The 56,439-nt window shown below is 66.3% G+C and carries 56 protein-coding genes, 2 tRNA genes and 3 pseudogenes; 38 read left to right on the top strand and 23 right to left on the bottom strand.

Annotated features, from left to right (window positions below):
• Positions 1-91: 91 nt before the first annotated feature.
• Both OIE13_RS29700 and OIE13_RS29705 read right to left on the bottom strand, forming a co-directional pair.
• Positions 92-715, bottom strand: a complete 624-nt coding sequence (locus OIE13_RS29700; protein WP_326646388.1) for a DUF6461 domain-containing protein — start codon at positions 713-715, stop codon at positions 92-94.
• Between the two features lie 42 nt (positions 716-757).
• Positions 758-910: pseudogene (locus OIE13_RS29705) on the bottom strand (IS5/IS1182 family transposase); the annotation flags it as partial.
• On the opposite strand from OIE13_RS29705, the pseudogene OIE13_RS29710 reads away from it, so the two are divergent.
• Positions 910-1,400, top strand: a pseudogene (locus tag OIE13_RS29710) (IS5 family transposase); the annotation flags it as partial. The pseudogenes OIE13_RS29705 and OIE13_RS29710 overlap by 1 nt on opposite strands.
• A gap of 442 nt (positions 1,401-1,842) precedes the next feature.
• On the opposite strand, the gene OIE13_RS29715 reads toward OIE13_RS29710, so the two are convergent.
• Positions 1,843-1,915, bottom strand: a tRNA-Arg gene (locus OIE13_RS29715).
• Positions 1,916-2,067: 152 nt separating this feature from the next.
• Entirely contained in the window at positions 2,068-2,631 is a 564-nt protein-coding gene (locus OIE13_RS29720) for a hypothetical protein (RefSeq protein ID WP_326646387.1), read from the bottom strand.
• A gap of 131 nt (positions 2,632-2,762) precedes the next feature.
• Here OIE13_RS29720 and OIE13_RS29725 point away from each other — a divergent pair, with 131 nt between their 5' ends.
• Both OIE13_RS29725 and OIE13_RS29730 read left to right on the top strand, forming a co-directional pair.
• Positions 2,763-3,971, top strand: a complete 1,209-nt coding sequence (locus tag OIE13_RS29725) for a sensor histidine kinase (protein ID WP_326829013.1) — start codon at positions 2,763-2,765, stop codon at positions 3,969-3,971.
• Between the two features lie 123 nt (positions 3,972-4,094).
• A complete protein-coding gene (locus OIE13_RS29730) occupies positions 4,095-4,730 on the top strand; it encodes a response regulator transcription factor (protein WP_326646385.1) in 636 nt (211 codons plus the stop codon).
• 137 nt (positions 4,731-4,867) lie between these two features.
• Here the strand turns inward: OIE13_RS29730 and OIE13_RS29735 are convergent, their stop codons facing one another.
• Entirely contained in the window at positions 4,868-5,332 is a 465-nt protein-coding gene (locus OIE13_RS29735) for a MaoC family dehydratase (RefSeq protein WP_326829014.1), read from the bottom strand.
• Between the two features lie 135 nt (positions 5,333-5,467).
• On the opposite strand from OIE13_RS29735, the gene OIE13_RS29740 reads away from it, so the two are divergent.
• Positions 5,468-6,676: an esterase-like activity of phytase family protein gene (locus OIE13_RS29740; protein WP_326646383.1), complete on the top strand. Its 1,209-nt coding sequence runs from the start codon at positions 5,468-5,470 to the stop codon at positions 6,674-6,676.
• 341 nt (positions 6,677-7,017) lie between these two features.
• A complete protein-coding gene (locus OIE13_RS29745) occupies positions 7,018-7,455 on the top strand; it encodes a hypothetical protein (protein WP_326829015.1) in 438 nt (145 codons plus the stop codon).
• Positions 7,456-8,990: 1,535 nt separating this feature from the next.
• On the opposite strand, the gene OIE13_RS29750 is transcribed toward OIE13_RS29745, so the two are convergent.
• Complete coding sequence (locus OIE13_RS29750; RefSeq protein ID WP_326828440.1) at positions 8,991-10,712, bottom strand: IS1634 family transposase; 1,722 nt, start codon at positions 10,710-10,712, stop codon at positions 8,991-8,993.
• Positions 10,713-11,485: 773 nt separating this feature from the next.
• Here OIE13_RS29750 and OIE13_RS29755 point away from each other — a divergent pair.
• Entirely contained in the window at positions 11,486-12,124 is a 639-nt protein-coding gene (locus OIE13_RS29755; protein ID WP_326829016.1) for an FMN-binding negative transcriptional regulator, read from the top strand.
• A gap of 256 nt (positions 12,125-12,380) precedes the next feature.
• The gene (locus tag OIE13_RS29760) at positions 12,381-12,791 is read left to right on the top strand and encodes a hypothetical protein (protein WP_326829017.1); all 411 of its coding nucleotides are present in this window, start codon (positions 12,381-12,383) and stop codon (positions 12,789-12,791) included.
• Positions 12,792-13,126: 335 nt separating this feature from the next.
• On the opposite strand, the gene OIE13_RS29765 is transcribed toward OIE13_RS29760, so the two are convergent.
• On the bottom strand, positions 13,127-13,723 hold the full coding sequence (locus OIE13_RS29765; RefSeq protein WP_326830322.1) for a shikimate kinase: 597 nt from the start codon (positions 13,721-13,723) through the stop codon (positions 13,127-13,129).
• 103 nt (positions 13,724-13,826) lie between these two features.
• Between OIE13_RS29765 and OIE13_RS29770 the strand changes: the two genes are divergently transcribed.
• From OIE13_RS29770 to OIE13_RS29790, 5 genes are all read left to right on the top strand, one after another.
• Positions 13,827-15,548 carry an IS1634 family transposase gene (locus OIE13_RS29770; protein WP_326828440.1) on the top strand — a complete coding sequence of 574 codons (1,722 nt, stop codon included), beginning with the start codon at positions 13,827-13,829 and terminating at the stop codon, positions 15,546-15,548.
• 515 nt (positions 15,549-16,063) lie between these two features.
• Complete coding sequence (locus tag OIE13_RS29775; protein WP_326829018.1) at positions 16,064-16,903, top strand: helix-turn-helix domain-containing protein; 840 nt, start codon at positions 16,064-16,066, stop codon at positions 16,901-16,903.
• 96 nt (positions 16,904-16,999) lie between these two features.
• Positions 17,000-17,407: an ATP-binding protein gene (locus OIE13_RS29780; RefSeq protein ID WP_326829019.1), complete on the top strand. Its 408-nt coding sequence runs from the start codon at positions 17,000-17,002 to the stop codon at positions 17,405-17,407.
• 412 nt (positions 17,408-17,819) lie between these two features.
• Entirely contained in the window at positions 17,820-18,662 is an 843-nt protein-coding gene (locus tag OIE13_RS29785; protein ID WP_326829020.1) for a sigma factor-like helix-turn-helix DNA-binding protein, read from the top strand.
• Position 18,663: 1 nt separating this feature from the next.
• The gene (locus OIE13_RS29790; protein ID WP_326829021.1) at positions 18,664-19,485 is read left to right on the top strand and encodes an integrase; all 822 of its coding nucleotides are present in this window, start codon (positions 18,664-18,666) and stop codon (positions 19,483-19,485) included.
• A 40-nt stretch (positions 19,486-19,525) separates the two neighbouring features.
• Here the strand turns inward: OIE13_RS29790 and OIE13_RS29795 are convergent, their stop codons facing one another.
• Positions 19,526-20,101, bottom strand: a complete 576-nt coding sequence (locus OIE13_RS29795) for a hypothetical protein (RefSeq protein ID WP_326829022.1) — start codon at positions 20,099-20,101, stop codon at positions 19,526-19,528.
• 324 nt (positions 20,102-20,425) lie between these two features.
• Here OIE13_RS29795 and OIE13_RS29800 point away from each other — a divergent pair, with 324 nt between their 5' ends.
• From OIE13_RS29800 to OIE13_RS29830, 7 genes are all read left to right on the top strand, one after another.
• Positions 20,426-20,851, top strand: coding sequence for a plasmid replication, integration and excision activator (locus OIE13_RS29800; protein ID WP_326829023.1), 426 nt, complete (start codon positions 20,426-20,428; stop codon positions 20,849-20,851).
• The gene (locus tag OIE13_RS29805; protein ID WP_326829024.1) at positions 20,848-21,174 is read left to right on the top strand and encodes a hypothetical protein; all 327 of its coding nucleotides are present in this window, start codon (positions 20,848-20,850) and stop codon (positions 21,172-21,174) included. The genes OIE13_RS29800 and OIE13_RS29805 overlap by 4 nt, the downstream gene beginning before the upstream one ends.
• 81 nt (positions 21,175-21,255) lie before the next feature.
• Positions 21,256-22,704 (top strand): FtsK/SpoIIIE domain-containing protein, encoded by a 1,449-nt coding sequence (locus tag OIE13_RS29810; RefSeq protein WP_326829025.1) that lies wholly within the window; start codon positions 21,256-21,258, stop codon positions 22,702-22,704.
• Positions 22,704-22,898: a hypothetical protein gene (locus OIE13_RS29815; protein WP_326829026.1), complete on the top strand. Its 195-nt coding sequence runs from the start codon at positions 22,704-22,706 to the stop codon at positions 22,896-22,898. Before OIE13_RS29810 ends, OIE13_RS29815 begins: the two co-directional genes overlap by 1 nt.
• The gene (locus OIE13_RS29820; protein WP_326829027.1) at positions 22,895-24,601 is read left to right on the top strand and encodes a replication initiator; all 1,707 of its coding nucleotides are present in this window, start codon (positions 22,895-22,897) and stop codon (positions 24,599-24,601) included. The genes OIE13_RS29815 and OIE13_RS29820 overlap by 4 nt, the downstream gene beginning before the upstream one ends.
• Before the next feature lies 1 nt (position 24,602).
• Positions 24,603-24,803: a helix-turn-helix domain-containing protein gene (locus OIE13_RS29825; protein ID WP_326829028.1), complete on the top strand. Its 201-nt coding sequence runs from the start codon at positions 24,603-24,605 to the stop codon at positions 24,801-24,803.
• Positions 24,803-26,149, top strand: a complete 1,347-nt coding sequence (locus OIE13_RS29830) for a tyrosine-type recombinase/integrase (protein ID WP_326829029.1) — start codon at positions 24,803-24,805, stop codon at positions 26,147-26,149. Before OIE13_RS29825 ends, OIE13_RS29830 begins: the two co-directional genes overlap by 1 nt.
• Positions 26,150-26,237: 88 nt before the next feature.
• On the opposite strand, the gene OIE13_RS29835 is transcribed toward OIE13_RS29830, so the two are convergent.
• A tRNA-Ser gene (locus OIE13_RS29835) sits at positions 26,238-26,327 on the bottom strand.
• A 270-nt stretch (positions 26,328-26,597) separates the two neighbouring features.
• Positions 26,598-27,161, bottom strand: a complete 564-nt coding sequence (locus tag OIE13_RS29840) for a YceI family protein (RefSeq protein ID WP_326646367.1) — start codon at positions 27,159-27,161, stop codon at positions 26,598-26,600.
• Between the two features lie 102 nt (positions 27,162-27,263).
• Here OIE13_RS29840 and OIE13_RS29845 point away from each other — a divergent pair, with 102 nt between their 5' ends.
• Together OIE13_RS29845 and OIE13_RS29850 are read left to right on the top strand one after the other, a co-directional pair.
• A complete protein-coding gene (locus tag OIE13_RS29845; protein ID WP_326646366.1) occupies positions 27,264-27,755 on the top strand; it encodes a MarR family winged helix-turn-helix transcriptional regulator in 492 nt (163 codons plus the stop codon).
• Between the two features lie 159 nt (positions 27,756-27,914).
• Positions 27,915-28,091 (top strand): hypothetical protein, encoded by a 177-nt coding sequence (locus OIE13_RS29850; protein ID WP_326829030.1) that lies wholly within the window; start codon positions 27,915-27,917, stop codon positions 28,089-28,091.
• Positions 28,092-28,122: 31 nt separating this feature from the next.
• On the opposite strand, the gene OIE13_RS29855 is transcribed toward OIE13_RS29850, so the two are convergent.
• On the bottom strand, positions 28,123-28,719 hold the full coding sequence (locus OIE13_RS29855) for a SigE family RNA polymerase sigma factor (RefSeq protein WP_326646365.1): 597 nt from the start codon (positions 28,717-28,719) through the stop codon (positions 28,123-28,125).
• A 215-nt stretch (positions 28,720-28,934) separates the two neighbouring features.
• Between OIE13_RS29855 and OIE13_RS29860 the strand changes: the two genes are divergently transcribed.
• Both OIE13_RS29860 and OIE13_RS29865 read left to right on the top strand, forming a co-directional pair.
• Positions 28,935-29,885: a hypothetical protein gene (locus tag OIE13_RS29860; protein WP_326646364.1), complete on the top strand. Its 951-nt coding sequence runs from the start codon at positions 28,935-28,937 to the stop codon at positions 29,883-29,885.
• A 5-nt stretch (positions 29,886-29,890) separates the two neighbouring features.
• Positions 29,891-30,730 carry a MauE/DoxX family redox-associated membrane protein gene (locus OIE13_RS29865; RefSeq protein WP_326646363.1) on the top strand — a complete coding sequence of 280 codons (840 nt, stop codon included), beginning with the start codon at positions 29,891-29,893 and terminating at the stop codon, positions 30,728-30,730.
• Positions 30,731-30,984: 254 nt separating this feature from the next.
• On the opposite strand, the gene OIE13_RS29870 is transcribed toward OIE13_RS29865, so the two are convergent.
• Together OIE13_RS29870 and rplK are read right to left on the bottom strand one after the other, a co-directional pair.
• Positions 30,985-32,157 (bottom strand): AAA family ATPase, encoded by a 1,173-nt coding sequence (locus tag OIE13_RS29870; protein ID WP_442811698.1) that lies wholly within the window; start codon positions 32,155-32,157, stop codon positions 30,985-30,987.
• 452 nt (positions 32,158-32,609) lie between these two features.
• Positions 32,610-33,035, bottom strand: coding sequence for a 50S ribosomal protein L11 (gene rplK, locus OIE13_RS29875; protein ID WP_326646361.1), 426 nt, complete (start codon positions 33,033-33,035; stop codon positions 32,610-32,612).
• 53 nt (positions 33,036-33,088) lie between these two features.
• On the opposite strand from rplK, the gene OIE13_RS29880 reads away from it, so the two are divergent.
• The 3 genes from OIE13_RS29880 (at position 33,089) to OIE13_RS29890 (ending at position 36,546) form a co-directional block, all read left to right on the top strand.
• A complete protein-coding gene (locus OIE13_RS29880; RefSeq protein ID WP_326646360.1) occupies positions 33,089-33,991 on the top strand; it encodes a MerR family transcriptional regulator in 903 nt (300 codons plus the stop codon).
• A gap of 57 nt (positions 33,992-34,048) precedes the next feature.
• Positions 34,049-34,846 carry a M15 family metallopeptidase gene (locus tag OIE13_RS29885; RefSeq protein ID WP_326646359.1) on the top strand — a complete coding sequence of 266 codons (798 nt, stop codon included), beginning with the start codon at positions 34,049-34,051 and terminating at the stop codon, positions 34,844-34,846.
• Between the two features lie 683 nt (positions 34,847-35,529).
• Positions 35,530-36,546, top strand: a complete 1,017-nt coding sequence (locus OIE13_RS29890; protein WP_326646358.1) for a TerC/Alx family metal homeostasis membrane protein — start codon at positions 35,530-35,532, stop codon at positions 36,544-36,546.
• A 143-nt stretch (positions 36,547-36,689) separates the two neighbouring features.
• Here OIE13_RS29890 and OIE13_RS29895 read toward each other — a convergent pair whose 3' ends face one another.
• The gene (locus tag OIE13_RS29895; protein ID WP_326646357.1) at positions 36,690-37,787 is read right to left on the bottom strand and encodes a DUF4328 domain-containing protein; all 1,098 of its coding nucleotides are present in this window, start codon (positions 37,785-37,787) and stop codon (positions 36,690-36,692) included.
• 345 nt (positions 37,788-38,132) lie between these two features.
• On the opposite strand from OIE13_RS29895, the gene OIE13_RS29900 reads away from it, so the two are divergent.
• From OIE13_RS29900 to OIE13_RS29910, 3 genes are all read left to right on the top strand, one after another.
• The gene (locus OIE13_RS29900; protein WP_326829031.1) at positions 38,133-38,996 is read left to right on the top strand and encodes an NUDIX hydrolase; all 864 of its coding nucleotides are present in this window, start codon (positions 38,133-38,135) and stop codon (positions 38,994-38,996) included.
• 43 nt (positions 38,997-39,039) lie between these two features.
• Complete coding sequence (locus OIE13_RS29905) at positions 39,040-40,071, top strand: permease (RefSeq protein WP_326646355.1); 1,032 nt, start codon at positions 39,040-39,042, stop codon at positions 40,069-40,071.
• A 71-nt stretch (positions 40,072-40,142) separates the two neighbouring features.
• On the top strand, positions 40,143-40,874 hold the full coding sequence (locus OIE13_RS29910; protein WP_326829032.1) for a TIGR03943 family putative permease subunit: 732 nt from the start codon (positions 40,143-40,145) through the stop codon (positions 40,872-40,874).
• A gap of 28 nt (positions 40,875-40,902) precedes the next feature.
• Here the strand turns inward: OIE13_RS29910 and OIE13_RS29915 are convergent, their stop codons facing one another.
• Positions 40,903-41,712 carry a PrsW family glutamic-type intramembrane protease gene (locus OIE13_RS29915; RefSeq protein WP_326646353.1) on the bottom strand — a complete coding sequence of 270 codons (810 nt, stop codon included), beginning with the start codon at positions 41,710-41,712 and terminating at the stop codon, positions 40,903-40,905.
• Positions 41,713-41,764: 52 nt separating this feature from the next.
• Positions 41,765-42,046, bottom strand: a complete 282-nt coding sequence (locus OIE13_RS29920; protein ID WP_326646352.1) for a cadmium resistance transporter — start codon at positions 42,044-42,046, stop codon at positions 41,765-41,767.
• Between the two features lie 111 nt (positions 42,047-42,157).
• Between OIE13_RS29920 and OIE13_RS29925 the strand changes: the two genes are divergently transcribed.
• The 5 genes from OIE13_RS29925 to OIE13_RS29945 all read left to right on the top strand — a co-directional run bounded on the left by OIE13_RS29925 (position 42,158) and on the right by OIE13_RS29945 (position 45,516).
• On the top strand, positions 42,158-42,883 hold the full coding sequence (locus tag OIE13_RS29925) for a hypothetical protein (protein ID WP_326829033.1): 726 nt from the start codon (positions 42,158-42,160) through the stop codon (positions 42,881-42,883).
• Positions 42,884-43,028: 145 nt separating this feature from the next.
• Entirely contained in the window at positions 43,029-43,550 is a 522-nt protein-coding gene (locus tag OIE13_RS29930; RefSeq protein ID WP_326646350.1) for a hypothetical protein, read from the top strand.
• Between the two features lie 3 nt (positions 43,551-43,553).
• Positions 43,554-43,940 carry a hypothetical protein gene (locus OIE13_RS29935; RefSeq protein ID WP_326646349.1) on the top strand — a complete coding sequence of 129 codons (387 nt, stop codon included), beginning with the start codon at positions 43,554-43,556 and terminating at the stop codon, positions 43,938-43,940.
• 122 nt (positions 43,941-44,062) lie between these two features.
• Entirely contained in the window at positions 44,063-44,299 is a 237-nt protein-coding gene (locus OIE13_RS29940; RefSeq protein WP_326646348.1) for a hypothetical protein, read from the top strand.
• 668 nt (positions 44,300-44,967) lie between these two features.
• Complete coding sequence (locus tag OIE13_RS29945) at positions 44,968-45,516, top strand: hypothetical protein (RefSeq protein WP_326829034.1); 549 nt, start codon at positions 44,968-44,970, stop codon at positions 45,514-45,516.
• A 184-nt stretch (positions 45,517-45,700) separates the two neighbouring features.
• Here OIE13_RS29945 and OIE13_RS29950 read toward each other — a convergent pair whose 3' ends face one another.
• A complete protein-coding gene (locus OIE13_RS29950) occupies positions 45,701-46,387 on the bottom strand; it encodes a hypothetical protein (RefSeq protein WP_326646346.1) in 687 nt (228 codons plus the stop codon).
• 441 nt (positions 46,388-46,828) lie between these two features.
• A complete protein-coding gene (locus tag OIE13_RS29955) occupies positions 46,829-47,401 on the bottom strand; it encodes a flavoprotein (protein WP_326829035.1) in 573 nt (190 codons plus the stop codon).
• A 15-nt stretch (positions 47,402-47,416) separates the two neighbouring features.
• Between OIE13_RS29955 and OIE13_RS29960 the strand changes: the two genes are divergently transcribed.
• Positions 47,417-47,755, top strand: a complete 339-nt coding sequence (locus OIE13_RS29960) for a hypothetical protein (RefSeq protein WP_326646344.1) — start codon at positions 47,417-47,419, stop codon at positions 47,753-47,755.
• A gap of 169 nt (positions 47,756-47,924) precedes the next feature.
• Entirely contained in the window at positions 47,925-48,344 is a 420-nt protein-coding gene (locus OIE13_RS29965) for a protein-tyrosine phosphatase family protein (protein WP_326646941.1), read from the top strand.
• Positions 48,345-48,665: 321 nt separating this feature from the next.
• Here OIE13_RS29965 and OIE13_RS29970 read toward each other — a convergent pair whose 3' ends face one another.
• The 3 genes from OIE13_RS29970 to OIE13_RS29980 all read right to left on the bottom strand — a co-directional run bounded on the left by OIE13_RS29970 (position 48,666) and on the right by OIE13_RS29980 (position 51,969).
• On the bottom strand, positions 48,666-50,306 hold the full coding sequence (locus OIE13_RS29970) for a serine/threonine-protein kinase (protein ID WP_326646343.1): 1,641 nt from the start codon (positions 50,304-50,306) through the stop codon (positions 48,666-48,668).
• Between the two features lie 11 nt (positions 50,307-50,317).
• On the bottom strand, positions 50,318-50,701 hold the full coding sequence (locus tag OIE13_RS29975) for a creatininase family protein (RefSeq protein ID WP_326646342.1): 384 nt from the start codon (positions 50,699-50,701) through the stop codon (positions 50,318-50,320).
• 149 nt (positions 50,702-50,850) lie between these two features.
• A complete protein-coding gene (locus tag OIE13_RS29980; RefSeq protein WP_326829037.1) occupies positions 50,851-51,969 on the bottom strand; it encodes a DUF5685 family protein in 1,119 nt (372 codons plus the stop codon).
• A gap of 240 nt (positions 51,970-52,209) precedes the next feature.
• Here OIE13_RS29980 and OIE13_RS29985 point away from each other — a divergent pair, with 240 nt between their 5' ends.
• Both OIE13_RS29985 and cutA read left to right on the top strand, forming a co-directional pair.
• Positions 52,210-53,322: a hypothetical protein gene (locus OIE13_RS29985; protein ID WP_326646340.1), complete on the top strand. Its 1,113-nt coding sequence runs from the start codon at positions 52,210-52,212 to the stop codon at positions 53,320-53,322.
• 293 nt (positions 53,323-53,615) lie between these two features.
• Positions 53,616-53,960, top strand: coding sequence for a divalent-cation tolerance protein CutA (gene cutA, locus OIE13_RS29990; protein ID WP_326646339.1), 345 nt, complete (start codon positions 53,616-53,618; stop codon positions 53,958-53,960).
• On the opposite strand, the gene OIE13_RS29995 is transcribed toward cutA, so the two are convergent.
• Positions 53,926-54,921: an XRE family transcriptional regulator gene (locus OIE13_RS29995; RefSeq protein WP_326647137.1), complete on the bottom strand. Its 996-nt coding sequence runs from the start codon at positions 54,919-54,921 to the stop codon at positions 53,926-53,928. The genes cutA and OIE13_RS29995 overlap by 35 nt on opposite strands.
• 252 nt (positions 54,922-55,173) lie before the next feature.
• Positions 55,174-55,419: pseudogene (locus OIE13_RS30000) on the bottom strand (helix-turn-helix domain-containing protein); the annotation flags it as partial.
• Between the last annotated feature and the right edge of the window lie 1,020 nt (positions 55,420-56,439).

The raw sequence follows: 56,439 nt of genomic DNA on the forward strand, positions 1-56,439 counted from the left end.
CACCGCGGAGAACGGTGCTCCCGTGGAGCCTGCAGCGGAGCGATCCACCGTCCGCGGCCAACCCGCGGGGGCCATGGACGGTGGGTTCTGCTCACCTCGATCCGGGAACGCCTCCGCACAGGTAGGTGGACTCCTCCAGCAACTGCGGCGTCATCGTGATCCCGGTGAGGCGCTCGGCCAAGAGGAACGCCGGCCCTTCGTGGGGGTCGGCGATCGGGTAGACAGGGGAGTCGATCCGCTCCAGGATCTCTGCGAGTTCGTCCGGCATCTCCTCCGAGTAGCTTTCATGGTGCCTGAACATGAACTGGATCTTCCCGTCTTCGATCCAGTGGGAATAGCCTTCCTGGTACGCGAACTCGAACCGGATCTTTCCGTCGTCGATCCAGTAGAAGTAGTCCATGCCGTCGACGTCGAGGTAGAAGTGGGAGACGAGACGGGTGCCCGCCGACAGCGGCATAATGATCTCTTCGGTGACGCCAAGCCCGCCGTAGGCCTCGACGAGGAGTACCCAGTCTCCAACGGCGACGGCACCGAAGGTTTGCCGCCGGATCAGCTCATCAAGCGTCACGCGAGAGCAGTCTTCAACCCGGACGCCGAGCCGGGTCATCAGTTCCTCAGGCGTCAGGCCGCGGACGTAGGTGAAGCAGTAGGTATCGGCCAGCTCGGGGAAGCGCTCGCGGGAGAACCAGGAGTAGTCGTCAGGGGTCGCGATCATCCCGTCATGCTCGCAGCACCCACCGACACAATAAGAGCCATTTCATCCTGAGTAGCGGCCTTCTTCCACGAGCTGTAGCACAAGGATCGCCTGCACGAGCGCGGTCGCTCGATGCGGGCAACAGCGCAGCCCGGTCAGCACTTTGCAGCCCTTCAAGGTCGCGCCGGCACGCTCACCGATGGCCCGGATACGAGCTGTGGGCGCGGATCGAGCCGTTGTTGCCGAGGGGGGAGCGCCGCTACCGGCATCCCGGGCGTAAGCGGCTCGATGACCGCAAGGCCTTGTGCGGGATCTTGTTCGTGCTCTACACCGCGATCCCGTGGGAGTTCCTGCCCCAGGAGCTGGGCTTCGGCTCGGGGATGACCTGCTGGCGCCGGTTGCGTGACTGGCAGCAGGCCGGGGCCTGGGATCGGCTGCATCAGCTGCTGCTGGCCGAGCTGCACACCGGCGAGCAACTGGACTGGTCCAAGGCGGTGATCGACAGCTCCCACGTGCGGGCGCTCAAGGGCGGCCCAAAACCGGTCCGAGCCCGGTCGACCGCGCCAAAACGGGCTCGAAACACCACGTGATCACCGATGGCAACGGCATCCCGCTGGCCGTGAGCCTGACCGGCGGCAACCGTAACGACGTGCTGCAACTGATGCCGCTGCTCGAGGCGATCCCCCCGGTGCGCGGCAAAGTGGGCACCGGCCCCGGCGGTCGGGGCTTTCACGGCGTACAGGGGCACGTGCTGGCCACCAGCACTATTCAACGAGTGTGGGACAGGGCTCGCCGGGACGCGCTGAGCAAGGAGGAATACGCCTCACCGCTGGCCAAGCGGCCCTATGACCTTCGGCACGCCTGCCTGTCCACCTGGTTGAACGCGGGGGTCTCACCAAAGCAGGTGGCCGAGTGGGCAGGCAACAGCGTGGAGGTCCTGCACCGCACCTACGAGAAGTGCCTCGTAGGGCACGACGAGATCGCCATGCGCCGGATCAGTGACGTTCTGCGCCCCGGAGCACGGGAACCCATTGGGAAAGATCAGCCGGAGACAACCGCCGACAGCCGGACACGGCCAGACACCCGCACCTGATCCAGAACACGAAAAAGCCCAGGTCATCGCGGTGATGACCTGGGCTTTCGCACTGTGCGGCCGGAGGTACTCGAAACCCCAACCTTCTGATCCGTAGTCAGATGCTCTATCCATTGAGCTACGGCCGCTCGCTGCGTAAGCAAGCATAGCGGGTTTTGCGGGGTGCCTCGAACCGGTTAGCCGATCCGTTCGTGATCAAGGGCGACACGAGCCGGGGCCGAGCGGCGTGGCGGGCCTCACGTCATAAGGTCAGGCGGACCGGATGATCTTCAAGTTGAGGTCAGCCGCTGGAGTTGCCCGCGACACCGTTTCTGGCGACCTTCTCCGGGAAGAGCGTGTAGCTCACCGGCCAGAGCACGGCGATCAGCGGAACCTTGAGCGCGCCGGTCATGAAGGCGTTCAGCGCCACCGTCCGCGACGGGTCGTCGACGATGAGGATCAGGCCGAACAGCAGGGCGCAGGCGATGCCGTACGCGAGGACGATCCGGAGCCAGATCCCCCATTCGTACCGGGCCCTGGCCACGCCGCCGGACGGGGGCTTCCAGGGTTCCGGGCCGCCCGCGAAACGGTGGGCGAACCTCGCGTCGGCCCAGGTGATCGTACGGTGGCCGAAGACGATCGAATAGGCGAGGTAGGCGGCGGCCAGCCCGTGGCGCCAGTCCGCCTGGGCGCCGCCGCGCATGTCGATGACGGAGGCGATGAGGAGGACCACGTCGAGCAGCGGGACCGCCAGCAGCAGCGCCGTGCTGAGCCGACGCATGCCCCACAGGTAACGTGAGACGAGCCCCAGTCCCAGCAGGATCCAGAACCCGATCTCGCATCCGATGATGACCGCCAGAACCATGGATTCATCGTCCCAACCCGGTTGGTCTGGGACATCGTCGGAGCTGATGAACCGGTGTACATCCTTTTATGTACCGGCGATCCTCCCGACGCCGCTCCTGCGGACCGTACCGGAATGGTGGGATGAGAGGCATGAGACGAGACGCGCTGGTGGCCGTGGCGTGTTTCGTCGTCGGTCTCCTGCTGCTCGCCGCGAACGCCTACCAGCACCGATGGGCCGCCGCCCCGCTGTTCGTCGGGCCGCTGGCGATCTCATGCGTGGGGGTCCTGGTACGGCGGAGCAGGCCGCTGCTCTCGCTCGGGCTGGGGGTGGTGGCCCTTCTCGGCGACTTCGCCATGGGCCCATCGCTGGGCACGGTCCTGATCGTCACGGACAACCTCTACGCTGGGGTCAGATACGGCCCTCGCGCGCTGGGCAGGTGGATGCTCGGCATCACCTCGGTGGGCGCCGTCGTCATGGGCGTGATCGGCGGGGCCCTCTTCAGGCACTGGTCGGCCGCCGCCGTCTTCCTGGTCCAAGGCGGTCTGGTCGGGATGACCCCCGTCTTCACCGCGATGATCGTAAGACAGCTGGAGGACCAGGCGACGTCCGAGCGAGCGCGGGCCGAACAGGTGGCGCGGCTGGCGGAGCTGGACCGGGCGGCCGCGGTGCAGGCCGAACGGGCCCGGATGGCACGGGAGCTGCACGACATGATCGCGAACCACTTCAGCGCGATCGCCATCCAGTCCACCGCCGTCCTCTCCCGCCGGGACCTGGACGCGCAGACCGTACGGAAGGTGCTGGAGTCGATCAGGGAGAACAGCGTCGAGGGCATGGGCGAGATGCGTGCCATGATCGGGCTGCTCCGGCAGGACGGCGAGGAGCCGGAGGCGACCCGGCGCCGGGTGGCCGAGGCGGAGGAGCTGGCCGAGCGGGCCCGGGAGGCGGGGCTTGACGTGCGGATGCGAGTGGACGGCGATGTCAGGGAGCTGCCCGCCTCGGTCGACCTGGCCGGTTACCGGATCGTCCAGGAGTCGCTGACCAACGCGCTCAGGCACGGCGGCAAGGCCGCCGACGTGGTGATCGGCTACCTGCCGGGGCTGGTCACGCTGACCGTGGACAACCCGGTGGGCGGTGCGAGGCTGGGACCTCCCGGCGCGGGTGCGAGGCTGGGACCTCCCGGCGCGGGTGCGAGGCTGGGACCTCCCGGCGCGGGTGCGAGGCTGGGACCTCCCGGCGCGGGTGCGGGGATCATCGGCATGCGGGAGCGTACGAACCTTGTCGGCGGTGTCTTCGAGGCCGGGCCGCATAATGACGACTGGCGCGTCCGCGCCGAGCTGCCCACCCGGGAGGTCGTGTGAGACTCCTCGTCGGCGGACCGTACGACGACGGCCGGCGTGTCCGTGCCGAGCCGCTCACCCCGGAGCACACGTGACCATCCGAGTCGTCGACGGCCGCACCACACCACCCACCCTGGAGAGCACGTGACCATCCGAGTCCTCGTCGCCGACGATCACGCGGCGGTCCGCACCGGGATCGTCCTCATCCTCGACGGTCACGACGACATCGAAGTCGTCGGCCAGGCCGCCAACGGCGAGCAGGCCGTCTCGATGGCCTCCGAGCTTCGTCCGGACGTGGTGCTGATGGACATCCGGATGCCGAAGCTCGACGGGATCTCCGCGACGCGCGCGCTGAGCGGGATCGCCGACGTGCTGATCCTGACCACCTTCGACATCGACGAGTACGTCTTCGGGGCGCTGCGGGCCGGAGCCGCCGGGTTCCTGTTGAAGAACACCGACGCCGACGCCCTGGTGGACGCGATACGGGTGGTGGCCAGGGGCGATGGGCTCATCGCGCCCTCGGTCACCCGGCGGTTGATCTCGGCCTTCGGCGCGTCGGTCCCCGAGCGCAGGCCGTACGAGGTCGGCGGCCTCACCCCACGCGAGCGCGAGGTGCTGGCCTGCATCGGCCGGGGCCTGTCGAACACGGAGATCTCCGCGGAGCTGGACATGGCGGAGGCGACGACGAAGACCCACGTCAGCCGGCTGCTGAACAAGCTGGGTCTCCGCAGTCGCGTCCAGGCCGCGATCCTGGCTCAGGAGCTCTCCAGGGAGAGGTGACGCGCGTAAGTGCGGATCGGATGCCCTCCGCGGGAGAGGCGACCGCGCGGGTCAGGGGCTCTCCCGCGGAGAGGTGACCACACTGATCAAGGGCTTTCCGGCGGAGCGGCTTCGGGAACGGAGACGGGACGTCCGGGTCAGGAACTCTCCGCCGGAACGTACAGGGAGAGGGTCTCCGCGACGCAGGCGGGCTTGGGCCTGCCCTCGACCTCCACGGTCAGTCGCATGTTCGACAGGTAGCCCGAGGGGATGCCCTTGAGGTCGACGAGTTCGGCGCCGGCTCGGACCCGTGCGCCGACCGGGACCGGCAAGGGGAAGCGGACCTTGTTGAGCCCATAATTGATGCCCATGGCCAGGCCGTCCACCTGGAACAGCTCCACCATGAACGAGGGCAGCAGTGCCAGGCTCAGGTATCCATGGGCTATGGTGCCGCCGAACGGCCCCTGCTCCGCCCTCTCCACATCCACGTGGATCCACTGGTGGTCGCCGGTCGCGTCGGCGAACAGGTTGACCTGATCCTGGGTGATCTCGCGCCACTCGGTGTAGCCGAGATGTTCCCCAACGGCGGTCTTGAACTCGGTGATGTCGGCGAAAATCCTCATGTCTGGAACTTTATTCCGCCGAGGGTGCGGCGAGAAACTTCAAGAGTGTCAACTCGCTCAGCCAGGTCTTTGTTTTCGCGGTACGGTCCGCGACGCAACACCGGCCGTTCACGCGGGTTCCCTAGCGTGCCCACCATGAGACGACGTATGACGATCACCATCGGCGCGGCCGTACTGGCACTGGCGGTGTCCGCACCGGCGGTGGCCGACCCGGGGCAGCCCGGTTCCGACAGGGCCGGCCGCTCCGAATTCGGGCGCGCCACTCTGACCGGGTTCGCCTCCCTGCCCGCGCTGACCTTCGTACCGGGCAGCGAGCAGTCGGGGGCCCAGCTTGGCACGGCCCCGATCAACGGGGTGACCCCGCCGTTCACCGGACAGCCGGTGCAGGGCTTCAGCGGCATCGTGCGGCGGCACGACGGCACCTTCGACGTACTGTCGGACAACGGCTACGGCGGCAAGGCCAACAGCGCCGACTTCCTGCTGCGGGTGCATCGGGTGAAGCCCGACTTCAAGCGCGGCAAGGTGGCGGTGCTCGGCGGGTTCGACCTGAGCGACCCCGACGGACACGTCGGCTGGGCGCTGACCCGGGCGGACCGGAAGCTGACCGGCGCCGACTTCGACGTGGAGTCGATCGTACGGACCTCTGACGGCACCTACTGGATCGGGGACGAGTTCGGCCCGTTCCTGCTGCACTTCTCCACCACGGGCAAGTTGCTTGAGGCACCTGTCCCGCTGCCCGGCGTGAAGGCCCCGGAGAATCCGTCCCTGGGCGGCGAGCAGCCCAACCTGGGACGGAGCAAGGGCTTCGAGGGCATGGCCCGCTCGGTCGACGGCCGCACGCTGTACCCGCTACTGGAAGGCACCGTGACCGGCGACACCGCCGGGACGCTGCGGATGAACGAGTTCGACCTGCGTAAGCGGGCCTACACCGGCAAGCGCTGGACCTACCGGCTGGAGAGCCCCGACAACGCGATCGGCGACATGATCGCGGTCGACCGGCACCGGTTCCTCGTCATCGAGCGCGACAACCTTGAAGGGGACGCGGCCAAGACCAAGCGCATCTACCTGGTGGACATCCGCCACGCGGACCTGCACAAGACCCTCGTCGCCGACCTGCTAGACCTGGCCAACCCGCGCGGCCTGGGTGGGTTCGGGGAGACCTTCCGGTTCCCGTTCCAGACCATCGAGGATGTGGTGATCCTCGACGACCGGACCCTGGGCGTACTCGACGACAACAACTTCCCGTTCTCCGCCGGCCGCACCCCGGGCCGGCCCGACGACAACGAGTTCATCACCGTACATCTGTCGCGCCCGCTCCTGGCCGACCCCCGCGTCTACCGGTAACGGCCCGTGGCCCTGCCTGGTAATGCCGGTAACACCGTCATTACCAGGCAGGTCGTCTCGGTGACCGACGGTGCCTGGCCCCGCCTCGAAGCTTCCCGCCGAGGAACCGGCCTGGAATTCACGGCAACCTCGCCTCTCGTAACATACGAACAACTACGACAAAATCGTAAATAACAATAGATAAACTCCCGTCGGCCCTCACGGTGCTATTTATTTGCTCTGCCTCAACCGTTTCAATGAGCTATCTCACTGTCCGAGGGGTATCTCCTAGCTGCTGCCACTTATGAGGTAGTGAGGGATATCAGATGTTTTCGGAACCAGAAACGAGATGGGGAAATAACGTGCTTCCTCGAAAGAGCAGACGGACACCGGGGCCGATCTCCGGCAGGCGGGTGAGCGTCCTCGCCATCGCGGCAGTCTCCGGCATCCTCATGACGTCGAACCAGGCACCGGCCAACGCCGCCATCGGGCAGGCCCAGGCGCTCGGCTCGATCTCACAGCTGAATGCCGACAGCACTCTCGACGGCCGCCTCTCCCCCTACCCCAACCCCTCCCGCCGACAGTACCGCGAGGACAGGCCTTCGGACAGATGGCGGGGAAGGCCGCACCGCTACCAGGACCGTCCCTACGACCGTTACCGCGGCCACCGGGACGGTAACAACTTCAACGAGAACGCGGGACCCGGGCGGGGGCGCGAGCGCCTCACCCGCTCGGAAAGAATGATGAGAGACCTCCAGAACGACCCGTCATTCCCGGAGATCATCATCCGTGACAAGTGATCCCTGACACCTGGCCTCGACAGTGACACGCCGCCGAGCGAAATCTCTCGGATGACGGTACGGCACGACGAGCAGCAGCGGTCACCCGCGTCGGGGGCGGAAAAGAAGTGTGTGTCGTACCGGTACGCACCGGTACGACACACACTGCCGCCAAAAGCCCGACATTACCGGTGACCACGTCTCCGACCTGCGAGTACATATGTTTCCAGGCAGCGCCGACCTTCGATCACCGGCACCAGGCCACCCCACCCTGCCCTCTCCTTCCCTTGCTTATCGGACATGAAAAGAGCGCTTATAGAGCACTACGACTGAATAATTATTATAAATCTGACTAAACCATAGATGAGACGTAGGTTTTCCTGCACGGTACCGCTTATTTGCTCTTCCCGAACTATGCCTGAGCGCTATCCCCATAAGCCTCGGGTATCTCCTGTTTCGCCGTCACTTCCGTGGCTGCACGACGGATCCGGAAATTTTCGGAATTAGTAACGATATGGGGAAATAACATGCTTCCTCGTAGGAGCAAGTGGGCGCCAGCCCTCTCCGGTAAGCGTGCCGGCGCTTTGGCCGTCGCAGCGATGGCAGGCCTCCTCTCGATCTCGTCGAACCAGGTGCCGGCGAACGCCGCCGCCGACAATGCAAGCCTTCTGTTCGCGCCTTACGGCGACAATGGGGATAGCGGAGGTAGTGGGGGCAAGGCCCGCCTTCAACATTCCGTGCACAGCAGCGAGAAACCCATTCTTCGCCCGTGCCGGTCCTGCGGATGCCGCAGAGGAGGCCGTCACTGCGGATGCCCCGGCGGTCGCGGCTGGGGTCGGGACCGGGACGACGATTGCGGCCGGGGAAACGGACATGACCGTGGCATCGGGAACGGCTTCGACAGGGACCGTGACCGAGACGACGACCTAGATGACCTAGATGACGAGCGGGACGAGCCCAGAGTGATCGACCTCACCACCCCCGGGCCTTCCACCGCAACCAGTTCCACCAATGGCGCAGCCGTAAAAGCAGGGCCCGCGGGACCTCCAGGCGAAGCGGGCCCAGCCGGACCCCCCGGACCAGCAGGACCTCCCGGACCGACAGGACTTGCCGGACCCCCCGGCCCCCCCGGACCGGCAGGCCCCAGGGGGGCGACGGGCCCCGCAGGACCGGCAGGTGGGGTGACCCTGGCAGGACCAGCAGTGCCCGGACCGGCAGGACCCAGAGGCCCAGCAGGACCCCCCGGACCGGCAGGACCCAGAGGCGCGACGGGCCCCGCAGGACCGGCAGGTGGGGTGACCCTGGCGGGGCCCGCCACGCCCACCTCCAGCGGATGCGTCGACCTGACCGGCTCCATGGTCGCCCTGCAACCCGTCTGTGCCGCCACGCCTGCCGGCCTTGCCGGGTACGTCTACTCCGCCATACCTGCCGGCCTTGGCGCCTGCATTCCGCGTAATTCGGAGCGGCTAGAGCTCGAAAATGGCATCTGACCTGGGAAAACATACGGAGACACGCCGAGTGGGCGTGTCTCTAGGAGTTCGAGCACGGGTCCGAGGTCAGAAGGGGGTGGCTAGCTCGATGATCTGCTGAGGCGGGGTGATGCCGAGCTTGGCCAGCAGGTCACGTTGGACCTTGGTGGGCTCGGTGCGCTGACGGAAGCGGCCCGCGGGACCGTGGAAGGTACCGATCTGCAGACGGTTGAGGTGACGGCGGATGCCCATCCAGGTCTCACCGACGGTGTTTTCGATGATGCGGACCAGCAACAGGGCCAGCCAGCACAAGATGACGTGGGCGCGGATACGTTCCTCACGACGGTGGTAGACGGGCCGCAGATCGATGATCGACTTCATGTCACGCCAGCCGCGCTCGACCTCCAGAAGCTGCTTGTAGCCGACCGCGATGTCTTCGGCCGGCAGATGCGGGTCCGAGCAGCGCAGCAGGTACTTGCCGTCCAGGTTGGCCTCGGCGTTGATCGCGCGGGCGTTGATCCGCAGGCGTCCGCCGGGGGTGGTGCGCAGGTAACGGTTCAGCGCGGGCCTGGTGCTGATCTTCCCGCGTAGCTCGGCCCGTTTGATCGCGCTCAGCGTGTCGGAGCCGTCGATCAGCTCATGCAGTTGGGTGATGAGTTGCTCACGGACGTGGGCGTCGCGGGCGGCGGCCTCGGGGTTGTGGCAGATCACGAACCGTTCGTGTTCGCTGACCTTGACCTCTTTGATGCGCATGTTCGCGGCGATGTCGGCGTAGCGGCCCTGCCGCGACAACGCGGTGGTGATCTCAGGGGAGTCTGAGCGGAGTTTTTCGCCGATGATGTAGTGATGATCGCCTTGGCGTAGGTAGCGGCGATTGGCCGCGGAGGCGAATCCCCTGTCGGCCACCCACACAATTTTGGACAGGGTCCAGTCCCGCATGTCGTCCTTGACCTGCCGGATCAACGCTGAATCGGAGGTGTTGCCGGGCCATGACCATACCCGGACCGGGATGCCGGAGCGGGTGACGGCCATGCCGATGACGATCTGCGGCAGGTCATCGCGGGAGTCCTTGGACTTGCCGTAGGTGCGAAACCCGGTCCTGTCCTGCTCGTCGTTGAACTCGGATTCGGATTCGGCTCCGGGAAGGGGCAGGCCGCGCTCGTCACGAGCAATCGGCTCGTCGGCCTCGTCGAGTTCGAAGTAGGTGCTGGTGGTGTCGAAGAACAGCAGGTCCACCTCCAGATTGAGCAGGTTGGCGACCTGGTTGTAGACCTCGGCCTCCATTCGTTCGCGGACGTCGTGCAGCCAGTCCATGGCCCGGTAGCAGGCGTCGTCGCTGGTGGCTGCCAGGCCGTCGATGTGCACGTCGTTGCTGATCCAGTCGGCGGCGGCCAGTTTGGACGACGGCGCCAGGGCGCGGTTGGCGACCAGGGCGAACAACACCCGCTCGGCCGAGATGTCACGGGGCCGGCCGCGGCGGCCCTGCAGGAGCCGGATGAGGATCTGGTCGATGCCCAGTCGGTGCCATATCCGGTCCAGTGCGTAGGTGCCGCCGTAAGGGCGTGATTCTAGGAACGCCAGGTCCGAAGGTGTGGTGGTGGTCAGTGCTTCGGCCGGGTTCAGCAGGTTGGATAGAGACGCGACCAGCCGGGTGATCGCGGCCCGGTCGAGTCGGTCTTCCCGGCCGAAGCTGTGCAGGATTTTGGGCACGGAGCGGCCTGCGACCGGGTCCCACTCGTTGTGGGCCAGGTGCAGGTAGCGGACAGCCGTGCCGTTCTTGGTCTTCCGGCTGGTGGTCTTCACATACATCGTCTCTAGACGATACCCGCCCAAACCGGGATCTAACGGGGCAATTCACGTGGGCGTTTCTCTAGGCGATTTCGGGCTCCGACTCTAGCCTCACCCTTCTGAGCTGGAAGTTCATCCGTTCGGAGTCTCCAGTAGCCGCGAATTACGCGGAACTCAGGTGGCGGACACGTTTACTCCGCCGCACCGGTCAACCTCGCCGGATCCATCTGCACCACCGGTGCTATGAGCCTTGTCAGCTCGTACGAGGCCGTCGGGTGCGTGTAGCCCGCGGCGAAGAGGCCTGCTTCTGCGGCATTCGCAGGCCAGCGGCCGCAACCCGGCGTAGTACGGGCACGAGCTCCTGGAACCCGTGCGATGCCGGGTCGCACTGTCCCCGGGCCGGATGACAACGATTCAAGAGGAGGGTGGGCTGCCGTACCCGGTGTCACTCAGACACGGCAGCCCACTCAGCTTTAAAGATCAAAAAGGCCCTCTCCCGAAATCTGGGAGAGGGCCTCTGTACTGCGGAGGCTCGGGGATTTGAACCCCGGATGGGCGGTAAACCCAAACCGCATTAGCAGCTCTGATCTTGCCCGTCCCGATCAGTCCCACTTGGACCAACAGGGCTCGACGGTCCGCCTGGAACGAGGCTGTACGGCGCTGAATTGCAACTAGAACTGCAACTAGGCGGTGTCCATTGATGAGGGGCGAGTCTGAAGCAAACCCCGCCTGGGGGCGTCTCACGTTCTGGAATGCGATTGCGAGCGCTGTCACATAAATGTACGGTCAACTGTATGATCATTCATCCTTGGGACGCTGCGGAGGAGCGGGAGGCGCTCGCCTTCGTACGGAACAATGAGTTCGGGCATCTGATCGCCGCGGGCCGGGACCGGGACGTTCCCGTGGTGGTCCCCACTCAGTTCCTGCTCGCGGATGACCGAACCGTGCTGCTGCACCTCGCCCGCCCCAATCCCATCTGGCGGGCGATCGAGGAGAACCCCGCCGTCATGCTGTCGATTGCAGGGGGCTGGGCATACGCACCCGGCAGCTGGCGTGGCCCCGCACGCGGCGGCGACCCCGCCTACGGAATTCCGACCACGTACTACGCCGCCGTCCAACTCGTTGGGGACGCTCAGATCATCAAGGACGACGTCGGCAAAGCAGAGATCCTGCGGGCGCAGATCGGCCGGCACGAACCTGACGGAGGATTGGTGGATCCCCGCGAACACGCCCGGCACCTCCCTGGAATCCAAGGACTGCGGATCGCCATCCGGCAGGTCAGAGGAAAGTTCAAGTACGACGGGCATCTCGACGTCTCGGCCAGAAACTATCTAGCTGACCGCCTCGCTGAACGCGCCGGGCCAGGTGATGCAGCCGCTTGCATTCATCTGCGTTCCGCACGAACGGAAGCCGGTAGGGTGCCGTCGCCTTAGGAACCGGGAAACGTCGGGGCTTCCCCGGTGGGGATCTCTTCCTTATCAGGACCATCCCAGCCGTAATCAGGAGCTCGCGGCCTGCCCTCCGTCGGTGCTAGGCGTGTGTGATCGTAAGCGGTTGTGTGGCTCTGTTGCAGTACTCGTTGCAGTAGGAAACCTCTCGGGTCGGACACCCCTCGGTCTGCGAACCTTCGGTTCCGCGAGGTGTGAAATCCGAGAAGACAGTCAGTACCGTTTGCGGCAAGATCCTCGTATGGGACGTGACCTGGTAGAGCTGCATATCCGTGGCGGAGACCTCGCCTACTCCGGATCTTGGATCTATGTTTGGCTGCTCGAAGGCCACGTGATCTACGTAGGCACTACCGGCCTTCCCCCAGAAGTCAGGACCTGGCTGCATCTCCACGACCCCAATCCCGATATCGGCCGTGTGAAGGCCCGCTATCCAGGGCTCGGGGCCGACTCACTCGATGTGATCGCCTTCCGGCTACCCGATTCCATGCCGCGCTCGGAAATCAAGGCCACGGTGATCGCCCACCTCAGCGCCATAGGACTTCTCTCTGAGCACTATGTGGGCGATCCGCCGCAAAACAAGTCCATCGGGGACGAACTGTCTCCCCTGTTACTTCTGATCACTAATCGGATCGGTCAGTCTGAGGCCCGATGATCCGGGGCGCCTAATGCGCGCTGTCAGCTTGGGAAGTCTCTATCGCATCTGGTCGCTGAGCTGGGGAGACGCTGACCTGCGGGGGAGTGCTTCGACTGCCCGTGATTCCCCGTGAGTCCCCCTTGATCGCTCTCCTGACGGGCACGCAACGAGCACGCAAGGGATAAGGGAACGCTCGCGCCTTCGTCGCTCGGGTGCTCGGTGGGCCGGGGCTGAGGAACGAAGTTCCGGACCGTCGATCGCCCCCGACCCTGTACGGAGAGCAGCCATCGCCGGGCGATCGTCAGGGCGGTATCGGTGTGACAGGAGTTTGGTTCCATCCGGGTCGCTTGAGATCAGTCGCATACGGCTATGAGGCGACCGATGCTCTGCTCAGGTTCTTCTCCCTCGGTGTAAAGCACTGTCGTCGCGAGAGCATGATTTCCCGGGTCGTGCACCCACTGGTGGAGGAAGTCATGCCCGTCCCTGCTGATCCAATCGGTTCCCTTCGTGGCGAGACTGCGCTGCCGCAGAGCCTGGACAGATCGTTCGCCGTCAGGGGAAGGCAACACAAGCACCACATGGTTGACAGGGCGAAGCGCATCGCGAACATGATCGAACAGCTCAGGTTGCGTGTAATGGCTGTGGCCGGCCCCCAAGGAAACGACCATGCCCGGGTGGTCAGCGACAACGCGTTTCACGGCATGAGCACGCGCAGGTTCCCACTCTTGCTCGGCTGCGAGCCGGCCAACGGCCTGGATCCGGTCGCGCAGCTTGTCCATGGTCCATCCCACCTCGGCGTAATAGGTCTCGCCGAGTGCGTCAATGTCGACGAAGATCCTGCCTGTCGCCGCGGCCAGCCCGTCACCAGGCGTGCTCTTTCCTGCTGCGGCCGGGCCCTGAGTTCCGCGTAATTCGCGGCTACTGGAGACTCCGAACGGATGAACTTCCAGCTCAGAAGGGTGAGGCTAGAGTCGGAGCCCGAAATCGCCTAGAGAAACGCCCACGTGAATTGCCCCGTTAGATCCCGGTTTGGGCGGGTATCGTCTAGAGACGATGTATGTGAAGACCACCAGCCGGAAGACCAAGAACGGCACGGCTGTCCGCTACCTGCACCTGGCCCACAACGAGTGGGACCCGGTCGCAGGCCGCTCCGTGCCCAAAATCCTGCACAGCTTCGGCCGGGAAGACCGACTCGACCGGGCCGCGATCACCCGGCTGGTCGCGTCTCTATCCAACCTGCTGAACCCGGCCGAAGCACTGACCACCACCACACCTTCGGACCTGGCGTTCCTAGAATCACGCCCTTACGGCGGCACCTACGCACTGGACCGGATATGGCACCGACTGGGCATCGACCAGATCCTCATCCGGCTCCTGCAGGGCCGCCGCGGCCGGCCCCGTGACATCTCGGCCGAGCGGGTGTTGTTCGCCCTGGTCGCCAACCGCGCCCTGGCGCCGTCGTCCAAACTGGCCGCCGCCGACTGGATCAGCAACGACGTGCACATCGACGGCCTGGCAGCCACCAGCGACGACGCCTGCTACCGGGCCATGGACTGGCTGCACGACGTCCGCGAACGAATGGAGGCCGAGGTCTACAACCAGGTCGCCAACCTGCTCAATCTGGAGGTGGACCTGCTGTTCTTCGACACCACCAGCACCTACTTCGAACTCGACGAGGCCGACGAGCCGATTGCTCGTGACGAGCGCGGCCTGCCCCTTCCCGGAGCCGAATCCGAATCCGAGTTCAACGACGAGCAGGACAGGACCGGGTTTCGCACCTACGGCAAGTCCAAGGACTCCCGCGATGACCTGCCGCAGATCGTCATCGGCATGGCCGTCACCCGCTCCGGCATCCCGGTCCGGGTATGGTCATGGCCCGGCAACACCTCCGATTCAGCGTTGATCCGGCAGGTCAAGGACGACATGCGGGACTGGACCCTGTCCAAAATTGTGTGGGTGGCCGACAGGGGATTCGCCTCCGCGGCCAATCGCCGCTACCTACGCCAAGGCGATCATCACTACATCATCGGCGAAAAACTCCGCTCAGACTCCCCTGAGATCACCACCGCGTTGTCGCGGCAGGGCCGCTACGCCGACATCGCCGCGAACATGCGCATCAAAGAGGTCAAGGTCAGCGAACACGAACGGTTCGTGATCTGCCACAACCCCGAGGCCGCCGCCCGCGACGCCCACGTCCGTGAGCAACTCATCACCCAACTGCATGAGCTGATCGACGGCTCCGACACGCTGAGCGCGATCAAACGGGCCGAGCTACGCGGGAAGATCAGCACCAGGCCCGCGCTGAACCGTTACCTGCGCACCACCCCCGGCGGACGCCTGCGGATCAACGCCCGCGCGATCAACGCCGAGGCCAACCTGGACGGCAAGTACCTGCTGCGCTGCTCGGACCCGCATCTGCCGGCCGAAGACATCGCGGTCGGCTACAAGCAGCTTCTGGAGGTCGAGCGCGGCTGGCGTGACATGAAGTCGATCATCGATCTGCGGCCCGTCTACCACCGTCGTGAGGAACGTATCCGCGCCCACGTCATCTTGTGCTGGCTGGCCCTGTTGCTGGTCCGCATCATCGAAAACACCGTCGGTGAGACCTGGATGGGCATCCGCCGTCACCTCAACCGTCTGCAGATCGGTACCTTCCACGGTCCCGCGGGCCGCTTCCGTCAGCGCACCGAGCCCACCAAGGTCCAACGTGACCTGCTGGCCAAGCTCGGCATCACCCCGCCTCAGCAGATCATCGAGCTAGCCACCCCCTTCTGACCTCGGACCCGTGCTCGAACTCCTAGAGACACGCCCACTCGGCGTGTCTCCGTATGTTTTCCCAGGTCAGATGCCATTTTCGAGCTCTAGCCGCTCCGAATTACGCGGAATGCAGGCGGGCCAATGAGAACCATCCACGGGGCTGTATGCATTCATGCATTCTCGTCCTGCTTGGCCGTGCATACGACTGCGATTTCGACCTGAGGAACGAGGGCACCGGGACACCGATCGTTCTCTGATCGGAGATCAGGCGGATCGTGGGGGGCGGCATCTGGGCGGCGGCGCGGCCCTGGTGCGGCGAGCGATGGTTAGGTACGGCGTGCGGGCAGTGCGGTGGGCGGCCCGATTCTCGCCGCCGTTCGGGACCGGCGCCCACGCCGCACGCCCGGACGGCGGGCGGGTGGAGGGCCGTGCGGCGGCGCGCCGCGCCGCCGTCTTGATACCTATGAGAACAATTCGGCAGTGATCCGGGATGAGCGACGCTCGATGCGTGAGCGGCTGGTAGAACGCTGGGTGTGGAGGATCGACGGGATCGCCTTCGGGCGCTGGGCGAGTTGCTGCGTCGGCTACGTAAGGACGCCGGGCTGACCGGTAAAGATCTGGCGTTGCGGGCTGGAGTGGCTCAGCCGACGATCTCGCGGATCGAAACGGGGCAGCTCCTTCCGGTCCCGGAGACGGTTGATCGGCTCGTTGAAGCGCTGGACCTGGACGACGTAGGCCGCGGAGAGCTGGACGCTCTGCTCATACGGCTACGCGATGAGGTCTCCCGCCTCAAGGGTGGGCTTGCCGGCCGGGAGGCGGCCAATGCTGCCCGGCTCCGATCGGCTCAGCGGGTGGTGTCATTTCAATCGGCAATGATCCCGGCATTGCTCCAGACGGCGGAGTACGCGCGGCTCACCTTGGCCTTCGGTCGGGATGTCGACGAGGAGGATGCGGCGAAGGCTGCGGCGGTCCGGGTGGAGGCGCAAGCCGTCCTGTTCAAGTCGGGGCGTGAGTTCTCCTTCGTGCTGACGGAGGGGGCGGTTCGGACGTGGCCAGGATCGCCGGCGTTGATGCGGGCACAGCTTGATCGATTGCTTCAGGTCTCGACGCTTCCCCATGTGGGGCTTGGGATAGTGCCGTGGTCGGTGGAGGCTCCGGGGTTCCCGCTGCACGGGTTCACGATCTATGACGGGTCGGTGAGCGTGGTGGAGAGCCTGACCGGTGATCTCACGCTGAGCGAGCCAGAAGAAATCGCGACACACGGGGAGACCTTCGAGGCGTTCGCCGCGGCCGCCATGTATGGCGATGGACTGCGGGATTTTCTGGGGCGGATCGGGATGGAGTATCAGGAGTTGGCGGCTCGCCTCGAATAAGTGACGTATTTATGCGTCGAATACCTTGAGTGCCTCCTAGGTTCACTCATACGCTGGCGGAGTGGATGTATAGCCCCCTAGACATCGGAGGCCACCGTGTCGCTCCCCCGCATCTCCCGCACCTTCCTCGGCTCCCCCCGATCGATCGTTGAAGCTCGCCGCTTCGTCACCGCCATGCTGAACGGCTGGCCGGAAGCCGAAGACGCCGAACTGATCGTCAGCGAGCTGGCCACCAATGCCGTCCGGCATTCCGAGAGCGGTCGATTCGGAGGCCGGTTCACCGTGTCGATCCATGCGGAAGCCGATCGGCTCTGGCTCGGCGTCCTGGACGAAGGCGGCCCTCGCTCCCCTCGGGCCTTCCCGCCCCATACGGACGGGGAAGACGGGCGAGGGCTCATGCTGGTCACCGAACTCGCGGCGAGCTGGGGCGTGACCGGCGACGACAAGGGCCGCGTGGTGTGGGCCGTCCTGGACGTGCTTCCCCAGCCGGCGGTACGGCAATGAGCTGCCTGGCCGCTCACGTTCCGGTCCCCCAATCCGATCACGCCCGGCTTGCCTGGATGGACCCGCGACTCGGTGAACGGTGCCGAGTGATTGCCTGGACCTGCCACTGTCGCTCGGTCGTCTATGAGCTGTGCGCCTCGGGCGGTCAGGTCTTCCTTCGCCGAACCCTGCAGGGAACGCCCTGCACCGTTCAGGAAACCGGCCGGACCCGCATGGCCGAAGGTCACGAGCTGTGGGCGGCGGTGCTGACGGGTCGCGCTCGATGACCAGGGGAGTACCGAGGCGACGTTCGGCGATCCGGGCAGTGAGCCTGAAAACAGGCGAAACCCTTAAGTCCGTACTGTCGAGGGGGATAGACGGCATTTCGTCTAGGGGTCTAGACTCGGCGGAGCACCACCGAAAGGGAACCACCGTGCCACCGAGTGACCTTGAGCGGATCGCCGCCATCGACGACCCGTACCTGTTGATCCGAACCGCAACCGAACGGCTAAGCGCCGCACAACAGGAGGTCACCGAGCTGGCCCGGCTACGGCGTCGAGTGATCCAAGAACTGCACGCCCAAGGCGTCTCCTACGCGCAGATCGCCGAACAAGCCGGACTCTCACGCGGGCGCATTCACCAGATCAAGCACACCGGACCGGCCCCGGAGGGTGCGTTCCTCGGCACGGGCATGGTGACCGTGGTCACCCCCCTGCGGCTCGACCCCGAAAAGAAACGACCCGTCCTCGCCCTGGACGACATGCGCTCAGGTCAACGCCTGGAAGAACTCGCCAAGTCCTTCGGACTCGCCATCGCCTCAGACAACGTCACCATCGACGGGCAGATCAACCTCAACCGGCCCAACCTCGTGGTCGTCTGCGGCCCCCGCATGTCCGAAGCGATGCACACGGCCTACGACACCGACCCCGTCATCCGGTGGGAACGCGATGACCTCGGCTGGCTCCTGCGCGACACCCGCACCGGTGTCGCTTACCGCTCGGGCACCCAGGTCGTCCCCGAGCAACCGACAGACTCCGCATACCTCGGCCGGCTCCCCCGCCCGGACGGCAACGGCACCTTCCTGGCCATCGCCGGAATCCGCACCAACGGCTCCCTCGGCGTGGTGGACCTGCTCACCTCCGAGATCGCCACGATCTGGGGACAGGTCGGAGACCAGCGCTTCTCCACCGTGGTCAGCGTGGAATACGACCCCGACAGCGGGGAACCGACTCGAACCAAACTTGCCAGTCCGCTCTATCGACACCAGGACGACTGACATGCGGCTCACCCTCGCCACCGAACCCGCCTATCCCGACCGGCCCAACGAAGACTTCATCGGCGCCACCCCTGATGCCGTCGTTCTCCTGGACGGCGCCGGCACCCCTGCGGATCTGGAATCAGGCTGCTCCCACGGCGTCGCCTGGTACTCACACACCCTCGGCTCGACTCTCCTCGCCGGGGTGACCCAAAGCACCGACTCCTTGACCACGATCCTCGCCAGCGGCATCAAGGCCACGGCCTCGATGCATGACTTCTGCTGCGACCTCTCCCATCCCGGCTCACCCTCGGCCACCGTAATCATGCTCCGCCGTACGGCCGACACCCTGGACTGGCTCGTGCTGGCCGACTCCGTGCTCGTCCTCGACCTCCTCGCCGCCGACCCCATGGTCATCTGCGATGAGAGGGAAGCCCTGACCGGTAACCGCTACCGGGGACCGATGAACGCCGCTGCCGGGGGGAGCCCGGAACACCTCCAGGCCCTGAGCCGCTACATGGAGGCCATGCGCGCACACCGCAACGTCGACGGGGGATTCTGGGTAGCCTCGGTCGATCCCCTGGCCGCAGAACAGGCATTGACCGGAACAGTGCCGGCCGACCGGGTACGCGCCGCCGCGATCCTGAGCGACGGAGCATCCCGACTCGTCGACCGATTCGGCCTGGCCACCTGGCGACAGGCCCTTAACCTCCTCGACACCTCCGGCCCCGAAGAACTCATCACCCAGGTCCGCAAGGCCGAACACAGCGATCCGAACGGCATCCGGTGGCAACGCGGCAAGATCTACGATGACGCCACCGCTGCCCTGTGGAGGTTTCGCTAGCCCGCTTGCCAGTTGGGAGGTGAGTGACGCGATCTGACTTTCACAGATTGACGCGCAATTCCGGAGACAGGCGAGCCGCACGTCGATCCACTGAAGGCTGCATCTTCGTCAGCAGCCAGTAGATTCCTCGCAGCCGACTGCTCTGTGCCCGTTCATGGTCCAGCATCGCGAACACCGTTTCCTTGCCGCACACGTCGGCGACTTTCCGGTCGCAGGCATAGATGTATCGCCTGGTTCGCAAAATCGCGTATGCAGCCAAACAGGTCAGCAGGCAGATCTCCATCACCAACGGTGGTGAGTCCTCGACGAAGGAGAACGCCAGGCCGATGCCAACACCCACGGCCATGATCACCAAGAAGTGAAACATCGTCATCAACAACACCTTCCCGCTCGATCCCCTCCGTTCAAAGGCCGCGATGAGGAAGGCCGAGGCGGCGTGCTGGACGGCTTCTGGCAGGTCCTTGAACGCAGGGCCGATCACGATCTGACGGCCACCCGTCTGTTTGACCATGCACTCGACCCCCTGCGGGGTCTTCCCCTGAACGACACCGGGCGACTCGATACCGAACTTCTCGCTGAGCTCCACGATGTGATGGCGTATTTCGTCAATGTCCACGCACGACATCGTGGCCAGCAAAGATCTCAATGGCGTCACCGGCAGACTCGGCGGCATCGCCCCGAACGGATCGAACCCATGAGATCGACATCACACGCACGGGTGTAGTCGCCTCCTACGTGACCCACCCAATGGGCTAGCTAGGACGCCGCGAAAGCTCCGATTCGCGCCCATGGACAGGGGCTCCGTTTCGGGCGACACATCGTCCACCCCCCTAGACAGTCTGGCGATCGGCCTTTATCTTCTTCTGTAGAGCCCCCTAGACAGTCCTTCGGAGGCCAATGACCGCCACTGTCTAGTGGGGTAGACGAAAGGAAGAACACCATGGCCATCCAAGGCCCCATCCCGATCAACTTTCACCAGGTCTTCCCGCACGGCTGCTTCATCGTCGGCGAGGTCGAGCAGGTCAAGGACTTCGACGCCTCCAACAACGGACGCACCGTCTACGCCAAGGACAAGAACACCGGCGAACTCATCTGGCAGGTCGCCGTCATGGACGCCGACCCCACCGTCAAAGCCGGACAGAAGACCGTCTCGGTCAAAATCCTGTCCCCGGTTCAGCCGATCGTCCCGGCTGCACTGCCCGGCCTGCCGTTCGTACCGGTCGAGTTCGACGGCATGACCGCCACCGCCTACGTCGGCCAGAACACCGGCCGACTGGCCTGGTCCATCCGCGCAACGGCGATGCACCCTCCCCGCTCGACCGCGGTTCCGATCAAGGCCTCGAACGGTAAGGACGTGGCCGCGTGAGAGAGCACCTGCCCTACACCCGCGCCGTGGTGACCCTGGATGAGGACGGCACCCGGCTCGACACCTCCTTCCGCACTCCCTACCTATCGGTCAGCGCGCTGGGCGCCGAAGGGGAGCGGCCGTTCCTGCACCTGTCCTCACCGCAGGCACAGGTAGTCATCTCCACCACCGGCGGCGGGCCGGTCACCGAACAGGACATCACCCTCGCCCGGCAGATCGCCGACGCCGCCACGCGCTACCTGGCCGACTGCGAGCGCATCCACACCGAACAATCCACCAACCCCAACCAGGCCGGCGAGTCCGAGCAGGGCAAGGCGGCCTGACATGAAGCGGGGCCGCTGGAACTGGCATTCCGGCGGCCCCTCGGTCTCCCCAGACGCGAATCAAGAGAGGGCTCAAGCCTAATGTTCAAAAAACTGCCCGGCGACGAGGCGCGCACCCTCGTCACCACCACCCCCGACACCGCCATCGTCTTCCGCCCGGCCGTGGTTCGAACCCCGGCCATCTTCACCATCACCATCTTCTTGTGGCGGCTGCTGACCGGAATCGTCCGGCTCCTCTGGCGTCACCCGATCGCCGTGACCGTGCTCGCCATTCCCACGGTTCTCGGCGCCTTGTACGGCTGGCGCGTCGCCTTGATCACGGTCACCGTTGCCGTTTCGATCCTGGCTCCGTGGTTGTTCTTCGATCGGGCCTCGTTCAACCGCTGGATGGGCTGGCGACTGCTGGCCTGGTGGCGGCTGGTGTGGATCTACCGGCGGCACTGGCAACCGGTAATGGTCATCTCCGGACTCGGCCGGAACCTGCACGGCCGGGACTACCTGCCCCGCCTCGCCGGTGTCACCTGCACCTCGTGGGCCGACCTGGTCACGGTGAAGATGCTCACCGGCCAATCAGTCAAGGACTGGACCGACCGCATCGAGCACCTGGCCCACGGGTTCGGCGCTACCTCGTGCCGAGTGACCATCGCCCGGTCAGGCCGTCTGCTGCTGTCCTTTCCCCGGCGTGACCCGCTGGCCGTCCCCTTACCAGCGTTGCCGATTCCGGAGGTGGTCTCGGTCGGGCCGGTCGAAATCGGCAAGTGTGAGGACGGCACTCCGTGGCGGCTCAAGGTCCACGGCACCCATGTCCTGGTGGCCGGCGCCACCGGGGCGGGCAAGGGCTCGATCATCTGGTCGGTCATCCGGGGCCTGTTGCCTGCGGTGCGGGCGGGTCTGGTCCAGGTCTGGGCGCTGGATCCCAAGCGAATGGAGCTGTCCTTCGGACGCGACCTGTTCGGCGATCACTACGCCGCCAGTCCGGCGGCCTGCACCGATCTGCTGGAAGCGGCGGTGAAGATCATGCAGGAACGAGCCGATCGGTTCGCCGGAATTCAGCGCAACCACACGCCCACCCTCGACGACCCGTTCGTCCTGGTGGTGGTCGACGAGGTGGCGTTCCTGACCGCCTACCAGGCTGACAAGGGCCTCAAGCTGCGCATCTCGGCGGCCCTGGCAACGCTGACCACCCAGGGCCGTGCGGTCGGGTTCGGCGTGATGGCGGCACTCCAGGACCCGCGCAAGGAGGTCATGAACGTCCGCAATCTGTTCCCCGACAAGATCGCGCTCCGCCTCGATGAGTCCGAGCAGGTGGACATGGTCCTCGGCGACGGCGCACGGGATCGCGGGGCACTGGCCGATCACATCTCCCCGGTTCCAGCGCAGGGAGCGGGCATCGGCTACGTCCGTCTGGAGACCTCGCCCGATCCCATCCGCGCCCGTGCCGGCTACGTCTCCGATGCCGACATCCGCGCCATGGTCGCCACCTTCACCGCGGACACGCTGCCCTTGCCGCTGACGGGTGAGGGGGCCTGATGAAGATCATCATTCAGGGCACCCTCGCTGAGATCGACGCGATCCCGTTCCGCCTCCTCGGCACCCTGACCGACTCCCCGGCGCGCTTTGAGCTGGTGCTCTCCAACCTGATCAACATCCGGCTGCGCCGCGACCCCTACAGCGCCTCTTACCGGTTCACCGCCGACGTGCTGGAGCGAGAGGAGGACATGTGACCGACACCCCCACCTCCCCGCTCATCCCCGCGCCGCATGGCTCCGACCGCACCTTGCCCCGCCTCGTCCGTGACACCCTGCCCTTCGCCCTGGACGTCGCGGTGGAAGTCGCCAAGAACAACGGCGTCTGCATCCGCCCCATCGAACTGCGGCGCCTCGACACCCACACCGGCATCACCGAGTCGTTCAACATCCCCTGCGGCGCCACCCAGGAAGCCAAGTGCCCGCCATGTGCTCAGCGCAACAAGCAACTCCGCAAAGCCCAGTGCCGAGAGGGCTGGCACCTGGAGGCCGAACCGATCGCCGAACCCCACCCCTCCACCGAAGACCAGCAATGGCTGATCGAGTTCCGGGCCGACGTCCAAGCCAAGCGCGATGAGGCCGAGAGGGACGGGGAAGCCACCCTCGACTGGGACGAGGCCATCATGGGCATCGACGCAGAGATCAACGCTGCGGGGATGCGGGGCAACGTCCTGGGCGGCCGGTCGACTCCCAAGCGCTCGCGCTCGACGAGGCGGCGCCAGGATGCGCCGGACCTGCCCAAGCGGGCCAAGCAGGACACCACCCTCGGGCGGACCTTCATCGCCTCCGATGGCAAGGTCTACCGGCCGTCGCTGTTCGTCACGCTGACCCTGCCTTCCTACGGGCGCGTGCACAACGGCGTCCCGGTTAACCCGGCCAGCTATGACTACGCGGCGGCGGCTCGGGACGCGCTGCACTTCTCCAAGCTCGTCGACCGGTTCGTGCAGAACCTTCGCCGGGTGGCCGGCTACGACGTGCAGTACTTCGCCTCCGTCGAACCCCAAAAACGGCTCGCCCCACATCTACACATGGCCATCCGCGGCACCATGCCCCGCGCGGAGGTCAAGGCGATCGCCGCCGCGACCTACCACCAGGTGTGGTGGCCATCGGTCGATGAAGTCCGCTTCGACGGTGACCACCTGCCGGTCTGGAGCGAGCGGGCCGAACGCGCTGAGCCCTACCCGGACGGACAGGCCGGCGACTACCTCGACCCGGCCACCGGGGAGCTGCTGCCCACCTGGGACGAGGCACTCGACCAGCTCGACCAGGACGAGGCGGCCGAACCTCTGCACGTGGCGCGCTTCGGTGCTCAGGTCGACGTTCAGGGAGTGCTCGCCGGGTCTCCCGACGCTGACCAGTGCCTCATCTATCTGTCCAAGTACCTGACCAAGAACCTCGGCGACCCCCTCGACCCCGACGACGTCAGCAACCACGCCCGTCGCGACCACGCCATACGGATGATCGAGGCGCTGCGCTACGAACCCTGCTCACCGACGTGCGCGAACTGGCTCCGCTACGGAATCCAGCCCAAGGGCGCCAAGGCGGGCATGCTGTCGGGCCGGTGCAAGGGCAAAGCGCACAAGGCCGAACACCTCGGCTACGCGGGACGTCGCGTCCTGGTCTCACGTAAGTGGTCCAACAAGACCCTGCGCGAACACAAGCAGGACCGGCGGGCCTGGGTGCTCGACATGCTCGGCCTTCCCGACGACGCGGTGACCGACCCGCACCGTTACGTCTGGCGGCCGGTCTCCTCCAAGGATCCCAACCGCACCCCGCTGGCCAAACGGCTGCTGCGCGAGGTCGCCAACCGCCGGCGCACCCGCGCACGCCTGATCGAACTCCAAGCCAGAGCAGACGGACGACCCATCGAAGATCTTTCAGTAATCGGAGAGGCGGCCTGACATGGAACCGCTGTTCTACCGGCCCAAGGATGCCGCCGTGATGCTCGGCATGAGCCGTACTGCCGTCTTCCGACTGATCAAATCCGGCGAACTGAAGTCGATCAAAGACGAGGGATACCGGCTGGTCCCCCGGTGGGCGCTCCACGAGTTCGCCCGTGCGCTGGAGACCAAGGCGGGGCTCTCCCAGGATGAGGCGGCGTGATGGCGAAGAAGCCGGACGGCCGGTCCTCGATCTACTTCGGTAATGACGGCTACTGGCACGGCTGGGTCACTTTGGGCATTAAGCCGGACGGCTCCCTCGACCGTCGTCACCGGATGGCCACGACTGAGGCCGAAGTGACCCGCAAGGTCAGGGAACTGGAGAACAACCGGGAGTCGGGACAGGTCACCAAGCCCGGCCGTGCGCCCACTATCGCCGAGTGGATGACCGAGTATCTCGACGTGATCTGTGAGCGGCTCGTGATCTCCGGCAAGATGGCGCCGCGCACGCTGACGGACTACCGGTCCAAGACGCGTCACTGGATTATTCCGCTGCTCGGGCGGCATCGGCTCAACCGGCTCGCTCCCGAGCACCTCGACACGGCTTACACCACGATGCTGGAGAAGAACCTCTCGACCAGCACCGTGCTCAAGGTTCATCGCATCCTGTCGCGGGCGCTGACCATCGCGGTGCGCCGCAACAAGCTCACGCGGAACGTCGCGACCCTCGTCGAGGCTCCCTCGGCAGCTTCCACCGAGATCGAACCGCTGAGCCGCGAAGAGGCTCGCAACATTCTCGATGTGGCTGGCACCCGGCGGAACGGGGCGCGCTGGTCGGTCGCTCTGGCTCTCGGCATCCGCCAGGGTGAGGCGCTCGGGCTCCGCTGGCAGTACGTCGACCTGGAGACCGGAGTGATCAGGGCGTGGTTCCAGATCCAGCGCACCGAATGGCAACATGGGTGCGCCGATCCCCATAAATGCGGAGAGAAGTGGCATCGCTGGCCCTGCAAAAAGAAGTGCAGTGATCACGGGCACAACCCCGGCTGTAAGGAAGGCTGCAAAAAGCAGGGGCACACCTGCTTCAAGAGGACCTGCCTCAAGGACTGCACAAGCCATGCCGACAAGTGCCCAAAACGCACCGGCGGGGGCATCGTCTTCCGCCAGCGAAAGGGCAAGAGCAAGCTCACCCTCCAATGCCCTCCCGAGTTGCTCGCTCTCCTCAAGGCACATCGCAAGATCCAGGCTGCGGAGCGTCTCAAGGCGGGGGATCGCTGGGAGGATCACGATCTCGTGTTCGCCACCCGCCACGGCGGCCCGATCGAGCGCACCGAGGACTGGAAGGTGTGGAAAACCATCCTCAAGCAAGCCGGGGTTCGGGACGTCCGGGTGCACGACGCTCGCCACACGGCCGCGACGCTGCTCATCGAGCAGGGGGTGAATATCCGGGTCGTTCAGGAGGTCCTGGGCCACACGAGGGTGACCACGACCGAGCGTTATGCACATGTGTCCACACCGCTCATGCGCGACGCCGGCGAACGCCTGGCCTCGGCGCTCTGGGGGGAGTCCTGAACCCTCGTTGCAACTAGGACTGCAACTATGGCGCACCTAGAGATCAAAAAGGCCCTCTCCCAAGTTTCGGGAGAGGGCCTTTGACCTGCGGAGGCTCGGGGATTTGAACCCCGGATGGGCGGTAAACCCAAACCGCATTAGCAGTGCGGCGCCATAGACCTGACTAGGCGAAGCCTCCTGGTAACCGTTCGGCTCAGGACAGAGTACCGGCCATCCGGCGAGGCGGCAAAGCGGTTAGAGATCGCGTCGCGGGCAAGAGCCGGGCGAGAGTTGTCCACAGGCGGTGGATAACTCTCGCCGCCCCTGTGGACAAACTCGGGAGTCCCCAGCTGAGCCGACGGAAATCCCGTGGATTCCCATTTTGCGAGACGCTACATCTCACTGGGCGAACACATTGGGGCCCCTCGCCGCCCGAGAGGACGGGAGAGGCCCCGAGTGGTGGCGGAGATCAGGCGGCCGGGTTGGCCTCGCCCTCGATCTCGATCTTGATCTTCTTGCCGACCAGGACGCCGCCGGTCTCCAGCGCCTGGTTCCAGGTCAGGCCGAACTCCTCGCGGTCGATCTCGGTCGTGATCGAGAAGCCCCAGACGTCCTGGCCCCACGGGTTGGTGCCGGCGCCGCCGTACTCGACGGTGAGCTCGACCGGCTTGGTGACGTCGCGGATGGTGAGGTCACCGACGAGGGTGAACTCGTCACCGGAGTGGCCGACGACGCGGGTGCTGCGGAAGGTCAGCGTGGGGAACTTCTCCGCGGAGAGGAAGTCTTCGCCGCGCAGGTGGGCGTCGCGGTCCGCGGCACCGGTGGTGATGCTCTCGGTCTTGATCGAGATCTCCGCGGAGGAGTCCAGGGGGTTCTCGGCGACGTTGACGGTGCCGGAGAACTCGTTGAAGTGACCGCGGACCTTGCTCACCATCATGTGCTTGACGACGAAGCCGATCCGGGTGTGGGCGACGTCCAGAGCGAAGGTGCCGGCGGCGGGGATCTGAAGATTCTCCCAGGTCCGAGTGGTCATGCTGTGCTCCTGATGAGATGATTGCCGAGTAGATGATTGCGCCAACAGATTTCTACACGAGGAATATTCCTTCCGTCAACTACCTTCGGATAGAGTGTGAACGTGATCCCCTTTGATGACTCCCGGCTGACGGCGATGGGCCTCCTGGCAGAGGTCTACACCGGCATCTCGGCCAAGACGCATGAGTCCTTTGTGGCCGCGGGGCTCTCAGAGATCGACTTCGAGACGTTGATCAGGTTGGCGCGCTCGCCGGGACGGCGGCTGCGGATGAGCGACCTGGCGGCGCAGACGAGCCTGTCCACCAGCGGGATGACCCGGGTCGTCGACCGGCTGGAACGCGAGGGACTCGCCACGAGGCAGGCGTGCGCCACGGACAGGCGGGCCTCCTACGCGGTCATCACCGAGGCCGGCGCCGACCGGCTCAGCGGCATCCTCCCTCGGCACCTGATCGACATCGATACCTGGTTCACCGGCCTGCTCTCCCCCGAACAGCTCAGCACCTTCCTCGACGCCCTCAGAATCATTCGCGACGCCGTACGGCCGTGTGCCACCGCGGGGGCGGAGGCCGAGTCCACCCCGTCTCCCCACAGCTAGAGCCGAGGGCTTTCAACCTTCACGGATCAGGTTTCCCGAATGACGATGTCCCAGCAAAGGCTCCGGTCAACGTGCGGGGATTACCGGCCTGGGCCCGTCGGCGGATCCTGCCATGGCGAGGATCGGTCAGGTGGTGCCTCGCAAGAGCAGCGCGCCGCGGTGACCGACAACAACTCCGACGGCAACTCCGACGACAACGTGGCGAGGCGCCGCACGACCGCGACGGGCAGCAGGTCCAGCCTCCTGACCGCGACGGGCAGAAAGATCCACCTCCTGACCGCGACGGGCAGAAAGATCCACCTCCTGACCGCGACGGGCAGAAGATCCACCTCCTGACCGCGACGGGCAGAAGATCCGAGGGACAGCTCTAAGCCCGATGCTCCAACTCCCGCGGTTCGGAGAGGGTGAGGTCGCCGCGGAGCTTGGCCATCCCCCTGGAGACCGTGCTCTTGACGGTACCGACGCTGATGCCCAAGGTCTTGGCGATCTCCGACTCGGTCATGTCCTCGTAGTAGCGCAGGACGACGGCGGTCCGCATCCGGGTGGGCAGCCGGTCGAGGGCCTGCTCGACCCGCTCGGGCAGGTGGGGGCCGCCCGCGAGCACCGGTTCGGGAAGTTCCTCGGACGGATACTCCTCCAGCTTGCGCCGCCGCCACCAGGAGATGTTGATGTTGACCATCGCCCGGCGCACATAGCGGTCCAGGGCGGTGTGGTCCTGGATGCGGTCCCAGGCAAGGTAGGTCTTGACCAGTGCCACCTGCAGCAGGTCCTCGGCATCGTTCGGATTCCCGGTGAGCTGGTAGGCGGCACGCAGTAACGCCGGACCGCGAGCAACGACATACTCGCGGAACTCCTCGTCGGTCCCGCCGGCCACCGCGATCACCAGCCTGTGCTCCAGGTGCGTATGGTGGTCAGAATCGCAGCCCGAACCCATACTGCGGCTGAACCGAAATCTATGTTTCATCCCATCAACGGTAAAGATCGGCTTCGATGGGCGATAGAGCACGCAAGAGATACTAGATAGCGGTTTGTCGTTGAGTGGACACCAATGCGTTCTACCGAGGAGGGGAACTGTAGTACCTGGTTGGACACCTGCCGTGATTATTGGTGGAGCGGACAGCGGGACTCCGCGAAGCGTGTGACGCTGATGCGACACCTCGCAGAACCTGGGGAGCGACGATGCCCTATCTCAGCGCCGATCGCCGCCGCGCGCTGTCGGCGGCCGCGCTTGGCCGGGCTGTGCAGGAGCCTGGCCCCCTTCCCGTCGAAGGTGAGTCCTTCCACTCTGTCAGCGGTGCGATCCTCGACGTCAGTCCGCACCTGATCATCATCGACACCCCGGACGGCCACGAGGAGCGGCTCGTCATCGCACCCTGGGCGACCGCCTGGCGTGGCGAGGCCGTCAGCCCGGCCGATCTTCCCCTGGGCTCCAATGTGATCATCAGAGCGCTGCGGGCCGGCCGGGTCGTGGACCGGATCTGGGCGGACATCACCAGGATCACTGGTGTGATCCAGTCGATCGACTCGGAGGGCAAGGACCACTCCGTGGAGCTGTACTGCGGGCCGCACCGCGGGCGGCGCACGATCGTCATCCCCTACCGTGCCTCGGGGCGCCTGCGAGTCAGGCATCCGCAGTTCGAATCCGGCTACCTGTTCGACGCCATCGGGGTCCGCGAGGGCGGCGTGGCACAGGCTCGCCTGCCCGCGACCTCGCAGCCGCCCTACCGGTGGAAGGCCGTGCCGCCGCCTCCGCCCGGCTACAGCGGTATGCAGGCGCGGATCTCGGGCACGGCCACCTGGTCGGACACCTTCGACTGTGGAGAGCAGGGGGTGGCCTACCCCATGTTGGAGCGGTCCGATACGGCGTGCGACGACGCCGGGGTGTCCTGCACCGGGCTGCCGTACCTGTCTCTGGGGTCGATGCTCAACGTACGCAACGTGTGCGCCGGGCGGACCTCGGTCCTGCCGATCGTGGCGTGCGGCTGTCTGGCCGGCCGATTCTGCGACCGGTGCCTGGAGTGCGGCACCTCCCCGCGCGGCCGGATCCTGGAGTTGTCACCGAGTTCCTTCGTGGAGCTCGGCGGAGACCTGACCGCCGGATGCTTCAACGCCAGACTTGGAATGGGGTGACCCGGATGCTGACGACGATCGCCGCCGGACAACTGCCGGTCCTGCTCCTGTTGCTGACCGCGGGTATGGTCGCGAAGTTCTGGACCGTCGCGCGCGAGGCCGAGCCCGGCATGCTGAGCAGGCTGGGGCCTGCCATGCTGGTGCACGAGCGCTGGCGTAAGCACATGATGGTGGCCTGTGCGCTCGGCGAGCTGTTCCTGGCGTGCGGTTTGCTGGTGAGTGGCCATCCGTTCTTCCGGTGGGCGGTCGTCGCGTTCTTCGCGGTGTCCACCTATGTCCTGTGGGAGCTGCGGCGCCGGCGCCCGGACGCGGGATGCGGCTGCTTCGGCGAGGTCAGCGCGGTCCCGGTGGGACGGCGATCGCTGGGCCGCACCATGGTGCTGACGGCCATGTCCGCGGGGCTGGTCCTGACTCCGGAGATCTCCGGCTGGGAGGCGATCGTTGGCATGACGTGGACGCACGTGCCGTCCATGATCGCCGGATTGCTGGTGCTCGCCGCGCTCTCGCCGGAGATCGAGGAGGCGGTCTCCCGGCTCCGCTACCGGGCGCCCTGCGAGCAGCGCCGCTTCGACCCGGCCACCGCGCTCGGCCGACTGCGGTCGAGCACGGTCTGGCGCTCGCACGCCGACCGGCTGTCGAGCAAGGAGCCGGTCGACAGCTGGCGGGAGCTGTGCTGGCGGTTCTTCGTCTATCCGGGACACAGCCACGCGGGCGAGCCCGTCGACATGGTCTTCGCGGTCTATCTGAGCGGGCGCCATCCGGCGGTGCGGGTCGCCATGGTCGGCTCCGACGGGCGGCCGGTGGAGGCCACATCTCTTCCGGAATCTCTGCCGGTATCGGCTTGACGCTAGAGGACCCTAGATTCTTCTAGCCCTGCCCCTATGGATCTTCTGCCCACTGCGGTCAGGGGGCGCCTCGCCGCGTTGTCACCGGTCACCTCGCTTGCCAGGCGGCCACCTGGCCGATCCGGCCACGACAGGATCCGCGGGACCGCGCCCAGGGCAGCACGATTGGACTCTATATGGCTCTCTAGCTTCCCCATTAGAGAGCCATATAGAGAGCTAGGGGTCCTCTCGCATTATATCGAACAAATGTTCGCTCAGATCGGTTGGGATCGCAGGAACTTTCCGAAGTGCGGCACGGTGAACGCGATCAGCCCTCGCTCCGCGCTGTAGATCAGGCCCTTCTTGATGAGGCTGTCACGGGCCGGAGAGAGGCTCGACGGTTTACGGCCGAGCCCTTCGGCCACCTCGGCGGTGGCGACGGGCTCGTCGCCGATGGCGGCCATGGCGTGCATGTAGTCGCGCTCGGCGGGGGTGGCCCGCTCGTAGCGGCTGCCGAAGAAGCCGACCGCGAGTTCCTCCTCGGCCTCCGGCGCGGAGACCCTGATGTCGTCGGCGGTGATCGGGCTGCGCAGCGCCAGGTCCCAGGCGACCTTGCCGTACGCCTGGACGAAGTAGGGGTAGCCGTCGGCCGCCACATAGAGGGCGTCGAGGGCGTCCTGGGTGAACTCCACGCCCTCACTCTCCGCCGGGGCGATGAGCGCCAGGTCGGCCGCGTCGCGGTCGAGACGGTCGATCCTGGCATAGCGGAAGAGCCGTTCGGAGTAGCTCTTGCTGGCCGACAGCACACTGGGTAGATGCGGCAGCCCCGCGCCCACCACGATCAGCGGGCCGCCACTCTGGGAGAGCTCGTGACAGGCCGCGCAGAGCGCCGAGACGTCGGGAGCCTGCACATCCTGCATCTCGTCGATGAACAGCGCGATGCCGACGCCCAGATCGGTGGCGACCCCGGCGGCGTCGACGAACAACTCGGTGAGGTCGATCTCCAGATCCCCTGAGTCGGCGCGCCCCCGCCCGGCGGGCACGTCGATCGCGGGCGACCAGTGCGAAGTGCCCTTGGCCGCGGACGGGTCGCGCATCGCGAACGCCTTGAGCACGCCGAGGAACTCCTCGATGCGCTCGGGCGCCCGATGCCGGGGGGCCAGCTCGCGGACCGCCATGTGCAGGGCGGCGGCCACCGGACGCCGGATCGACTGGTCGGGCCTGGCCTCGATCTTCCCGGTGCCCCACAGCCGCTGCATGGCCATCGATTTGAAAGTGTTGAGCAGGACGGTCTTACCGACGCCACGCAGCCCGGTGACCACCATGCTGCGCTCGGGGCGCCCTCGGGCCACCCGCTCCAGGACGATCTCAAACTGCTGTAGCTCACGGTCGCGACCGGCGAGCTCTGGGGGGCGCTGTCCGGCACCGGGAGCGTAGGGATTGCGCACGGGGTCCACGCTCTCGGACTTTATGACGGGATATAGCGGCCGGCTTAGATTTCCGTAGAAAGGACTACGGCGTGTCGCACCGCGCTCCACCGGCACCCGAGGGAACGGGGCGTGTGTCGCGAGCATCGCCATGGCACACCCCTTCACCTGGGCGGACGTCAGTCCGAACCCGTGTTCGACCCCGTGCCCATGACTGTAGCGCGGGTTCGAACACAGGCGCGATACGTTTCGATGAAAAGCCTTCCCAAGGAACCCAGGTTCGTGTGCCAAGCAGCTACAAACCCGGGCGTAAGCCCTTAGTCCTCAGCACCGTCAACCACGGCTGGTCAGTCCCGGGCGATCAGTCCCAGGCGGTCAGACCCGGACGGTCAGTCCCAGGCGGTCAGACCCGGACGGTCAGTCCCAGGCGGTCAGACCCAGGCGGTCAGACCCGGACGGTCAGTCCCAGGCGGTCAGACCCGGACGGTCAGTCCCATCGAGCGCGCGGTACCGGCGACGATCTTCTCGGCCTGGTCCAGATCCGCAGTGTTGAGATCGGGCATCTTGCTCCTGGCGACCTCCCGCAACTGCGCGCGGGTGATCGTGCCCACCGCCTGATGCCCGGGGCGGGGGCTGCCGGCGTCCAGGCCGATCGTCCGGCGGATCAGCGAGGCCGTGGTGGGCATCTTGACCGCCAGTTCGAACGAACGGTCCTCGAATACGGTGACGACGACGGGGACCACGAATCCCCGCCGGTCCTGCGTGGCGGCGTTGTACCGGCGGCAGAACTCCATGAGGTTCAGCCCCAACGGGCCGAGGTCCTTGCCAACGGTGGCGGGACCGGCCTCGCCGGCCTGGAGTTGGAGTTTGGCGATCCGGCTGATCTTCTTCTTCGACATGCCTGGCAAGCTAAAGTCTCCTGTTACTGGAGGCTCAACAGAATAATGAGGGCATGAGCTACACGATCGGACAGCTCGCCAGGCTCTCCGGGCTGCCGGTGAAAACGATCCGCTTCTACTCCGACATCGGGGTGCTTCCCGAACGCGGCCGCACCCGGAGCGGCTACCGCCTCTACGGCGACGAGGACCGTGGGCGGCTGGAGCTCGTCAGGGCGCTGCGCGAGATCGGCGTCGACCTGACGACCATCAGGTCACTCGGCGACCGCGACCTGGGCGAGGTGCTCTCCCTGCATCTCCGTACGGTCGAGGCAAAGATCAGGTCGCTGCAGCGGACCCGTGCGGTACTCAGGGCCACGCTGGAGCGGGACGAGGTGTCCGACGACGATCTGCGTCGGCTCAACGCCCTCGGGCGGCTCGGTACGGCGGAGACGGCCGCGCTGGTGCACGAGTTCGTCGACGAGGTCTCCGGCGAGAATCCCGCCAGGCGGAAGTGGCTCGCCGGCCTGCGCGCGGCCATGGTGCCCGACCTGCCCGACGATCCGGACATCGGGCAGCTCGACGCCTGGCTGGAGCTGATCGAACTGCTCTCCGACGACGACTTCCGCGCCTCCCTGCGCGAGATGGGCGGCGAGTTCTGGGAGAAGGCCGACGATCTCGATCCGACCGCCTGGCACGAGGCCAACGCCCTGATCATGGAGAGAGGGCTGACCGCGGTGCGCGACGGCGTGGCCCCCGAGTCGGAGGCCGCCGCATCCATCGTGGCCGGGATCCTCGCGCTCATGGCCGACGCGCAGGGGCGCACCCCGGAGTCGGTGGTACGGGACTACACCGAGCACGACTCGCGCGCCGAGCGATACTGGGAGCTGGTGGCCGTGGTCAACGGCACACCCTGGCCGCCGGATTCCGTGATCGCCCACGAGTGGATCGCCGCCGCGATCGCCTGTCACCTCGGGTAATTGATCAACTACAATGAACTATTGTCGCTTTTGTCCGTTTTGGTAAGGGGGTAGCGCGTGGCAAGGTCCAGATTCACGATCCGTACACGGGCGGCGCTCGCGGTGACCGTCGGCTGCCTGGCTGCCGCCTCCTGCGGCACGGCCACCTCCCAGCCCACATCGGCCCAGCCCACATCGGCCGCGCGGCCGACCTCGGCGGCTTCCGGGCCGACCGGGCCGCAGGCTGCCGCCGCGACACCGACGACGGCCCCGGAGCCCACCACGGCGACACCGACCCCGACAGGCCCGCCGAAGTTCTCCGCGAAGATCTCCCCTGTCACCCGCCAGCAGCTCAAGTACTCCTGGCGGCCCGGATGCCCGGTCCCGCTCAGCGACCTGCGGCTGATCACGATGACCTACTGGGGTTTCGACGACAAACCGCACACCGGCGAGCTGGTCGTGTACAAGGGCGTGACCGACGACATCGTCTCGATCTTCCGGCAGCTGTACGACTGGCGCTGGCCGATCAACAAGATGGAACTCGTCGACGTCTACAAGGGCGACGACTTCGACTCGATCGAAGCCAACAACACCTCGGCCTTCAACTGCCGCCCGGCGACGGGGTCGAGCAGCTGGTCCAAGCACGCCTACGGCCGGGCCATCGACATCAACCCGCGCGAGAACCCGTACGTGTCGGCGGACGGCTCGGTGGCGCACAGCAACGCCCGCAAGTTCGCCAAGCGTCCGGTACATGCCCCCGGCGTGATCAACCCGGGTGACCGGGTGGTCAAGGCCTTCCAGGCGAAAGGCTGGGAGTGGGGCGGCTACTGGTCAGGTATCAAGGACTACCAGCACTTCAGCAAGGGCGGCGGCTGAGGTCGAGGCCGATGTCATCGGGCGGTCTCCGCCACCTGGTCCGATGTCTCCTCTGGTCCGATGTCTCCTCTGGTCCGATGTCTCGTCCCCGTGCCCCCACCACCGCCGTGATTGCCCGGCCGATGCAGGTGGACTTCACCCCGGCGCCTCGTGCCGGTCGCCGGCGGGCGGCATGGCGGGAGCGGTTCACGAGTGGACGGCAGCCGGGGCCCGGGCCTTCCCGGCCACAGGACGGCAACGGTGACGATCGCGGAGATCGTCAGCAGGATGCCCAGCAGAACTTCGAGAAGCACGGTGATCGACATCGAACCCTCCCTCGACCGCGCAGTGGACATGTGCCCACCAGGACGAAGGCCTTCCCACACCCCCATGTCACACCAGGGGGCCACCCCGCCGGGTCACCCCACACTCGGGGACCGTGTTGACGATCGGGGTGTCGGACAGTGAGTACTCTCCGTCCCGTTGATTCCACTATCCGCGCGGGTCAGAGCCCGGTCAAATACCCGTGGCAGCCCCCGGAGGTAGAAGCCTGTACAGAAACTGCCTTAACCTGGGACGACGAGGGGAGTACTTCCCAAGAGCCGATCCGGTCAGTACGGATGTTTCATAACGTCCCCGGGCGGCCACCTGCACGGTGCAGGTGAAGGAGACCTCGAACGGCCAAGCACGTTCGAGGAGGTTTCATGCCCACCGAGGCATTGCTGTCAGCAGCCAGTCTTGAAACGATCGGTTCGCCACAGCTGTGGATCATCACCGTGGCCGCCCTGCTGCTGCTGCTCGCCGTGGACTTCATGCTGACGCGGCGCCCGCACGAGGTACGGATGCGCGAGGCGGTGGGCTGGTCGGTCTTCTACCTGGCACTGCCCCTGATTTTCGGCGTCTACGTGTGGGGGGCCTTCGGGTCAGGTGTGGCGGTGGAGTTCTTCACCGGCTACGTGGTGGAGAAGTCTCTGTCGGTGGACAACCTGTTCGTGTTCATGTTGCTGCTGTCCGCCTTCGCGGTCCCGGCCGCCCTGGCCCAGCGGGTCCTGCTGTACGGCATCATCGGGGCGCTGGTGCTGCGTGCGATCTTCATCGCACTGGGGGCGGCCGTCCTGCAGAGCGGCACCTGGGCGTTCCTGCTGTTCGGCGGGATACTGATCGTCACCGCCGTGAAGATCATGAAGGACGCGCTGCGCGGGAAAGAGCAGCATGTCGACATCTCCTCCATGCGCACGGTCCGGCTGCTACGGCGCTTCATGCCGGTCACCGACGACTATCGCGGTTCCCACCTGGTCGTTCGTGAGGGCGGCCGCCGCGCCCTGACCCCGCTGGCGCTGGCCATCGTGGCCGTCTTCGCCACCGACATCGTCTTCGCCGTCGACTCGGTGCCCGCGGTGTACGGCGTGACCGAGGACCCCTACCTGGTCTTCGCCACCAACGCCTTCGCCCTCCTGGGTCTTCGCGCGCTCTACTTCGTCCTCCTGGGCGTCCTGGCGAAACTGCGGCACCTGAACCACGGACTCGGCATCATCCTGGCCTTCATCGGGACCAAGCTCGTCCTGCACTGGGCGCACGGCGTCTGGACATGGGTCCCGGAAATCCCCACTCTGGCCTCGCTGGGGGTCATCGTCGCGGTCCTGGCCACCGTCACGGCCACAAGCATGTACGCCAACCGCCTCGACGCGAGGGCCGCCTCCTCACCCGCCGGACACAGGTAGCCGGACACAGGTAGCCGGACACGGATAGCCGGACACGGGTAGCCGGACGAACACGATCGGGCGTGACGAAACCCTGGCTAGGACACGACCACGGGGCCGCGCGGCGGACGTCCGGGCTTGACCGGTCATCCGGTCGGCGAGGCTCAGCCGTACGCGGGTGAGACGCGGGGCTGGAGCAGGTCCCAGCGGTTGCCGTACAGGTCCAGAAAGACGGCGACCGTACCGTAGGGCTCCTGCCGTGGGGTCTCCTCGAAGGTGACGCCCGCCGCCAGCATCCGCTCGTGGTCGCGGGCGAAGTCGTCGGTGTGGAGGAACAGTCCGACCCTGCCACCGGTCTGGTCGCCGACGCGAGCCTCCTGCTCGAGGCCGTCGGCCCGCGCGAGCAGGAGCGCCGTCTCCCGCGCGCCTCGCGGACGGACGGTCACCCAGCGTCCGCCCTCACCCTGGGGCGTGTCCTCCAGAAGTTCGAAACCGAGGACATCGACGTAGAAGGCGATGGCCTCGTCGTAGTCACGCACGACAAGCGCGGTGAGCCCGAGGTGCGGTTTCCCGACCGGGCCCCTTTCCGGGAGCCGTACCGGCCCTTTCACGCGGGCGGTCTCCTGAAGGTCGGTGATCGTCAGGACGACCCGGATGGCGAGCAGTCCTGCGGCGATCGGCAGCGCGATGCCGGTGATCAGGGCAAGGTCTGCCAGGCCGCTTTCCAGAGCGCTTTCCATATCCTCCATGTCCGTCCCCGCCAGCCCCACGGATGCCAGCGTCGCGTACGGCCACAGCACCCACGTCAGCCACCAGGCCCAGACCAGCCCCGAGCGGCGGGCCCTGAAGAGGTCGCTGCCCGGTCGCAGGCCACCGGGCCGGGAGGTGGCCAGGATGTCGTCGACGATCCCCTTGGGAGCGAACAGGTTGACGATGGGGAGGACCCAGCCGAGCACCAGGTACGGCGCGGCGTACGTGTGAAAGACCCCTGGAGAGATCGCGTACGCGTTGGCGCGAGCGCGGAACAACCAGCACACGAAGGCGATTCCGGCCAGAAGGTAGAGGATCGGGAAGAGGAGGACGATCGGGGAGAGGAGGAGCGTGTACAGGGCCTCCCACTCGTAGACCAGTCGCCAGAGCCGATCCCCCTCGTAGAGGATCCGCAGTCCCGACAGACCCACGGCCACGATGGAGACCAGCGCGATCAGGGTGATGGCAACGGTCGCGAGCGCACGAATCGGGCGCAGAGGGCGAACGTGCACAGAGAACGCGCTCGAATACATTCGGGTCCTTTAACGGGGGGTAGGACACGCGCCAGTATGGCGGACCCGGCATAGCCGATATAGATGTATTTATTGCCATTGGCAGATTGCTGGGCTAAACGTGCTCTCCGGAGATGCGGAAGGCTTCCCCGCTTCACCTCACTGCTTCCCCACTTCCCCACTTCCCCACTTCCCCACTTCCCCACTTCCCCACTTCCCCACTTCCCCAAGGTTCGCCGCAGCCTCTCACCCGTGAGCGTTGATCCGCGACAGGCCTCCGGGAGCATGAGGGGGAAGGCCGACCCGGCCCGGTGCCGCCGGACCGGGCTGATGCATCATTGGTCCATGGCGGCCAAGGATGGAGACGGTTGGGCCCAGTGTGATCGCGGACACCGGCACTGGGGGGTGTACGGGGCGGCCGGTCTGCTCGCCGTCCACCACGACGCCACGGGGAAACCGCACATCCTGATGCAGAAACGCTCCGTGTGGAGCCACCACGGCGGCACCTGGGGGCTGCCGGGCGGCGCCCGCGACAGCCACGAGGACACCGTCACGGCCGCCCTGCGCGAGGCGTTCGAGGAGGCCATGCTGGACGGCACCGGCCTGCGGGTCCAGGGCGTCTACCTCGACGACCACGGCGGCTGGTCCTTCGAGACCGTGATCACCGAGGCCGTGGAGCTACTGCACGCGGTCCCCGGTAACAGTGAGAGCGCCGACCTGCGCTGGCTTCCCGTCGAGGAGGTCTCCACCAGGAACCTCCACCCCGGCTTCGCCGAGACATGGCCGGTGGTCGGTCTCGCCCTCGCCCCCTCCCTCGTCGTCCTCGACATCGCCAACATCGTGGGCGCCCGCGCCGAACACGGCTGGTGGAGGGACCGAGCCGGCGCGGCGGCCAAGCTGCTCGCCGAGGTCGGCACGCACGCCGCCGGTGGCCTGCGGGCCGCGCCCGGTCAGGTCCCGGCCCTGGCTCGCTGGTTCCCCCGGGTGACCGCGGTCGTCGAGGGAGCCGCCCGCGACGCCGCTCCGGCGCCCGGCGTCTCCGTGATCACAGCGCAGGGCAGCGGAGACGACGCCATCGTCCAGGCCGTACGGGACGCCCTACCGTGGGAGCGCGTCCTGGTCGTCACCGCCGACCGGGGGCTGCGCGAGCGGGTCACGGAACTGGGCGCCGAGGTCACCGGCCCCAGATGGCTGCTCTCGCAGTTGTAGCGTTTCACGTGGAACATCACCAAGATCTGGCACGATAAGGCGCATGTCCGAGCTTCGAACCGGTCCGCGAACCGCGTGGGCCGACGACGACAGCCTGGTTCCCCCTGACTCCTGGGGGCGCGAAAACTCCGCGAAAAGGGCTCTGCCCTGGGGTTTCGTGCTCCTCATGGCCCTGCTGGTGACGGGCCGGTTCGCACTCGCCCCCCACCTGACGGCGCCCGCGCTCCAGACATGGGCCACGATCTTCGTGGCGATCTGCGTGCAGGCTCTCCCGTTCCTGGTCTTCGGCGTGGCGCTGTCCGCGGCGATCACGGCATTCGTCCCGGCATCGTTCTGGACCAGGGCGCTGCCGGGGAATCCAGTGGTCGCCGTACCGGTCGCCGGGGTGGCCGGGGCGGTGCTGCCGGGTTGCGAGTGCGCGTCCGTCCCGGTCGCGTCGGGGTTGATGGCCAGGGGGGTGACTCCGGCCGCCGCGCTGGCGTTCCTGCTCGCCTCTCCCGCGATCAACCCGATCGTGCTGGTCGCGACCGCCGTCGCCTTCCCCGGGCAGCCGTTGATGGTGCTGGCCAGGTTCGGGGCGTCGCTGGCCGTGGCTGTGCTGGTCGGCTGGCTCTGGCTGAGGTTCGGCCGGAGCGAGTGGCTACGGATCCCCTCCCGCCCGCACGGTGACGGCCCCCGGTGGGCGCGGTTCGGCGAGGCGATGCGGCATGACCTGCTGCACGCGGGCGGGTTCCTCATCGTCGGTGGACTGGCCGCGGCCACGCTGAACGTCACGATCCCCCGCGAGTGGCTGACCGCGATCGCCGGGGTGCCGTGGCTGGCGGTCCTGGTCATGGCACTGCTGGCGGTGCTGCTGTCGATCTGCTCGGAGGCCGACGCGTTCGTGGCGGCTTCGATGACCGCGTTCTCCCCGACCGCGAAGCTGGCCTTCCTGGTGGTCGGGCCGATGGTCGACCTGAAACTGATCGCGCTGCAGGCCGGTACGTTCGGCACGGCCTTCGCGGTCAGGTTCGTCCCGCTGACCTTCGCTCTCGCCATCCTGGTCAGCGCGTTCTTCGGGTGGTTGCTGCTTTGACGTCCTGCCTCTCTCCGGGCGGCGAGGTACGCCGACGGCTCCGCCGCTACGGAAGGAACCCTCGAACTTCGATGAACCGGGTGACCCAGAACCTGATCCTGACCTTGCTGGGCTGCGCCGTCCTGCGGATCTCGGCGTTCTCCACGACCTACCTCAACTACGTCAAGCCAGGTTTCCGGCCGTTCCTGATCGGTGCCGGGACGGTGCTGGTGGTTCTCGGGGTCATCGGGGTGTTCCAGGCGTACCGGCTGGAGAAGGGTGCGGCGGAGCGGGAGACACACGGGCATGCACACGGGCATGCACACGGCGGGCCTCGGGTCGCGTGGCTGATGTGCCTGCCGGTGTTCGCGATCTTCCTGATCGCACCGCCCGCCCTGGGCTCGTTCGCCGCCTCCCGGGATGACACCCCGCCACCCCGCGACCAGACGCTGAACTCGTTCACCCCGCTGACCGGCGCGGGTCCGGTGGACATGCCGATCGGCGAGTTCATCGGCCGGGCCTGGGACGACGACAAGAAGTCCCTCACCGGCCGCGAGGTCAGGCTGACCGGCTTCGTGGTGCCCGCGAAACGGAAAGGGCAGTGGTACGTCACTCGTATGCAGATCGCCTGCTGCGCCGCGGACGCGTTCCCGCTGAAGGTCTCGGTCAGGGGCCTGGAGATGCCACCGGCCGACACCTGGGTCGAGGTCACGGGTACCTGGATCCCGCAGACGTTCGGGAAGATGCCCAACGGGGTCATCTACCCTCGGCTGACCGGGAAGAGCCTCACCAGGGTGACGCCCCCCGACGAGCCGTACGAGTAGGCCGGGAGGCGCGCCTGGCCCGGTGGGGTCAGGAGCGGCAGGGCGCCGGCTCTGGAGCGGCCAGCGGTTTCAGGTCGCGGGTGGCCCGGTGGAACAGCCAGTAGCTCGCCGCGGCGACGACGAGGAAGAGCAGGCGGGCGGGCTGGGGGATGTCCAGGATGAGCAGGCCGTCGCTGAGCGAGTGAAGCAGGGCCGCCGTCATGAAGGCGGCGATGATGGGGATGGTGACGACGGCACGGCCTCTGATCTGCCAGGCCCCGAAGGCCACCGCGCACACCAGACCGGTCCAGACGAGGTGGCTGAAGGGGGTGCTGAGACCGCGTATGAGGAGAATCGTGCCCGCGCCGACGGCACCGCCGTTGGCGACGTTCTTCCAGGCGTAGGCCATCGACTCCATGATCGTGAATCCGGTCGCGCAGGACAGGCCGAGCGCGACCCCTGCGGCCTTGGTGAGGTGGCGCCCGGTGAGGGCGACCGCGAGAGGTGGGACGAGCTTCGCGGGTTCCTCGATCCATCCGACCCGCAGGATCGAGGTGCTGTTCTTCTGGGAGATGAAAAGCGAGTCGAAATAACCGCCGAGCAGCAGGGCGACGCCCCCGCCGAACAGGAACATCCCCATCAGCGTCATGGCCGGCACGCTGGTGGCGATGTGGATACGGTCGTGGATGGCGAGCAGGAGCGCGACGGGCCCGGCCGCGGCCCCGTAGAAGAAGGCCGCGGGCATGACGGCCTGGTTGCCGGCCGCCTGCATCATGGCGATGAGCGAGAAGGACAGAACGATCATGGCGATCCACGCCTTGAACCATCGATGCCGGTAGAAGCGCAAATGGTCTCGCATAATGATTAATTCCCCGATATACCTGCCCCGAATTCAGGCGAATTGTCCATATTTATCTAAATATCGACTCCGCCACAATGGCCACACCGATGACCATGAACACCACGGGTACCAGCCACCTGCCCGACCGTTCCACCAGGTCGATGATCTTCCTGTGTGAGCCGAGCCAGGACGCCGCCACGCACCAGACCGCGACGAGCAGCGCGAACACGGCCACCGTGACGGCGCTGGATGCCGGACCGATCGTGCGGAACAGCGGGGTGTAGACGAAGATGTTGTCGGCCCCGCTGGCGACGGCGAAGACGGCGGCGGCCGTACCGATCGCTTGAATCATGGGCGCATTATGTCCCCTTTCTCCCAGGGCAGGTGGCGATCGTGGTCAGCCGCGAGCTACGGGCATTATGATCACGTTCATCCACTCTTGTCGGCCCTTCGGAGACCGCACGTGGGCTATCCGCCGCAGTACGGCCAGCCGCCGCGGGGCGAGACCGGGCGCGGGCTGACCGTGATAGTCATCATGGCCCTCGGTGTGGCCATCGGGGCCGTCATCACCGTGTTCATGGTGCTCAACCCGCCCTCCTCGCCGCCGGGCTCGGCCCCGACACCCGATGCCGAGCACTCGGAGGTCTCGGTCCGCCAGGCCGCCCAGCCGGCACTCGACGCGTACAGCAGCGGTTCCTACGGTGACTTTTGGGACCTGTGGACCACCGGGGCGCAGGGGCTGATCACCCGGGAGGAGTACGTGAGGCTGTTCGATCTCTGCCCTCAGCTCGCGGCCGACTCCCCGTTCACCATCGCCACCGTCGCGATCACCGGTGACAGCGCCATGGTCCAGGCCGATCGGCTCGGTGACACGACGGAGTTCGGCTTCGTCTTCGAGAGCGGCTCGTGGCGGTACGAGCCGCCGCCCGAGGAGCAGTCGGAGTACCGGAAACCGGTCGACCAGATAGCCGAGCAACGACAGGCCGCAGGGTTCTGCGGCACCGTCACCCCTGCCCCAGGCCCGTCCGATCCTGCTCCCGGCCCGTCCGACCCCGCGTCCGATCCTGCCCCAGGCTCGTCCGATCCCGCGTCCGACCCTGCTCCCGGCCCATCCGACCCCGCGTCCGGCCCGTCCGTTCCCGGTCCGAGTTCGTCCGCCTCCTCCCAGTCATCAGGTTTCCTTGAATGATGAATTTGGACCTACACATATATGTATATGTGGATACGCTCGGTTGCATAGGGATGCGTGTGGCCCTGGGAACGCCCGAGACCGGTGATGTCCCGCACCAGGAATGAGACGGCGGCCTCGGGGCTTGGAAAGGCAGGTGAGGCGGATGATGGATGGCACGCGGCCGGGAATCCTGCTCGCGCCTGCCATCGAAGTCACACAGAAGTGCTGCCATAATCCACAATTCACAGCTACTGTCGAACTTATGGCCCACTCCATGCCGGCAAGGCAAGACGGCACAGGATCGGAAAAACCATCAGAAAATGATCACGATGGCGCCAGGCAAGAATCGGACTCGGTTCCGCTCTGGCTGGCACATCTCCAGCTTAGAGAAGGACAGAAGACAATCAGCGCATCAGCTCCAGACACCTCTATCACCATAGAGCTGGATAAAGCGGATTATGAGGCACTTTCCCGTAAGGCGCGGCTGACCGGAAACCGAATCGTCGACATGATCCACACGGCGGTCCAGCGAGAGATCGGCAACAAACCTCACGTGATCACCCTGATGCACCGCTGGAACCTGCACCGAGAAGATCTCGACATGGCGGCCGAATCCCTCGGGGTCGACCAGCTCTCCGAGGCGGAGTGGGGCCAGATCGGCATTCGCCCGTTCAGGAGGCGTTGAGCCATGCTTCCCGGTCGAGTACTCGACGTGAGCGCGCTGGTCGACATCGCGGTGGCGAAGACCGAATACTCCAGAAGCATCGCCGCCATGTGCCTTTTCCGCGGCGGTGGGATATGCGTCCCGGCGACCAGCCTCGCGGCCGTCCTGTCCATCTCCCCGATCTCGACCCAGGTGGAGCTGTTCGAGCTCGTCACGACACCCGGCGTGAAGATCGATGACTTCACACACGGGAAGGTCGGAGACATCGCGGAGATCCTCGACGGGTCGCGCGACATCACGGCCGGACACGTCATCTGGTGTGCCCGCGCCACCCGGTGGCCCATCCTCACGGATCGCGGGGCGGAGCTCGTCCAGTACGACCAGAATCTCGAGATCGATCCGCTGCCGTAGGTCCCCGCCGGCCACGGGGGCGCCGTCCTTGGCCGACCGCCATAACCACCCGGTTGAAACCGATGCCAAATATCGTTGCGCGCGCGATCGATTTTCGGAGCCGGGGCTTTCACACTGGGAGAGTGACGTTCGAGACTAGGCGCATCAAGCTAGACATTCCTGACGGACCGGAATACGACCAGGTGCGCGATATGCACGGTCACTCGGTCACGGTGTTCGCGTCCACGGAGATCAACGGTGAACGCTCCCTGAAAATCGGCAGCCGGACGTTGCAGCTGAGGAAGGTGGGCGTGGACGAGGACGGCGAGGAGTCGATGGACGTCTACCGAGCCGAGTCCATCTCGGACCCGTCGTACTGAGGACCCATCACCGAGGACCCCCCGTACCAAGGACCCCTCGCACTGAGGACCCCCCGTACCGAGGACCCCCGTACCGAGGACCCGTCGCACCGAGCGCACCCGCCCGCGCTCGGCGCGTGCGACCACGTCCCCGCCCGCTGATCACACTCCCGAACGGGTACGCCGCGTTTCCGTACGGGGGCACCTGATCGCGGATCCGTGGCGGAGACACCGGCGATTCGCCTGCGACCTCACTCGTCCCGGCGCGCCACCTGTTCGGGCCGACCATGTGACGCGATGCCCTCGGCACACTGGAAAGGTCCGAACTCGGCGAACCAATTCGCCAGGCGGAGCCGGGCACACAGGCCCCGCGGCTCCGCGGCCTCACGGCTCCGCGGCTCCGCGGCTCCGCGGCTCCGCGGCTCCGCGGCTCCGCGGCTCCGCGGCTCCCAGCGGCCTCGGGCGAGAATTCATGGCGGCGCGACCGGCTGCCCGGAGCGGCCTGGAAGATCATCGGCGCTGGAGACATCGGAAATCATCATGTTTTTATGATTCCGTCCTAATCCTCACCTGCTCGGTTGCGCGAATATCCGCCTTGAGGCGCTTCCGAAGGGAGTACTTTTCGACAGAGGTGTTGCCGCAACCGCCCGGTACGCAGGCCGGATATCAAGCCCCCAAGCGAGGTAGCGATGCTGTCTTCCTTTGACCCGGAATATGCCCCGGTTGGCGATGTAGGGACCGCGCTGCTCTACGTCGACTCGCTTCTCACCCGTATTCGCGAGGGTGCCTCGCAGGCCGATCCCAAGCAGAGAGAGCTGATCGACGAGTTCTTCGGATCCTTCTCCAGCGAGGACGCCAGTGACGTGCTCGACGGCGCCTGCACGCTCGTCTACCTGTACATGGAATGGCTGCGCCAGGCCCATGAGGAGCAGGATCGTGACGTGGTCGAATCCGTGGTTCCCTACGTCATCGGCAGCATGCGCAAGATGACCATAAGCATCAGGCCCGAAGCCATCCCCGTCATGGCGGGCATGCTGACCGCCAGCGCCATCGGCCTGAGCCCGACACTCTGGCGCAAGCAGTACGGGCCCTGGACCGAAGCCGAGATGAACGCTCTGGAAGCGACCCTCGTCCTGCTGGCCGACTACATCAACCATCTCACCAACGACGAAACCATGGCAATTCGCATGATCGTCGACATTATGGAATCTATGGAGCAAGCGGGTGATGCGGGATAAATCTTTTATATGCGGTTCCGTTAAACGCGGATCGGCGCCGATGGTCGTCAAATGACCGTGCCGGGCTCCGCCGACCAGGGGCGCCTTTCTCTCACCCGTTCGTGGCACAGGCGCCCTCCTCACACCCGTTCGTGGCACAGGCGCCCTTCTCACATCCGTTCGTGGCAGGACCCGCAGGTGACCTTCATCCGGACCGCTCCGGACCGTCCAGATGGAGGAAGAGCTCGTGCGCCGAATCGATGCTCGCACGCAACGCCTGCTCCAGTTCGTCGGCCTCACCCGTGAGATGTCCGATCTCCGGCATGCTCAGGGCGTCGGCCCCCGACTCGGCGAGCAGTTCCTCATAGCGGGGCAGCCGCTCCACCAATGCCTCGATCTGGTCACGGGCCTGGTAGGCACGTTCGGCGTCGGCGACATGAGCCGCGTACCGTTCCAGCGCCTCCACCTTCGCAATGACGGCGCCCTCACTGCCGGCGAGCGCTCGCTCCAGCGGTTTCACAGCGGCTGCCACCTCCCGGGTGACCCCGCCACGCATGAGGTCGCGGTGTTCCTCCCGGAGGGAGGAGAGCTTGGCCAGCAGGCGCGCGATCTCCCATTCCTGTGGCGGCAGCATGACCGCGTTCCGCGCGACGTCGAGCAGTCCCTCGGTGTTGACGCGCGATCGCAGGACGGAGCCGACCGCCCCCCGTGCACGGGCGAACAGGTTCCTCGCATCGGTGTCGAAGTCGTCAAAGAGAAAATAGGAATCCCGGTAGCGGTGCGCGAGACCGTACAGTTCCCGCTCCGGAGTAACGCTCTCGACATCCCCCGCAGCCCTGATCGCGGCGGAAAGAAACCAGGCGAGCACGATGAACAGCGGGATTACGGCCATGGCTCCCCACCCAAAGGAGAGCGCCGCCAAAATGCCGACCGCGGTGAGCATGCCGCCGACCACCAGGGGGGCCGCGGATTTTTTCCGTGGTTCTTCCAGTGGCCTCCAACCTGATCGTATGCGCGCCAGCAACGCTGGATTCGCACGGAGCAGATCCGCGACCTCCGGGGACAGGCCGGGATCGACCACCACACCGAATCGCTGTCTTCCCAAGCCTTCCAGATCATCACCTCTTTCCAGTGATCATTCTAAGGCCGGGCAGTCCCGTCGCATATGAGTCGACCACTCGAAGAATGATCGAAGCGAACCGGGAACCACGAAAATCAATGGCGTTCACACCTGGCATACCGCGGCCCGCGCCCCTCGCTGCGGAAACACCTTTTCGCGGCAAGACGTCACCGGCTCGTACGGCGAGACCGCGAAGCGGTGTTCCATGCCTGTTCACTCACGACGGTGCCGCTCGATTCCTTCAAGGGCTTCGAGGGCTTCGAGGGCTTCGAGGGCAAGGGCCCAGGGACGGCTCTCCGCTTCCCCGCCTCCGGCGGCGGCCGTGTCCGGCTCGGACCTACCGGAGCCGAGCAGGACGGGGACGCCCTCGGCCCGAAGGCTTTCGACGCTCCGGCGGAACGGCTCGCGCGAGGCGAGGCCGCTGTTGACGAAGGGCAGTACGATCACGGGGATACCGAGCCCGGGGGCTTCGGCGAGGAGGCCGAGGGCGTAGGTGTCGGCGATCCCCTGGGCGAACTTGTTGATCGTGTTGTAGGTCGCGGGGGCGACGATGATCGCGTCGGCCCTCGGGGGCTTGGGCTCGTCCGGCTTGCGATACCGGCTGCGGACGGGGCGGCCGGTCTGCTGTTCCAGGGCGGGGACGTCTATGAAGTCCAGGGCCGGCGGGGTGGCGACGATCTGGACGACCCAGCCCTCGTCCTGGGCGAGGGTGACGAGACGACCCACATCACCGGCGCCACCCGCGGCACACACGATGACGTAGAGGACCTTGCCGGACTGGCTCACTGGTGCACCATCCTCTTGCCGGTAGCCGAAAGACCGCTGACGCACCCGAGGTGCCGCCGGGTCACCGCCCTGCTCGCTCAACCAGATGAGGTCCAGCGTGAGTCCTCATGCGTCGACTCCAAATATGGAAACTCCAAATATGGAAACTACCCGCTGGCCCAGGGCCTCGGCATCGGGCACTTCGGCTCCGCGGGCATCGATGTCATGCGGGTGCTGTGGGACATCGAAGTGGTCATGTCGGCCTTCGCCGCGTACTTCCTGGCCGTCACCCGTCATCACGCGTGCACCGAGGCGCCGGGACTCGGGCGAGTGAGTCGCCCCAGCGTTCCAGACGGCGGCCTTCCCCGCTCATGAACTCGGGATCCCGCGTGACATTCCCGATGCCGCGGCTCGGCGGGTTGTCCATGCCGCTGGAACACGACCGAACTGCGACCTGCCTGGCCGAGGAAGTGCGCCGGTACGGCGAGCGCTTCTGGTCAGCACACTGACCGAGCGAGAAGGCTACGCTCGTGCCGTGATCGCTATGTGGGAGCCCACGATGGCGGGCGTACTGCGACTGCCCTCCGGTCGGCTCGTCCGCGGCCGGGGGTTGCGCCGACCGCTCCCGGAAGGTCCCGCGCCCACCTTCGCGCTCTACCTGCTGGGCCATGAACCACCCCCCGTCACCTGGGAGACCCGGTGGCTCCGCTGGCCCGACTTCTGGTTGCCGTCCGACCGTACGGCGACCAGCGACGCGTTACGCGAGGCATGGGTACGCGCCGAAGCCGAGCGCGTCGAGATCGCCTGCGGTGGTGGATATGGCCGGACAGGCACTGCACTGGCCTGCCTCGCCGTACTGGACGGGGTACCGGGCCACGAAGCGGTCGCCTACGTCCGGCGGCATTACGCCCGCCGCGCCGTCGAGACACCATGGCAACGCCGCTTCGTCTCCCGCTTCCGGTAGGCGGCTCACCCACCCGACATCTCGCCGGAGAGGTCCTCGGCCGCCCCTGACCAGCCCGATACCGCGTGCACATGAGGCTCAACGGGGAACCGGGCCACCCGTGTTGGAGAGTCCGAGTGCTTCGCATGCGAATGGTGCCGTCTGGAGCATGTGACGTCGAAGAAAGATTTACAGCAGCGCTGGAATGATCTTGAACGAGCTCACGTATTCCACGAGGAGTGTGAGCGCAATTCCCGGGATGTCCAACCGCAGGCCCCTCTCACCTACTTCTCAACAGGCGAGAATGCTTTATCTCTACTATGTGGCCGGATGTCCCACCGCCTAACCAAACGTAGAGAAGGTGTCTTCGATGTTGCGGCCCACAATCCTCTTTATCGCATCAATTTCGGTGCCGATCGCATCGCGTAGCGTGTCGATTTTTCTGAGTTGCAACTCTAGCGCCCGGTCCAGGGGTTCCATGTCTGTCGCTTGTTTCGCGAGATCTTCTTTCTCCGCCTGACTGCGTGCGGCGGCGCTCTGTGTGATCAAATTCGCGATCTTCGTAGCGACTCTGCGTCGCAGCGTGTTGATCGAATCGGCTTGCAGTTTCATGTCGCTGCTCAGTGACGTCAGCTGCAACAGTCGTGCTTGTGACGCCGCATAGGAGAGAGTACCTTTCGGCTTCTCAAGCGACTCGTACTTCGAGCGAAGCCCCCGATTCACCTGCTCTAGTCGCGCTATCTCCTTTGATGCCTCCGCAGAGTTGAGATCACTGTCCACAGGCTGCGCACCGCCACTTGTGCTAGGCGAGGCGGAAGCGGGCGTGGTGGTCCCGGAGGGTGATTCTCGGCCCGTACCGGATCGCGTCTCTTGCGCATTCAGGGCGATGACAACAGCGGGGACGACGATGGCGCAGAGTCCGGCGAGCAGGAGAACGCGGCGCCGGCTCAGTTTTCGGGGCGGCGCCGGGGGGAAGTCGGTGTGACCGGTACCGACGAGTTGCCGATCCGGCAAGACGACGAGTGAGGTGACCTCGGGTGACCCATTAGGTGAGGGCTCCGCCGGAATGACCGGATCGGCCGATGGCTGTGGAATCGGCGGGGAGGGCTGGGGGTCGGCAGGCAAGGCAGCGGTCCCGAGCGAGGGAGGAAGGGCGAGTGACCACTGGTGTTCGATGCCGGGGTGCGTGAGCCGGGCGAGGATCTGGTCGACCGTGGGCCGACCGGTGGGAGCCTTGGAGAGGCAGGAGGCGATCAGGTCGCGTAAGTCGTGTCGGTGAGGGACCTGGCTGAGGTCGGGTTGATAGGTGATGATGCGCAGCACGATCGCGGGCAGCGAGTCGGCGTCGAAGGGGCTTTGGCCGGTGGCCGCGAAGGCCAGCACGCAGCCCAGGGAGAATACGTCCGAGGCCGGAGCGGCGGACTCGCCATTGATCTGCTCGGGAGACATGTAGGCGTAGGTGCCGACCACGACGCCGGTCTCGGTGAGGGTGCTGGCGTCCAGTAGCCGGGAGATGCCGAAGTCAATGATGCGAGGGCCGTCGTCTGCCACGATCACATTGCGCGGCTTGAGGTCGCGGTGCACGAGACCGCAGGCGTGAATGGCGGCCAGGCCCTCAGCCAGTCCGGCGCCCAGCGCGCACAGCGCCTCGGCGGCCAGCGGACCGTGCGCGGCGACAAAGGCGGACAGGGATGGGCCGGGGATATAGGCGGTGGCCATCCACGGCGGGTTAGCGTCCGGATCGGCCTCGATGACCTGGGCCGTGTGAAAGCCGCCCACCCGGCTGGCGGCGTCGATCTCGCGGGCGAACCGGGCACGGAATTCGGGCTTGGACGCGTGGTGGCGGTGGATGCGCTTGACCACGACCGTGCGTCCGGCAGGGGAACGTGCCAAAAACACCTCGCCCATGCCGCCCTCACCCAAGCGGCCCCGCACTCGATAAGGGCCGATCTGGCGAGGATCATCCGGAAGCAGGTCATTCATCCGTGGTGCGCCTAATCGTGCTTCTCATGACTAGTGCAAACCATCCTGGAATAGTAGGTACCTCTCCGGAGCATACACTTTCGGAAAGCACACCCCCTGCTCATGGGCATGCGTAAAGGCGCTCTGACACAAGGTGGGTGCATTTGTAACCAGAGATGATTCCACCAGCGACCGTGCAGGGGAAAGAGCGCCATAGTGCGGCCTTCGGCGTTGCCTTCCTGGACAACGTTGCTCAGCACGTAGTTGCCGCCGTGGCCGTTGACGACGACCAGGGCCGTAGGACCGGAGCGGGTGACGGAGTCGTGGACGTCCGTGACGATCGCGTGCAGGGTTCGCGCGGAGATGCCGGCGGTTCCCGGCCAGGTGCTGTGCTCGTGCGAGCAGGAGATCGTCACCGGCGGGACAGGACGGTCACGATCCCGGTGAACAGCGTGTTCCGGCGGATGCGGTCACGGGCGATGACCTGTCGATCGGCCGACAGCACGTCGGCATGACCCTCTCTGTCAGACTCTCGTGAGCTGACCGCCCAAAAATGAATAAAGCACTAGCAGTTGCAGTTGCAGTCGCAGTTACAGCAGTCGGAACAACCGGAGCAACAGTCACAGCAACCTGAGCACGCGTCGCCGCACTGCCCGCAGGCGTCGCAGCCGCTGGCGTCACAGCGCTCACCGCATGATTTGTAGCGGTCCTCGTCCCACGGCGGCCGGTACAACCCGCAGGTGCAGCAGGCCGCCGACATGCACAGCAGCGACAGCAGCCCGCCAGGGTCCGGCTTCAGCCGCGGATCGCCTGGGGGCGCCTCGGGACTCTCCTGCTCGGCCTCGCCGAAGATCCGGCCGGTGGCGCGGCCGGTCTCCCTGACCAGCAGCGCGTTGACCAGACGGCGTCGCTCCAGGTCCAGCTCGGCCACCGCCAGACGCAACCCGTGCACGGCGTCGTCGCAGTGCCGCCGTGCGGCGGCCAGGTCGGTACCCGAGGCGACGAGCGGGTTGTAGGCCCCATGGGCGCGGTCACGGGCCAGGTCCTCGACGGCGTCCAGCAGGTGCGCCAGGCGGCCGAAGTAGCGCCCGGCCTCCTCCAGCGTCTCCCGGTTGTGCGGCTTGCCGGCCAGTACGGCGGTGTGCCCGAAGGCGGCGGCGACCGCGGCCTCGGTGGGGGCGGTGAGCTGGAGCAGGCTCGGGTTCGGCAGGCGCTCCAGCCGGGTCTGCTCCTCAACCGCGACGAGGAGCGGAGCGGGATCGAACCCGAGGGCGGAGGCCGTACCCGATCCGGCGGCCGACCAGCGTGCGGCCACCCGCCCCGCGCCGGCCGCCACCAACCGGCGGGCGTAGATGCCGTCGCCGTCCTCGACGTGGTCCCTGACCTTGCCCGCGGCCAGGATCAGCGAGACCGAGGCCGCCAGCCGTACCCCCTCGGCCTCGACGACGTCGGCGCCTTTGAACCCGCGCAGGGCGCAGGCCGCCGCGCGCCGGTGCGGGGAGGAGGCCGGTGCCTGCGCCTCGGTGAGCACGGACACCAGTAGACCGTCGTAGTTGGTCACCAGCCGGGAGGCATGCCCGTGCTCATCCCTGAGGGCCAGGCAGAGCCCGCACAGGTGCGCCATCCACTCCTTGAACAGCCCGCCGCACATCCCGTGCCGGCATGGGCGAACAATCCCAAACATAGGTCCCTTCCCTGAATGTCCATCATCCAGCCTGCCAGGCTCCACTTGTCACACACTTGCAACGCGGCGGTTGCAGCGATCTCTCACCCAAATACCAGCGGGTCCCCGGATGATGATCTCGTTCACAAACCCGAAGGAACGAGATCATGAGAAGAGCACTGACCCTCCTGCTCACGGCGGCGGCCGGGGCGGTCAATGGCTAAGGTTCCGAATGTGCGTGGGCTCGGGTTGTTTCTTGCGATGTCAGGCCTGGTCGTGGCGGGTTGCGGCGGAGCGGAAGACCCGGCCCCGGCCACCCCGGATGCCAGACCCCCGGGTGCCCGGGCCACGCTGGATGCCAGGCCTTCGGGTGCCCCTGCCTCCCCGGTCACCGGCGCCGGGGAGTCCGGCGGACTGCGCGAGATGATGAAAGCGTTGTCAGCCGGCGGACCGGCCGCCGAATACCTGGAGTACGGAGAGATGGCGCACTGGCGCGAGCTGGGCGTGGTCACCGCGAGCGGCCCGGAGAAGAGGGAGGAACGCTGGTTGCCGGCGATCGGCTTCGGCTTCGGCGCGCTCGGCAGCAGCGCGCGGCTGCTCCCCGAGAGGACCGGAATCGACGTCTACGGAGCCGTCCGAGCCGTCTCCTTGGGCAACCCGCCGAATACCGCGATCCGTATCGAAGGCAAGCAGGACGCAGCGGCCATCCGTACCAAGCTGACCGCCCTGGGGGCGAAGCCGCGCACGATCGGTGGACAGCGGGGACTGACGCTGGCCGCCGACGGCGCGATCGACCCGGACAGCGTGCTGACCAGCGAGCTCGGCCTGCTCAACCGGCTCAACCAAGTGGTGGTGACCGATTCGGTGCTGGTGTCCGGAGCCTCGGCCGATCCGGTGGCAAGTGCCCTGGGCGGCAACCCCTCCCTGGCAGCCGACCCCGATCACGCCGCGATCGCCGAATGTCTGGGCGACGTGGTCGCCGCCGCGGTCACGGTACCGTCTCCGCCGACGGCCGTGGCACTGTACGGCGTGGGCCTGCGCCGCCCCGCGGCCACGACCGACCAGGCGGTCAACGTCGTGTGCGTGCTGCCGCGTGGGAGCAAGGTGAAGGAGACCTTTACCGGGAAGTTCACCACGAAGGCCGTGACGCAGTCCGGCACGCCGCTGTCCGACCTCGTCGAGGACATCGCGCACGACGAGGTCGGCTCCGGGGACGGTGCGGTGCTGCGGGCCACGCTGAAGATCAAGCAAGACGGGCCGGTGACCCTGGTGCTGAAGATGCTGCTCACGGGCGAGCTGCCCGGGCTGTTCGACCCGTCGGCAGCCCCCGATCCCTCGGACCTCGTGGACGACTTCCTGAAGTCGCCCTCCTGACCCGCTGATTTTCCGATTCGAGGTTCGGGGTCGGACCCGGGATACGGATCATCCGACGCCGGTCGGATGTCCGTGCCGAGTCCGGCGAACCCGTCCTCGGCGAGGCTCGGTGCCGCGGCCGAACCCCTGATGTCCTCGCCGAGGATGATCACCCGCGTCCTACCTAACCGTCGCCGTGACGTGTGCTCCGGCTCCGCGCTTGCCACCGATCAGATGCGTCGACGACATTCAGGACTCCTGAGCGCGGAGTGCCGTTCTTGATACTCATGGGGATGATTCGGCAGGGTGTTGGCATGGTCGAGAATGCTTCGGACTGTGTCGAGGTTCGTGTCACCGCCGGCAGCCGCGAAGAGGCGGAGCGGATCTGTTCGGCGGCGGTGGGACAGCGGCTGGCCGCCGACTGCCAGATCATCGCTCCGATCGAGTCCGTCTACTGGTGGGCGGGCGAGGTCCAGCGCTCCGAGGAGCTACTCCTGCTGATGAAGACCACCGTGGAACGGTTCGAGGAACTCGCCAAGCGGGTGCGGGAACTGCATTCCTATGAGGTGCCACAGATCGTCGCGGTCCCCCTGGTGGTCGGCAACACCGACTACCTCGACTGGATCAGGCGGGAGACCTCTCCAGCCTCTGACGGGTAGAGACGATGTCACCGACCAGTTCCCTGGCCGCCCGGTCCGACTGAGACGCGAGGACCCTCTCCACGGCGGTCAGGCGCCGCAGCCCCCAGGTCGTCTCGCTGCGCTGGGCAGCATCGAGCGCCTGGCGGGCGTAGGCGACCCCTTCGGCGATGTCGCCGATCTGTAGCTGGGCCTGGGCGATGTCAGCATAGACGATGGCCGCTATCTTGCCGTCGGTGTCCTGGCCGACAGCCGACAGCGCGGCCTGTCCGGCCTCGACCACCTTGCGCTCGTCGCCGAGTCGTACATAGGTGGAGAGCCGGAAGGCGGCCATCCGGCCAGAATCGAGGAAACGGGTCCATGCTTGTTCTCTATGGGGTTGCGCCCGGCTGTACGCCTCTTCTGCCTGGTGCAACAGGTCAATGGCCCGGCGGTCACCGAGTGCGGCCAGTTCCTCGGCCTCCCGGCTGAGCAGCCATGCTCGGGTGGCGTCATCACCCTGGGCGGGCAGGAACTGCTGGGCCTGCCGTACGGTCTCGCAGGCGGCTTGGCCTTCGACGGCGTAGGACCTGTAGGCATAGGTGCAGGCCTGGATCACCGAGTGCCCACTCTCCTTGGCGGCCAGGGCGGAGACGCGCTCGAACGCGGCGGACTGGCCGGGCTGCTTGAGGTCCCAGGCGATCCAGGAGGCGAGAGTGGCGGCTTCACCGGCAGTTGCCGCCAGGCGGCGGCAAAACCGATCGGGCAAGCCGCTCTGGAGCAGATTGCTCAGCTCGTTGATGTGGGTGCTGATCCCCTGGTAGATGGCTCGGGCGGGAAGGACGTACTCCAGACGGTGGAAGCCGATGGTGCGCGCTTCGAGGCGTTCGACGGTGTCCTCATCGAGGGTCTGCGGTCCGGTAAGCGCACGGGAAAGGCGCTCCCAGGGGCCGTTGAGAGTGGCCGCGGCTTCGGCGGTCATTCCGGCAGCGAGGATAAGCATCGTTCGACGGTCCACGGATGAGTCCAGCCTTCCCACAATCCAGGCCAGGGTCAGAACATCGATATCCCACGGGTCAACGCTCTGAGACTGGCCAACGGCAACGGTGCTCTCCACGCTAAGCAGGGCAATTGTTGGTGTTCCATCCCGAGGCGGGATGGATGGGGAGGGATAGGGAACAGCGTCGATCGTCCGTGGTGCTGGGGGATGGATAGGGGCCAGACTCAGGATCATGCGGCCGGGGTCGGGCATCTGCAGGCCCTCAGCGATGCGCTCGAACACCTCAAACGAGGTGACCTGGGCGCTCCCCTTCATGATCTCGCTGACCTTGCCCTGGCTGAGATTCACCGCGACGCCGATACAAGTCGGACTGAAACCGGCATATTGGCGAATTAGCCGGAAGAGTTGACCAATATTCCGCTCTCGGAGAGCCGACATAACTTCGGGACGTTGCCATAGCTCCGGCAGGATGACGATTGGTTTAGTCGTTTCTGCAGGCATTCGACACACCCCCTTCGATGCCTCGACCTCTGGATATCCAACGCTTAACGCTAGGGGTTATCCCGTCAAGGGGTATCGATTATCCTGCCGAAGGATTCCGGCTCGGGATGGGTCGCGTAATCCCAGGTGAACAACCTTGACGCATGATTTCCGAAGGTGATCCGAAAGACGGGGGGCGCGAAGCCTGCTGCGGTCGCTCCCGTTGCCCAATGTCACGGCAGAGGCATTGTTTCGCCGACGCGGCACTGATGCCGATGGGCTGCGCCACCTGCGGGCATGCCCCTTACGCACACGGCTGCCCCGACCAAGCCGCCGACCATGAGTATGCCCAGCCCTCCGCTGCGCTGATGGCCACCCGCCTGCAGGCCCGCCGGACCAGAGACTGCTCCCTGCCCTGCTTCGAGCCGCCCGTCCGCATGGTCCCCGCCGAGGTGATCGCAGCTGTGCCCGCTCAGCGGTCTGCTGAGCAGTCCTCGGTTGAGGCGATTCCGCCGGTACCTGTGCAGTGGTCGGACGCGCAGACCTCGGTTGAGGCGGTGGCGTCGGTGCCCACCCAACGGTCTGCCGAGCAGGCCCTGGCCGAGGTGGCTCCGCGGGTGCCCGTCCAGCGCCGTCCCGAACAGGCCCCGGCCATCGTGCCTGCCATGTCGGCGCTGTTGTCCCGGCGCGCACCCTGTCGGCTTCGCCCGGTGCCCTCGTCCAGATCGGCCTCTACCAGGCCACCTCAGACCGACCACAGGCATCACCTCGCGGCCCGCCCCAGGCGATCGGCTGTCTGCGCCGGTCGCGTCCACGGACGTGGTGTACGAGCATCCGAGTCCGGTGAGCCGGTCACGGTAGAAAAGCGCGGCGTCGTCCGTGGGGGAAAAGCGCGGCGAGGGGGGTGGAGTGGTTCAGGGCCGCTCGTTGGTGTCGCGTCGTGCGGGGTCAAAGGTCAAAAGCGCGCCGAGGACCGTGGAGTGGCCCAAGACCGCTCATCGGTACGGGTCCGCCGCGGTGCGGAAGGATCCGGGGCCGCTC

The organism is Streptosporangium sp. NBC_01810, from assembly GCF_035917355.1.
Classification (GTDB): domain Bacteria; phylum Actinomycetota; class Actinomycetes; order Streptosporangiales; family Streptosporangiaceae; genus Streptosporangium.

Coding starts and splice junctions, on each gene's coding strand:
- OIE13_RS29915 (WP_326646353.1), bottom strand. CDS start 41,712: ATGCGAGACCATTTGCGCTTCTACCGGCATCGATGGTTCAAGGCGTGG.
- OIE13_RS29770 (WP_326828440.1), top strand. CDS start 13,827: ATGTATGTGAAGACCACCAGCCGGAAGACCAAGAACGGCACGGCTGTC.
- OIE13_RS29825 (WP_326829028.1), top strand. CDS start 24,603: ATGGAACCGCTGTTCTACCGGCCCAAGGATGCCGCCGTGATGCTCGGC.
- OIE13_RS29750 (WP_326828440.1), bottom strand. CDS start 10,712: ATGTATGTGAAGACCACCAGCCGGAAGACCAAGAACGGCACGGCTGTC.
- OIE13_RS29910 (WP_326829032.1), top strand. CDS start 40,143: ATGAACCGGGTGACCCAGAACCTGATCCTGACCTTGCTGGGCTGCGCC.
- OIE13_RS29995 (WP_326647137.1), bottom strand. CDS start 54,921: ATGCTTATCCTCGCTGCCGGAATGACCGCCGAAGCCGCGGCCACTCTC.
- OIE13_RS29725 (WP_326829013.1), top strand. CDS start 2,763: ATGAGACGAGACGCGCTGGTGGCCGTGGCGTGTTTCGTCGTCGGTCTC.
- OIE13_RS29810 (WP_326829025.1), top strand. CDS start 21,256: ATGTTCAAAAAACTGCCCGGCGACGAGGCGCGCACCCTCGTCACCACC.
- OIE13_RS29920 (WP_326646352.1), bottom strand. CDS start 42,046: ATGATTCAAGCGATCGGTACGGCCGCCGCCGTCTTCGCCGTCGCCAGC.
- OIE13_RS29735 (WP_326829014.1), bottom strand. CDS start 5,332: ATGAGGATTTTCGCCGACATCACCGAGTTCAAGACCGCCGTTGGGGAA.
- OIE13_RS29830 (WP_326829029.1), top strand. CDS start 24,803: ATGGCGAAGAAGCCGGACGGCCGGTCCTCGATCTACTTCGGTAATGAC.
- OIE13_RS29900 (WP_326829031.1), top strand. CDS start 38,133: ATGGCGGCCAAGGATGGAGACGGTTGGGCCCAGTGTGATCGCGGACAC.
- OIE13_RS29985 (WP_326646340.1), top strand. CDS start 52,210: ATGTCAGGCCTGGTCGTGGCGGGTTGCGGCGGAGCGGAAGACCCGGCC.
- OIE13_RS29720 (WP_326646387.1), bottom strand. CDS start 2,631: ATGGTTCTGGCGGTCATCATCGGATGCGAGATCGGGTTCTGGATCCTG.
- OIE13_RS29905 (WP_326646355.1), top strand. CDS start 39,040: ATGTCCGAGCTTCGAACCGGTCCGCGAACCGCGTGGGCCGACGACGAC.
- OIE13_RS29980 (WP_326829037.1), bottom strand. CDS start 51,969: ATGTTTGGGATTGTTCGCCCATGCCGGCACGGGATGTGCGGCGGGCTG.
- OIE13_RS29880 (WP_326646360.1), top strand. CDS start 33,089: ATGAGCTACACGATCGGACAGCTCGCCAGGCTCTCCGGGCTGCCGGTG.
- OIE13_RS29740 (WP_326646383.1), top strand. CDS start 5,468: ATGAGACGACGTATGACGATCACCATCGGCGCGGCCGTACTGGCACTG.
- OIE13_RS29790 (WP_326829021.1), top strand. CDS start 18,664: ATGCGGCTCACCCTCGCCACCGAACCCGCCTATCCCGACCGGCCCAAC.
- OIE13_RS29855 (WP_326646365.1), bottom strand. CDS start 28,719: ATGAAACATAGATTTCGGTTCAGCCGCAGTATGGGTTCGGGCTGCGAT.
- OIE13_RS29865 (WP_326646363.1), top strand. CDS start 29,891: ATGCTGACGACGATCGCCGCCGGACAACTGCCGGTCCTGCTCCTGTTG.
- OIE13_RS29890 (WP_326646358.1), top strand. CDS start 35,530: ATGCCCACCGAGGCATTGCTGTCAGCAGCCAGTCTTGAAACGATCGGT.
- OIE13_RS29755 (WP_326829016.1), top strand. CDS start 11,486: ATGATCATTCATCCTTGGGACGCTGCGGAGGAGCGGGAGGCGCTCGCC.
- OIE13_RS29840 (WP_326646367.1), bottom strand. CDS start 27,161: ATGACCACTCGGACCTGGGAGAATCTTCAGATCCCCGCCGCCGGCACC.
- OIE13_RS29965 (WP_326646941.1), top strand. CDS start 47,925: ATGTGGGAGCCCACGATGGCGGGCGTACTGCGACTGCCCTCCGGTCGG.
- OIE13_RS29930 (WP_326646350.1), top strand. CDS start 43,029: ATGATGGATGGCACGCGGCCGGGAATCCTGCTCGCGCCTGCCATCGAA.
- OIE13_RS29945 (WP_326829034.1), top strand. CDS start 44,968: ATGCTGTCTTCCTTTGACCCGGAATATGCCCCGGTTGGCGATGTAGGG.
- cutA (WP_326646339.1), top strand. CDS start 53,616: ATGGTCGAGAATGCTTCGGACTGTGTCGAGGTTCGTGTCACCGCCGGC.
- OIE13_RS29860 (WP_326646364.1), top strand. CDS start 28,935: ATGCCCTATCTCAGCGCCGATCGCCGCCGCGCGCTGTCGGCGGCCGCG.
- rplK (WP_326646361.1), bottom strand. CDS start 33,035: ATGTCGAAGAAGAAGATCAGCCGGATCGCCAAACTCCAACTCCAGGCC.
- OIE13_RS29760 (WP_326829017.1), top strand. CDS start 12,381: ATGGGACGTGACCTGGTAGAGCTGCATATCCGTGGCGGAGACCTCGCC.
- OIE13_RS29815 (WP_326829026.1), top strand. CDS start 22,704: ATGAAGATCATCATTCAGGGCACCCTCGCTGAGATCGACGCGATCCCG.
- OIE13_RS29970 (WP_326646343.1), bottom strand. CDS start 50,306: ATGAATGACCTGCTTCCGGATGATCCTCGCCAGATCGGCCCTTATCGA.
- OIE13_RS29800 (WP_326829023.1), top strand. CDS start 20,426: ATGGCCATCCAAGGCCCCATCCCGATCAACTTTCACCAGGTCTTCCCG.
- OIE13_RS29950 (WP_326646346.1), bottom strand. CDS start 46,387: ATGGCCGTAATCCCGCTGTTCATCGTGCTCGCCTGGTTTCTTTCCGCC.
- OIE13_RS29935 (WP_326646349.1), top strand. CDS start 43,554: ATGCTTCCCGGTCGAGTACTCGACGTGAGCGCGCTGGTCGACATCGCG.
- OIE13_RS29700 (WP_326646388.1), bottom strand. CDS start 715: ATGATCGCGACCCCTGACGACTACTCCTGGTTCTCCCGCGAGCGCTTC.